The 57,671-nt window shown below is 30.3% G+C and carries 65 protein-coding genes, 2 tRNA genes and 1 pseudogene (2 of these 68 only partly in view); 52 read left to right on the plus strand and 16 right to left on the minus strand.

The window, feature by feature from the left end; all coding sequences use genetic code 11:
• Positions 1–546, minus strand: the beginning of a protein-coding gene (gene murJ / locus CCORG_RS03925) for a murein biosynthesis integral membrane protein MurJ (RefSeq protein ID WP_025803552.1). 882 nt of this gene lie to the left of the window's left edge; only the first 546 of its 1,428 coding nucleotides appear in the window; it begins with the start codon at positions 544–546; its stop codon lies off the left edge, out of view.
• A gap of 186 nt (positions 547–732) precedes the next feature.
• On the opposite strand from murJ, the gene CCORG_RS03930 reads away from it, so the two are divergent.
• The 27 genes and pseudogenes from CCORG_RS03930 (at position 733) to CCORG_RS04055 (ending at position 23,950) form a co-directional block, all read left to right on the plus strand.
• A complete protein-coding gene (locus CCORG_RS03930) occupies positions 733–957 on the plus strand; it encodes a FeoA family protein (RefSeq protein ID WP_025803551.1) in 225 nt (74 codons plus the stop codon).
• Complete coding sequence (gene feoB / locus CCORG_RS03935) at positions 954–3,404, plus strand: ferrous iron transport protein B (RefSeq protein WP_025803550.1); 2,451 nt, start codon at positions 954–956, stop codon at positions 3,402–3,404. Before CCORG_RS03930 ends, feoB begins: the two co-directional genes overlap by 4 nt.
• Positions 3,405–3,425: 21 nt before the next feature.
• Positions 3,426–3,725 (plus strand): hypothetical protein, encoded by a 300-nt coding sequence (locus CCORG_RS03940; RefSeq protein WP_025803549.1) that lies wholly within the window; start codon positions 3,426–3,428, stop codon positions 3,723–3,725.
• Positions 3,726–3,743: 18 nt separating this feature from the next.
• Positions 3,744–4,562 (plus strand): DUF4198 domain-containing protein, encoded by an 819-nt coding sequence (locus CCORG_RS03945; protein WP_025803548.1) that lies wholly within the window; start codon positions 3,744–3,746, stop codon positions 4,560–4,562.
• Positions 4,563–4,598: 36 nt separating this feature from the next.
• Positions 4,599–4,739, plus strand: a complete 141-nt coding sequence (locus CCORG_RS03950; protein ID WP_152534267.1) for a FeoB-associated Cys-rich membrane protein — start codon at positions 4,599–4,601, stop codon at positions 4,737–4,739.
• 79 nt (positions 4,740–4,818) lie between these two features.
• On the plus strand, positions 4,819–5,163 hold the full coding sequence (locus tag CCORG_RS03955; RefSeq protein ID WP_161632384.1) for a Fur family transcriptional regulator: 345 nt from the start codon (positions 4,819–4,821) through the stop codon (positions 5,161–5,163).
• Positions 5,151–7,247 (plus strand): heavy metal translocating P-type ATPase, encoded by a 2,097-nt coding sequence (locus CCORG_RS03960; protein WP_025803546.1) that lies wholly within the window; start codon positions 5,151–5,153, stop codon positions 7,245–7,247. Before CCORG_RS03955 ends, CCORG_RS03960 begins: the two co-directional genes overlap by 13 nt.
• A gap of 74 nt (positions 7,248–7,321) precedes the next feature.
• Positions 7,322–7,651: an HMA2 domain-containing protein gene (locus CCORG_RS03965; RefSeq protein WP_025803545.1), complete on the plus strand. Its 330-nt coding sequence runs from the start codon at positions 7,322–7,324 to the stop codon at positions 7,649–7,651.
• Positions 7,648–8,250: a ferritin family protein gene (locus CCORG_RS03970; protein WP_025803544.1), complete on the plus strand. Its 603-nt coding sequence runs from the start codon at positions 7,648–7,650 to the stop codon at positions 8,248–8,250. Before CCORG_RS03965 ends, CCORG_RS03970 begins: the two co-directional genes overlap by 4 nt.
• Positions 8,237–8,596, plus strand: a complete 360-nt coding sequence (locus CCORG_RS03975; protein ID WP_034971657.1) for a hypothetical protein — start codon at positions 8,237–8,239, stop codon at positions 8,594–8,596. Before CCORG_RS03970 ends, CCORG_RS03975 begins: the two co-directional genes overlap by 14 nt.
• Positions 8,597–8,878: a hypothetical protein gene (locus tag CCORG_RS03980; RefSeq protein ID WP_034971654.1), complete on the plus strand. Its 282-nt coding sequence runs from the start codon at positions 8,597–8,599 to the stop codon at positions 8,876–8,878.
• A gap of 10 nt (positions 8,879–8,888) precedes the next feature.
• Complete coding sequence (locus CCORG_RS03985) at positions 8,889–9,311, plus strand: hypothetical protein (protein WP_025803542.1); 423 nt, start codon at positions 8,889–8,891, stop codon at positions 9,309–9,311.
• Positions 9,295–11,358: a heavy metal translocating P-type ATPase gene (locus CCORG_RS03990; RefSeq protein ID WP_025803541.1), complete on the plus strand. Its 2,064-nt coding sequence runs from the start codon at positions 9,295–9,297 to the stop codon at positions 11,356–11,358. Before CCORG_RS03985 ends, CCORG_RS03990 begins: the two co-directional genes overlap by 17 nt.
• Before the next feature lie 51 nt (positions 11,359–11,409).
• The gene (locus CCORG_RS09020; RefSeq protein ID WP_265092851.1) at positions 11,410–11,535 is read left to right on the plus strand and encodes a hypothetical protein; all 126 of its coding nucleotides are present in this window, start codon (positions 11,410–11,412) and stop codon (positions 11,533–11,535) included.
• 1 nt (position 11,536) lies between these two features.
• Positions 11,537–11,725, plus strand: coding sequence for a hypothetical protein (locus CCORG_RS03995; RefSeq protein WP_025803540.1), 189 nt, complete (start codon positions 11,537–11,539; stop codon positions 11,723–11,725).
• A gap of 122 nt (positions 11,726–11,847) precedes the next feature.
• Positions 11,848–12,936, plus strand: a complete 1,089-nt coding sequence (locus CCORG_RS04000; protein WP_025803539.1) for an MlaE family ABC transporter permease — start codon at positions 11,848–11,850, stop codon at positions 12,934–12,936.
• Positions 12,936–13,709: an ABC transporter ATP-binding protein gene (locus CCORG_RS04005; RefSeq protein WP_051487279.1), complete on the plus strand. Its 774-nt coding sequence runs from the start codon at positions 12,936–12,938 to the stop codon at positions 13,707–13,709. Before CCORG_RS04000 ends, CCORG_RS04005 begins: the two co-directional genes overlap by 1 nt.
• A gap of 6 nt (positions 13,710–13,715) precedes the next feature.
• Positions 13,716–14,411, plus strand: a complete 696-nt coding sequence (locus CCORG_RS04010; RefSeq protein ID WP_025803537.1) for a hypothetical protein — start codon at positions 13,716–13,718, stop codon at positions 14,409–14,411.
• An 11-nt stretch (positions 14,412–14,422) separates the two neighbouring features.
• Positions 14,423–15,358, plus strand: a complete 936-nt coding sequence (locus CCORG_RS04015) for an MlaD family protein (RefSeq protein WP_034971648.1) — start codon at positions 14,423–14,425, stop codon at positions 15,356–15,358.
• Positions 15,355–15,918, plus strand: coding sequence for a hypothetical protein (locus CCORG_RS04020; RefSeq protein ID WP_034971645.1), 564 nt, complete (start codon positions 15,355–15,357; stop codon positions 15,916–15,918). The genes CCORG_RS04015 and CCORG_RS04020 overlap by 4 nt, the downstream gene beginning before the upstream one ends.
• Positions 15,915–16,472: a Holliday junction branch migration protein RuvA gene (gene ruvA / locus CCORG_RS04025; protein ID WP_025803535.1), complete on the plus strand. Its 558-nt coding sequence runs from the start codon at positions 15,915–15,917 to the stop codon at positions 16,470–16,472. The genes CCORG_RS04020 and ruvA overlap by 4 nt, the downstream gene beginning before the upstream one ends.
• Before the next feature lie 10 nt (positions 16,473–16,482).
• Positions 16,483–17,508 carry a D-alanine--D-alanine ligase gene (locus tag CCORG_RS04030; protein ID WP_025803534.1) on the plus strand — a complete coding sequence of 342 codons (1,026 nt, stop codon included), beginning with the start codon at positions 16,483–16,485 and terminating at the stop codon, positions 17,506–17,508.
• Positions 17,509–17,563: 55 nt separating this feature from the next.
• Positions 17,564–17,788, plus strand: a complete 225-nt coding sequence (locus CCORG_RS04035) for a type II toxin-antitoxin system prevent-host-death family antitoxin (protein ID WP_025803533.1) — start codon at positions 17,564–17,566, stop codon at positions 17,786–17,788.
• Positions 17,778–18,485, plus strand: a pseudogene (locus CCORG_RS09100) (alpha/beta fold hydrolase); the annotation flags it as partial. The gene CCORG_RS04035 and the pseudogene CCORG_RS09100, both read left to right, overlap by 11 nt.
• A 998-nt stretch (positions 18,486–19,483) precedes the next feature.
• A complete protein-coding gene (locus CCORG_RS04045; protein ID WP_371827747.1) occupies positions 19,484–20,911 on the plus strand; it encodes a Mur ligase family protein in 1,428 nt (475 codons plus the stop codon).
• A gap of 11 nt (positions 20,912–20,922) precedes the next feature.
• Positions 20,923–23,448 (plus strand): N-6 DNA methylase, encoded by a 2,526-nt coding sequence (locus CCORG_RS04050; RefSeq protein WP_172658551.1) that lies wholly within the window; start codon positions 20,923–20,925, stop codon positions 23,446–23,448.
• Positions 23,449–23,452: 4 nt separating this feature from the next.
• Positions 23,453–23,950 carry a restriction endonuclease subunit S gene (locus tag CCORG_RS04055; protein ID WP_081755096.1) on the plus strand — a complete coding sequence of 166 codons (498 nt, stop codon included), beginning with the start codon at positions 23,453–23,455 and terminating at the stop codon, positions 23,948–23,950.
• Between the two features lie 95 nt (positions 23,951–24,045).
• On the opposite strand, the gene CCORG_RS04060 is transcribed toward CCORG_RS04055, so the two are convergent.
• From CCORG_RS04060 to CCORG_RS04080, 5 genes are all read right to left on the minus strand, one after another.
• Positions 24,046–25,566: an ABC1 kinase family protein gene (locus tag CCORG_RS04060; protein ID WP_025803528.1), complete on the minus strand. Its 1,521-nt coding sequence runs from the start codon at positions 25,564–25,566 to the stop codon at positions 24,046–24,048.
• Entirely contained in the window at positions 25,550–25,834 is a 285-nt protein-coding gene (locus CCORG_RS04065; protein ID WP_025803527.1) for a hypothetical protein, read from the minus strand. The genes CCORG_RS04060 and CCORG_RS04065 overlap by 17 nt, the downstream gene beginning before the upstream one ends.
• Positions 25,828–27,030 carry an acetate kinase gene (locus CCORG_RS04070; RefSeq protein WP_025803526.1) on the minus strand — a complete coding sequence of 401 codons (1,203 nt, stop codon included), beginning with the start codon at positions 27,028–27,030 and terminating at the stop codon, positions 25,828–25,830. The genes CCORG_RS04065 and CCORG_RS04070 overlap by 7 nt, the downstream gene beginning before the upstream one ends.
• Positions 27,031–27,033: 3 nt before the next feature.
• Entirely contained in the window at positions 27,034–28,494 is a 1,461-nt protein-coding gene (gene pta, locus CCORG_RS04075; protein ID WP_025803525.1) for a phosphate acetyltransferase, read from the minus strand.
• A 67-nt stretch (positions 28,495–28,561) separates the two neighbouring features.
• Positions 28,562–29,959 (minus strand): PhoH family protein, encoded by a 1,398-nt coding sequence (locus CCORG_RS04080; RefSeq protein ID WP_025803524.1) that lies wholly within the window; start codon positions 29,957–29,959, stop codon positions 28,562–28,564.
• Between the two features lie 72 nt (positions 29,960–30,031).
• On the opposite strand from CCORG_RS04080, the gene CCORG_RS04085 reads away from it, so the two are divergent.
• The 5 genes from CCORG_RS04085 (at position 30,032) to lpxD (ending at position 34,023) form a co-directional block, all read left to right on the plus strand.
• On the plus strand, positions 30,032–30,583 hold the full coding sequence (locus CCORG_RS04085) for a ComEA family DNA-binding protein (protein ID WP_152534265.1): 552 nt from the start codon (positions 30,032–30,034) through the stop codon (positions 30,581–30,583).
• Positions 30,580–30,828, plus strand: coding sequence for a hypothetical protein (locus CCORG_RS04090; RefSeq protein WP_025803522.1), 249 nt, complete (start codon positions 30,580–30,582; stop codon positions 30,826–30,828). Before CCORG_RS04085 ends, CCORG_RS04090 begins: the two co-directional genes overlap by 4 nt.
• A gap of 71 nt (positions 30,829–30,899) precedes the next feature.
• Positions 30,900–32,588, plus strand: a complete 1,689-nt coding sequence (locus CCORG_RS04095; protein ID WP_025803521.1) for an acetolactate synthase large subunit — start codon at positions 30,900–30,902, stop codon at positions 32,586–32,588.
• 10 nt (positions 32,589–32,598) lie between these two features.
• Complete coding sequence (gene ilvN / locus CCORG_RS04100; protein ID WP_025803520.1) at positions 32,599–33,069, plus strand: acetolactate synthase small subunit; 471 nt, start codon at positions 32,599–32,601, stop codon at positions 33,067–33,069.
• Positions 33,070–33,072: 3 nt separating this feature from the next.
• Positions 33,073–34,023: a UDP-3-O-(3-hydroxymyristoyl)glucosamine N-acyltransferase gene (gene lpxD / locus CCORG_RS04105; protein WP_025803519.1), complete on the plus strand. Its 951-nt coding sequence runs from the start codon at positions 33,073–33,075 to the stop codon at positions 34,021–34,023.
• Positions 34,024–34,195: 172 nt separating this feature from the next.
• Here the strand turns inward: lpxD and CCORG_RS04110 are convergent, their stop codons facing one another.
• The 6 genes from CCORG_RS04110 to CCORG_RS04135 all read right to left on the minus strand — a co-directional run bounded on the left by CCORG_RS04110 (position 34,196) and on the right by CCORG_RS04135 (position 39,748).
• Positions 34,196–34,804, minus strand: coding sequence for a DedA family protein (locus tag CCORG_RS04110; RefSeq protein WP_025803518.1), 609 nt, complete (start codon positions 34,802–34,804; stop codon positions 34,196–34,198).
• A 43-nt stretch (positions 34,805–34,847) separates the two neighbouring features.
• Positions 34,848–36,104 carry a DUF2254 domain-containing protein gene (locus CCORG_RS04115; RefSeq protein WP_025803517.1) on the minus strand — a complete coding sequence of 419 codons (1,257 nt, stop codon included), beginning with the start codon at positions 36,102–36,104 and terminating at the stop codon, positions 34,848–34,850.
• A gap of 53 nt (positions 36,105–36,157) precedes the next feature.
• On the minus strand, positions 36,158–36,928 hold the full coding sequence (locus tag CCORG_RS04120; RefSeq protein WP_025803516.1) for a MetQ/NlpA family ABC transporter substrate-binding protein: 771 nt from the start codon (positions 36,926–36,928) through the stop codon (positions 36,158–36,160).
• A gap of 23 nt (positions 36,929–36,951) precedes the next feature.
• Positions 36,952–37,728 (minus strand): MetQ/NlpA family ABC transporter substrate-binding protein, encoded by a 777-nt coding sequence (locus CCORG_RS04125; RefSeq protein ID WP_025803515.1) that lies wholly within the window; start codon positions 37,726–37,728, stop codon positions 36,952–36,954.
• Between the two features lie 227 nt (positions 37,729–37,955).
• A complete protein-coding gene (locus tag CCORG_RS04130) occupies positions 37,956–38,621 on the minus strand; it encodes a methionine ABC transporter permease (protein WP_025803514.1) in 666 nt (221 codons plus the stop codon).
• Between the two features lie 155 nt (positions 38,622–38,776).
• Complete coding sequence (locus CCORG_RS04135) at positions 38,777–39,748, minus strand: methionine ABC transporter ATP-binding protein (protein WP_025803513.1); 972 nt, start codon at positions 39,746–39,748, stop codon at positions 38,777–38,779.
• Between the two features lie 252 nt (positions 39,749–40,000).
• Between CCORG_RS04135 and CCORG_RS04140 the strand changes: the two genes are divergently transcribed.
• Both CCORG_RS04140 and CCORG_RS04145 read left to right on the plus strand, forming a co-directional pair.
• On the plus strand, positions 40,001–40,309 hold the full coding sequence (locus CCORG_RS04140; protein ID WP_025803512.1) for a hypothetical protein: 309 nt from the start codon (positions 40,001–40,003) through the stop codon (positions 40,307–40,309).
• Complete coding sequence (locus CCORG_RS04145) at positions 40,299–40,574, plus strand: type II toxin-antitoxin system RelE family toxin (RefSeq protein WP_025803511.1); 276 nt, start codon at positions 40,299–40,301, stop codon at positions 40,572–40,574. The genes CCORG_RS04140 and CCORG_RS04145 overlap by 11 nt, the downstream gene beginning before the upstream one ends.
• 39 nt (positions 40,575–40,613) lie before the next feature.
• On the opposite strand, the gene CCORG_RS04150 is transcribed toward CCORG_RS04145, so the two are convergent.
• Positions 40,614–41,180, minus strand: a complete 567-nt coding sequence (locus CCORG_RS04150) for a coiled-coil domain-containing protein (protein ID WP_025803510.1) — start codon at positions 41,178–41,180, stop codon at positions 40,614–40,616.
• 1 nt (position 41,181) lies between these two features.
• A complete protein-coding gene (locus tag CCORG_RS04155) occupies positions 41,182–41,433 on the minus strand; it encodes a hypothetical protein (protein ID WP_025803509.1) in 252 nt (83 codons plus the stop codon).
• Positions 41,434–41,735: 302 nt separating this feature from the next.
• Here CCORG_RS04155 and CCORG_RS04160 point away from each other — a divergent pair, with 302 nt between their 5' ends.
• The 13 genes from CCORG_RS04160 to CCORG_RS04220 all read left to right on the plus strand — a co-directional run bounded on the left by CCORG_RS04160 (position 41,736) and on the right by CCORG_RS04220 (position 51,135).
• The gene (locus CCORG_RS04160; protein ID WP_025803508.1) at positions 41,736–41,990 is read left to right on the plus strand and encodes a hypothetical protein; all 255 of its coding nucleotides are present in this window, start codon (positions 41,736–41,738) and stop codon (positions 41,988–41,990) included.
• A gap of 20 nt (positions 41,991–42,010) precedes the next feature.
• Positions 42,011–42,214, plus strand: a complete 204-nt coding sequence (locus CCORG_RS04165) for a hypothetical protein (RefSeq protein ID WP_025803507.1) — start codon at positions 42,011–42,013, stop codon at positions 42,212–42,214.
• A 62-nt stretch (positions 42,215–42,276) separates the two neighbouring features.
• Positions 42,277–42,606: a hypothetical protein gene (locus CCORG_RS04170; protein ID WP_025803506.1), complete on the plus strand. Its 330-nt coding sequence runs from the start codon at positions 42,277–42,279 to the stop codon at positions 42,604–42,606.
• Positions 42,607–42,761: 155 nt separating this feature from the next.
• Complete coding sequence (locus tag CCORG_RS04175; RefSeq protein WP_025803505.1) at positions 42,762–42,974, plus strand: hypothetical protein; 213 nt, start codon at positions 42,762–42,764, stop codon at positions 42,972–42,974.
• A gap of 35 nt (positions 42,975–43,009) precedes the next feature.
• Positions 43,010–43,315: a hypothetical protein gene (locus CCORG_RS04180; RefSeq protein ID WP_025803504.1), complete on the plus strand. Its 306-nt coding sequence runs from the start codon at positions 43,010–43,012 to the stop codon at positions 43,313–43,315.
• Between the two features lie 314 nt (positions 43,316–43,629).
• Entirely contained in the window at positions 43,630–43,767 is a 138-nt protein-coding gene (locus CCORG_RS04185) for a hypothetical protein (RefSeq protein WP_161632383.1), read from the plus strand.
• A complete protein-coding gene (locus tag CCORG_RS04190; protein WP_025803503.1) occupies positions 43,764–45,917 on the plus strand; it encodes a hypothetical protein in 2,154 nt (717 codons plus the stop codon). Before CCORG_RS04185 ends, CCORG_RS04190 begins: the two co-directional genes overlap by 4 nt.
• A complete protein-coding gene (locus CCORG_RS04195) occupies positions 45,917–46,363 on the plus strand; it encodes a hypothetical protein (RefSeq protein ID WP_025803502.1) in 447 nt (148 codons plus the stop codon). Before CCORG_RS04190 ends, CCORG_RS04195 begins: the two co-directional genes overlap by 1 nt.
• Before the next feature lie 4 nt (positions 46,364–46,367).
• Positions 46,368–47,492 (plus strand): zonular occludens toxin domain-containing protein, encoded by a 1,125-nt coding sequence (locus CCORG_RS04200; protein ID WP_025803501.1) that lies wholly within the window; start codon positions 46,368–46,370, stop codon positions 47,490–47,492.
• Positions 47,479–48,741: a type II secretion system protein GspD gene (locus CCORG_RS04205; protein ID WP_216832735.1), complete on the plus strand. Its 1,263-nt coding sequence runs from the start codon at positions 47,479–47,481 to the stop codon at positions 48,739–48,741. The genes CCORG_RS04200 and CCORG_RS04205 overlap by 14 nt, the downstream gene beginning before the upstream one ends.
• Positions 48,742–48,783: 42 nt before the next feature.
• Complete coding sequence (locus CCORG_RS04210) at positions 48,784–50,025, plus strand: replication endonuclease (RefSeq protein ID WP_025803499.1); 1,242 nt, start codon at positions 48,784–48,786, stop codon at positions 50,023–50,025.
• A gap of 13 nt (positions 50,026–50,038) precedes the next feature.
• Entirely contained in the window at positions 50,039–50,266 is a 228-nt protein-coding gene (locus CCORG_RS04215) for a hypothetical protein (protein WP_025803498.1), read from the plus strand.
• Entirely contained in the window at positions 50,263–51,135 is an 873-nt protein-coding gene (locus CCORG_RS04220) for a tyrosine-type recombinase/integrase (protein WP_025803497.1), read from the plus strand. The genes CCORG_RS04215 and CCORG_RS04220 overlap by 4 nt, the downstream gene beginning before the upstream one ends.
• A gap of 76 nt (positions 51,136–51,211) precedes the next feature.
• Here CCORG_RS04220 and CCORG_RS04225 read toward each other — a convergent pair.
• Positions 51,212–51,286 (minus strand) — tRNA-Met (locus tag CCORG_RS04225).
• 31 nt (positions 51,287–51,317) lie between these two features.
• Positions 51,318–51,392 (minus strand) — tRNA-Gln (locus CCORG_RS04230).
• 409 nt (positions 51,393–51,801) lie between these two features.
• Between CCORG_RS04230 and CCORG_RS04235 the strand changes: the two genes are divergently transcribed.
• The 5 genes in view from CCORG_RS04235 to CCORG_RS04255 are tightly spaced (at most 46 nt apart) and all read left to right on the plus strand, a layout consistent with a single transcriptional unit that may run on beyond the window.
• The gene (locus tag CCORG_RS04235) at positions 51,802–53,958 is read left to right on the plus strand and encodes an FTR1 family iron permease (protein WP_025803496.1); all 2,157 of its coding nucleotides are present in this window, start codon (positions 51,802–51,804) and stop codon (positions 53,956–53,958) included.
• A complete protein-coding gene (locus tag CCORG_RS04240; RefSeq protein ID WP_025803495.1) occupies positions 53,955–54,479 on the plus strand; it encodes an iron transporter in 525 nt (174 codons plus the stop codon). Before CCORG_RS04235 ends, CCORG_RS04240 begins: the two co-directional genes overlap by 4 nt.
• 46 nt (positions 54,480–54,525) lie before the next feature.
• Positions 54,526–55,944: a Fe-S-containing protein gene (locus CCORG_RS04245; protein ID WP_025803494.1), complete on the plus strand. Its 1,419-nt coding sequence runs from the start codon at positions 54,526–54,528 to the stop codon at positions 55,942–55,944.
• A complete protein-coding gene (locus CCORG_RS04250) occupies positions 55,934–57,184 on the plus strand; it encodes an ABC transporter permease (protein WP_025803493.1) in 1,251 nt (416 codons plus the stop codon). Before CCORG_RS04245 ends, CCORG_RS04250 begins: the two co-directional genes overlap by 11 nt.
• Positions 57,171–57,671, plus strand: partial view of an ABC transporter permease gene (locus CCORG_RS04255; RefSeq protein WP_025803492.1) — the 5' end (the start) only. 630 nt of this gene lie beyond the right edge of the window; only the first 501 of its 1,131 coding nucleotides appear in the window; the start codon lies at positions 57,171–57,173; its stop codon lies beyond the right edge, outside the window. Before CCORG_RS04250 ends, CCORG_RS04255 begins: the two co-directional genes overlap by 14 nt.

Raw genomic sequence — 57,671 nt, forward strand, 5'->3', positions numbered from 1 at the left:
AGTTTTACCTTGTGCTAAAACCAAAGAAAAAATCATTGCTAAATTTAGAAGTGCTGTTGAAAATGCAGTTGTTGCAAAATGCCCTTTATACTGAAGCATAGACGCAAAAAGCGTTACTAAAAATATAAATGTTAAATACCAAAAATTTAGCCTTACGTATAAAGTAGCCATATTGATAGTTTTATCATCAAATCCAAGAGCTAAAAATTTAGTAAAAAGTGGCGTGAAAATATTAACAATTAGCGTTAAAAATAGTATAAAAAGGCTAAATCTTAGCAAAACCGAAGCACTAAAGCGGCTTTTTTTATTGCTTGATATAAAACCCGGCATAAAGGCTTGAGTAAAAGCCCCTTCACCAAAAAGGCGGCGAAAAAGATTAGGAAGTTTAAATGCTATAAAAAATATATCACTCCAAAGCCCAGCTCCAAGTACACTAGCGGTCATAAGGTCTCTAATAAATCCAAGCACTCTTGAAACTAAAATTCCAATAGAGTTACTAAAAAATCCTTGTAAAAATTTAAATCTTTTCAGTTTATAGCCTTTCATAAAATTAAGTATTTTACTATAAATTTGCTTAAATACTAAAATTTTTTATGAGTAAAATATAAGATATTTTAATCAATACAGTTGAATTTAAGTTTTTGTTTATTTTATATTGTTTTAAGCTTTAAGATTATATAATTCAAAAATCAAATATGATTATGGTTATCAAAAGAAAGAGGTTATGAAATCATGGGACTAGATACTTGCGAAAGTGGAAAAAAATATAAAATTAAGAACATAAATGCTAGTGGAAAACTATTTTATAAGCTTTTAGATATGGGCTTTATAACAGGGGCGACAATGGAAGTTATAAGAGAAGCACCTCTTTACGATCCGATGGAGCTAAAAATTCATAATTACTTAATAACCCTTAGAAAGAGTGAAGCAAACCTTATAGAGGTTGAAACTATATGAATGTCAAAATAGCCCTTGCGGGTCAGCCAAATTGTGGTAAATCAACTATATTTAGTATGCTTAGTGGCATTCGCCAACATATTGCAAACTATCCAGGCGTAACAGTTGATAAAAAATCAGGTTTTTTTAGCTATAAAGACTTAGATATTGAGATGGTGGATCTGCCTGGAACTTACTCATTTAGTTCATACTCGCTTGAAGAAAGAGTTGCTAAAGAATTTATACTAAAAGATAGTCCTGACATTATTTTAAATGTTGTAGATGCTTCAAATTTAAAGCGAAATTTATATCTTACATTTCAGCTTTTAGAGATGGCAAAACCAGTTATTGTTATACTTAATATGTGGGATGTTGCTAAAAGGCGCGGAATAGAAATAGATGCAAATAAAATTTCATCCATGTTAAAATGCCCAGTTGTAGTAGCAAGTGGAGCAAAAAAAATAGGAAAAGATGAGATTTTAGAAGCTATTTTTAGTGTCTATAATCAAAAACAAAACTATGAAGAGTTTAAGATAAACTATGAAGAGCTTGAACCTTTTATATATGAGTTAGAAAAAGATATAAAAACAAACTACGACATTAGTAAAAGATGGCTTGCTATAAAGGCTTTAGAAGGCGATAGTGTAGTTTATGAGCTTTTAGAAGATAAAAACAGAAATTTTAAAGAAAATTCAAAAAAACAGATAGATAAATTTAAAAATATACATGGCTTTAATACCGAAAATTTTTTAGCATCTTTTAGGTATGACTCAGCCCAAATAGTAAGTGATAAATGCACAAAAGAGACAAAAAAAGATAAAGAAACCCTAACTGATAAAATAGACAAAATAGTCCTAAACAGATGGCTATCGTTTCCGATACTTTTTCTTATAATAGTGGCGATCTATCAGCTTGCTATTGTGTTTGGTTATCACCTTACTAATTATACTTGGCCTATATTAGCAACACTTAAGAATTTTGTTACTGATATACTTCCAGCTGCTGATATAGCTCATGTTCCTATGCTAACTGATCTTGGAATTTGGCTAATAAATAGCTTAAATGCACTTTTAAACTATTTGCCGATATTTTTTATTCTGTTTGCTTTGATTGCTATTTTAGAAGATGTTGGCTATATGCCTAGAATGGCGTTTATTTTAGATAGAGTATTTAGAAAATTTGGACTTCACGGACAAAGCACACTGCCACTTGTTTTAGGCGGAGCTTTTGTTGGAGGGTGTGCAGTTCCTGGCGTAATGGCTACAAAAGGCATTGCTGATGATAGAGCTAGAATGGCTACTATTTTTACTGTTCCACTTATGAACTGTTTAGCTAAAGTACCATTTTATACACTACTTTTAGGGGCATTTTTTAAGGAGCATATGAGTTTAGTTATGTTTTATATATCAACTATTACTATTTTTACTGCTTTAATAATTGCAAAAATTTTAACTATGACTCTTCTTAAAACAAGAGAAACCGCACCTTTTGTAATGGAGCTGCCATCATATCACATGCCTACTTTTAAGGGTGTGATTTTTAGGGCTTGTGAAAGAGTTTGGGTTTATATTAAAAAGGTTTGTACTATCGTTTTAGCTGTTGCTATAGTGCTTTTTGCTCTACTTCAATTTCCAGGAGTTAGTCATGATAAAAGAGCTGAGTTTGAAGCAGATGAACAAAAGATTTTAACAACTTTTGATAAGAAAATTTCTAAAACAAAATACCATGAAAATTTTAAATCAAGACAGAGTGTATCAGAGCTTCTAAATTTTTATGACTCTTATAGAAGTAAAAAAATGGCTGGTAGCAAGAGCGTTGATGAAGATTTTAAAAACAAAGATGAGTTTTTATATAGCATAATTAGACCAGCTAGTGATGATAAGGATGCAAAACTTATAAATAGAGAGCTTAGAAATCTATCAAAAGGCAGAGATAGAATTTTAAGAGAGGAGAAAAATGTAAGAATTGAGACTTCACTGCTTGGTATGGCAGGTAGAGCTTTAGAGCCTATTAGTCAGTTTGCAGGTTTTGACTGGCGTATAAATGTAGCGTTTTTAAGCTCATTTGCTGCTAGAGAGTCTGCAGTAGCTACACTTGGAAGTATTTATGAAACAGGAGCAAATGAAAATGCACAAAGAGCTGAAGAGATGATGGCTGAAAATAGTGGCTATACACCACTTCACGCAGCTGCTATTATCATCTTTATGCTTTTAACTCCACCGTGTATTGCTACAATGGTGGTTGTAAAACTTCAAATGAATAGCTACAAATGGATGCTTTTATCGCTATTTGTGCCTTTTGCTTTAGCTCTTATAATGGCAGCTCTTGTCTTTAGTATAGGAAATGCTTTAAACCTTAGTGGTTTGGTTGCTATGAGTTGTTATTATATATTTATAGTCGCTACTGCTATAGTTTTAGGATTAATCCCAGAAAAGCGAATAAATTGGCAAGGTGGATTAAAAAATTAAATCAAATTTAAGGAGAGAAAAATGAAGAAAATTCTAATTGTTTCAGCATTTGCTGTTAGTTCTATGTTTGCTCATACAGCTTTAATGAGTTGTTTTGATAATGGTGATAACACAATCACTTGCGAAGGTGGATTTAGCGATGGAAGTAGTGCAAAAGGTGTTAAATTTCATCTTTTACAAAATGGACAAAGCGTATTAGATGGAACTTTTAATGAAGATAGTGAGTTTACTTTTGATAAACCTGAGGGTGATTATGAAGCTCAGTTTGATGCAGGTGAAGGTCATAAAGTTACAGTAAAAAGTTCAGATATAGCTGAGTAAATTTAAAAAAGGATAGATATGAGAAAGATTATTATTTCAACAATCGCAGCTGCAGCAGTTGCAAGTTCAGCATTTGGTCACTTTCAAATGGTCTATACACCAGAAAGTGCTTTAGAAAAAGGAACAACAATTCCATTAAAAATTGTATTTAATCACCCTTTTGCAGATGAGCACACTATGGATATGGGACTTCAAGCAAATGGCAAGATTAAGCCAATTGAGGAGTTTTTCGTAGTTCATAAAGAGGAAAAAACTGATCTTAAAAAAGATTTAAAAGAGATCACATTTAAAGGTAACTCAAACTCAGGTAAAGCGTATGAAACCGAGTATAAAGCTAGAAAGATGGGTGATCATATCTTTGTAGCAGTTCCTGCTCCATATTATGAAAAAAATGAAGACGCTTACATTCAACAAATTACAAAAATGATGGTAAATGTGGCGGGTGCTCCAACTGACTGGGACGCTGAGTTAGGGCTAAAAGCTGAGATCGTTCCTTTAACAAAACCATACTCTATTTGGGCTGGAAGCACATTTAGTGGCATTGTAAAAGGTGATGGAAAGCCAGTTCCTTTTGCTGAGATTGAAGTTGAGTATCTAAACTACGATGTTGATGTTAAAAACAACAAAATGGGCGAAAAAGCTCACTTTGAAGCACCTCAGGATAGCTTTGTAACTTTAACAATCAAAGCTGATGAAAATGGTAAATTTACTTTTGGAATTCCAAAAGCAGGTTGGTGGGGCTTTGCAGCTTTGGGAGCTGGAAAAGCTGATAAATACGACGGCAAAGAGTTAAGCCAGGACGCTGTTATTTGGGTTCAAGCAAAAGAGATGAAATAATCAAGGGGGCAAAAGCTCCCTTTTAAAGGATAAAAAATGGAAATTTATGAAGCTTTAATTTTACTTGTTATTGCTGGTTTTGCTGGATTTTATATCTATAAAAAGACATTTAAAACAGGTGGATGTGGTTGTGGCAGAAAAGATTGCCCTTCTAAAAAACATCACATAGATAACTAAAATAATGCATGAAATAATTTTTCAAAACATACTAGATCTTTTGCTTAAAAGTAAAAGTTTTACCCCAAAAGAAGGGGTTTTGAAAATTTTATTTTACAACAAACACCTAAGCATAAAAGAGATAAGGAAAATTTATAGAGATATCTATAAAAAAAGTGTAAGTGTAAGTACTATATATCAAACACTAAATTTACTACAAAGCTATGGTCTTTTAAAGACTATCCAATACTCAAATTTTAGTAAATACGAGATAGATATTTATCCAGATCACGACCATTTAGTTTGCACAAAATGTGGTAAAATTGTAGAATTTAGAGACGATAGCTTTAATGAGCTTAGAAAAAAAGTAGAAAAAGAGTACTTCTTTGATGTAGAAGGATATATATTGTTGTTAGAAGGAATTTGTGAAAAATGCAAAAAATAGTTATAAAATCAAACATAAAAAATAGACTTAGACTTAAATCAAAACTTTTTACACCGCAAAATTTTATAACTATTAAAGAGTCGTTGGTTGATAATATAATAAGTATAAGGTTAAACGAGCTCTGCTTTTCTATCATTATAACTTATGATGATAGAAAAGTAGATATAAAAACTATACTTGATAAAATTTACTCAGTAACTCCTTTGACATCAAAGGCTAAGATAGGTAAAGAAATTTGTTCATGTAAGCGTTGTGATATTATAAAACCAAATCCACAAAGCCTAAAAACTAAGATTAAAAAATTTACAGCCTTAAGTATAGTAGCTGTTTATGTTTTTGTAAAAGAGCATATCTTAGCTACTGCTTTTTCGCCTGTTTTTGGCTTAGGACTTACGGTGCTTAGTCTTTATATGGCAAAGCCTTTAATAGATGAAGCCATAAATGATATAAAAAATAGAAATTTTACTCTTGAGAGTTTTATGGCATTTTCGCTTTTGCTTGCTATTTTTGGTGGTGAGATAACTGCTGCTTTTGAAGTTATTTATATATTAACAGGTTCAAGGCTTTTTGAGGAATATACCGCAAATTTATCAAGAGCAGAGATAAAAAATCTTATTAAAATGGATGTAACAAAGCTCTATGTTTTAAGGGGTGATATAGAGATTGAGATAGATTTAGAAGATGTTAGAAGTGGTGATACTGCTGTTTTTGTAGGTGGGGAGAAAATTTGTGTTGATGGGGTTATTATAAAAGGTGAAGCTTTAATAAATGAAGCTTTGATAAATGGTAGAAGCAGAAGCACTCTTAAAAAAAGTGGTGATAAAGTCTTTGCAAATACAACTATAGAACAAGGTAGAATTTTTGTAAAAGTAAATGCAGTAGGAAGCGAAACTTACATAGCAAGAGTTATAAGTGATGTTGAAAAATCTCTTAGCATTAAATCAAAAAGCGAAGTTATGGCTGATGTTTTAGCTAAAAAAGTTCTAAAAATAGGCTCAGCTATGACTGCTTTTACTCTTTTATTGACAAGATCTTTTACCAATGCATTTAGTGTTATGATAGTTATGAGTTGTCCGTGTGCTACTATTTTAGCGGCAAGTTCAGCTGTTAGCTCAGCTATTGCTTACGCTGCTAGAAATGGGATTTTGATAAAAGGTGGAGAATATTTAGAAAAGGTAAGTAGTGCTAGTGTTTTTTGCTTTGATAAAACAGGTACGCTAACTACAGGAAAACCAGTTGTAAAAGATTATAAAACCTTGATAGATGAGAGGGAATTTTTAGAAATTTTAGTAAATTTGGAGCATAAAAACACTCACCCAATTGCTAAAGCCATCACTAAATTTTGTAATGATAAAGGCATATTTGCTAACTCAAATTCACACGCTAAAAACGAAGTAGGGCTGGGTGTTAGTTCTAATCATAACGGTAGCACATACCTGCTTGGAAATCATAAATTTATGATAAATAATGGTATAAAAGTAACTAAAAAAGAGAATAATGCCTACACAAACATATATTTAGCAAAAGATAGCAAACTAATCGGAAGCATAAGCCTAACTCACGATATTAGACCATATAGCCTAGAGATGCTAAAAGAGTTAAAAAATAGAGGTGTTAAAAAAATAGTCCTTTTAACAGGTGATGATGAACTAGTTTCAAAAGAATTTGCAAGTGGCTTTGAATTTGATGAAATTTATTATGATTTAATGCCAAATGAAAAAGCAGATATAGTTGAAAAACTCTCAAAGCACGCTAGCGTTGTGATGATAGGTGATGGAGTAAATGATACTTTAGCTATGAGTAAAGCTGATGTTAGTATATCTTTTGCAAGTGGTGGAAGTAAGGCAGCTGTTGAGGTTTCAAATATAGCTATAACTAAATCAGACCCAAGAGATATCATAAAACTTTACGACATGAGTAAATTTACGCTAAAAATAGCTAATCAAAACTACCAAATAGGCACATCTACAAATATATTTGGTTCGTTTTTAGCTATGTTTGGTTTGATAGGTCCTGCTGGTGCTGGACTTATTCATTTAGTGCATACTTCAGCAATTTTACTTAACTCAAATAGAATTAAATGATAGTGATTTTCAAATGATATTAAGTTTAAATTTAGCATAATTTTATCATAATTAAGCCAAATCAAAGGAACAAAATGATCGTAACAAAAGAATTTTTAGTTAGTGTTTTATCTCACTTTAGGATAATCCACCACACTCATGGTCGCTTAAGACTAAGAGTCTCAAGTAAAATCAAAGATGAGTTTAAAGATACAGATTTAAACATAAGCTTAGAGAAATTTGATGATATGGTAAACTCTCTTAATGGGGTTAAATCAGTTAAATTTAACAAAGTAATTGGCTCAATTACGATTGAGTATGACAAAGATGAGTTTAGTAAAAGCTTTTGGGAAAATATCATAATTAATAAAGATATAGATGATTTTGTTTCTATGATTAATGATAAAGTAAAGGAGGTGTTATGAAGGAGTTAGAAGTTGCACTAAACTATGAAAACGAAGGCGTTGTTTTGTATGAAAAGCTAGCAAGTAGTTTTGATTTGGCTGTGTTTAGTGAAATTTTATTGCTCAAACAAACTGGACTAAATTTACTTAACAAATACAAAAAAGATGAAGTAGTAGTTACGCCACAAGATGTGAAATTTAATGGCAAAAAAGAGGCTTTAAATTTAGCTTTAGATTATGAGTTAAGATCTGGTGAAATTTATGATTTACTAAGTGATACTGCTAGCGATGAAGAGTTAAGAGATCTTTTTTTTAGACTTTGGGCGACATCAAACAATGAGTATCAAAAAGCACTACAAAATGAAATTTCAAATCTTGAAAGTAAAGAAAATGGCTTTGATTTTGATAGTCTAAAAAATTTAGGCATAAATTTAGATAAAAAAAGCATAAATGAACTAAATCAAATTCTAGGTAAATTCAAAGATGGCAAAGCATCAAAAGATGACATTAATGCTTTTTTGGAAAATCCATATTTTTCGTTTATTTCAGGGGCGATGCTTGGTGCAGTAGGTGGAATTTTAATAAAAGAAATTCTTAAAAATAGTAATGAAAATTTATAACAAAGGAGATAAAATGGCACTTCCATTTGTAGCTGGTTTGGCAGTAGGTTCTTTAGCGGTAGTTGCGTTTAACAATAAAGATAAGATAAAAGAAAAACTATCACAAGGTTACCAAAAAGGTAAAGAAGTAGCACAAGATCTAAAAGAGTACACAGAAGAGAAACTAAAATCATCAAAAGATGAGTGTTGTAATTGTACAGATGAGAAGTTAGATGGTTGTGAGTGCGAATGTCACGATGAAGATACACAAAAGAGCAAAGCATCTCAAGCTAAAAAAAATGAGAGTAAAGTAGAATCAAAAAGGCCATCAACAAGAACTAAAAAAACGACAAACAAGGGAGAGTAAATGTTAAACTTAAGAACTTCAAATTCAAGACTTCCAGCTGATCATTTTTTAAGTGGTGCACTATTTGGTGGAATCACAGCAGGAGCTTTAGAGTATACAAATAACTCAGATAGTAAAAATATAGCTAAAAATGTTTTAAAATACTCACTTGAAGGCGGTATAGCAACATCTTTGGCTATAAGTGCATCAAATAAACTAGTTCAAAAAAACTACCTAAACGCTACTTTTGATATAGCCCTTGGTGTAGGACTTATTGTAGCAGTTGAGAAAATTTTAAAATAAAGGGGTAAAGATGGAAAATCCATACATAGAAAAATCAACAAAAGTAGAGATAGAAAGTAATCAAAAAGCATCTACAGATGCAAAGCATCAATTTTCAAATGTAGACACAAAAGAGTTTAAAAGCTTTGAGGAGGCCTATCAAGCAGGTATGCAGTACGCTATAAATAATCCTAATATTCAAAACTCAAATGCTCAAAATTTAAACCAAAATAGCTCATTTTTAAGCTCTATTTTGCCAACAAATTTTAGCTCTACAAATTTCTTACAAGGTGCAGTTGTTGGGGCTCTTGGAACATATCTTTTAACAAATGAAAACGCACAGCAAGCTATATTTAAATCAGTAGTAAGAGTTGGAAAGCTTTTACAAGCTGGAAGCGAAGAGATTAAAGAGAGATTTGAAGATGCAAAGGCAGAAATTGAAGCAGAAGAATAGTTTTAAAATTCTTCACAAAAGTAAAAATAGAGTTAGATTTTTACAACCAAAGCTTAAAAGCTCATCAAATGAAAGAGCTTATGAGGGTGAAATTTTAAAGCTAGATGGTGTAAATGAAGTTAGAGTTAATAAAAAAGCAAAAAGTATCGTTATACATTACTATGGAAATTTAGATGAAATTTTAGATAAAATTTCAGACATTAAGATAGCCAAAAACGATGATAATTTAGATATTAGCAAAAAAAATATCGCCATAGCAGGAGCGGCACTTGTTGCTTTGCCACTTTTAAAGAGTGGTAGGGGTGTTGTTAGTACTGGTGCAGCTTTGCCGCTTTTAAAAGATGGCATTGAAGAGCTTTTTACTCAAGGACTTACTTCAAAAGTTTTAGAAGCGATGGCTGTTGGGGTTTCGCTTTCAAGGCGTGATTATCTAGCTGCAAATAGTACAAATTTAATGCTAAATATCGGCGAATATATGGAAGAAAGTACCGTTCATAAAAGCGATGATTTGATAAAAGAATTAGCAAAACCAAGTATAAAAGATGCATGGATTGAAGTAAGTAAAAATGGTAAAAAAAGTCTTGAAAAAATCCCAGCTAATGAGATAAAAAAGGGCGATATTGTCGTCGTAGGAGCTGGAGAAACCATAGCAATTGATGGATATATTATTGAAGGAAGTGCAAGTATAAATCAAGTCTCAATGACAGGAGAAGCTGGTTCTGTTAGAAAAGAACATGGTGCAAGAGTTATGAGTGGAACTGTCGTTGAAGAAGGAAAAATTAAAATTTGGACTGAGTTAGCAGGCGATGATACAAGCACACAAAGGATTAAAAAATATATCCAAAATTCACTAGATGAAAAATCACAAATTGGCTTAAAAGCTACAAAACTAGCTGATAAACTAGTTCCAATTACGCTTAGTTTAGCAGGACTGTCTTATTTTATAAACAGAAATACAGCTAGCCTTGCTTCTGTTTTACAAGCAGATTATTCGTGTGCATTAAAACTTCCAACTCCGGTTGCTTTTAAATCAACCATTGCAAAAGCTGGTAAAAGTGGTATCTTAATCAAAGGTGCAAAATCCATAGAAGCCCTAGCTAAGGCTGATACATTTGTATTTGATAAAACAGGCACTCTAACTGCTGGGGTTTTAAAAGTAGATAGTGTTATAAGTTTTGATAAAAGCTGGAGTAGTGAAAAGCTTTTAAATTTAGCAGCAAGTGCTGAAGAGCACTACTTTCACCCGATTGCAGAAGCAGTTGTAAATGCTGCTAAAATTTCAGGATTTAAACATATGCACCATGATGAGGTTGAATTTATAGTAGCTCATGGCATTAAAACTCATTATGATAAAAAAGAGGTCTTAATAGGCAGTAGGCATTTTTTAGAAGATGATGAGATGATACCTTTTAACCCACATGAAAAAGCCATAAATGAAGCTATAAAAAGTGGTCATGCACTACTTTATGTGGCATATGATAAAAAGCTTCTTGGTATTATCACACTTATCGATGAAGTAAGATCTAATGCAAAATCAACTATCAAAAAGCTAAAAGAATTAGGCGTAAAAGAGATAGTTATGCTAACAGGCGATGTAAAAGAAAAGGCTAATAGCGTAGCAAATGAGCTAGGTATCGATACGGTGTATGCTGAGCTTTTGCCAACTGATAAGGCTGGTATAATTGAAAGCCTTATAAATAGTGGTAAAAATGTTGCATTTTGCGGAGATGGAATAAATGATGCACCATCTTTAATTAAGGCAAATGTGGGTATAAGTATGCAAAAAGGTGCTGATATTGCAAAAGTTACAGCTGATATTAGTCTTTTAAAAGATGATATTCACGCTGTTGCACAGGCAAAAGAGCTAGCAAATAAAACTATGTCTTTAATAGATAAAAATTTTAAAGCAACAGTGGCTATAAATTCTGCGATTTTATTTGGAGCAACGATTGGTAAGCTTAATCCAACTCTAACTGCAATGCTTCATAATGGAACGACGATAGGGCTACTTTTAAATTCTATGAAAGGTGTAAATTTAAGCAAGTAATTATCGAGTTTGTAGTATAATGATATAAATTATCATTATAAAGGAATACAGATGCCATTTTTTATTATAAACTCAGTTTTACTTCTAACAACAGGAGTTATGATTTATGAATCAACCACAAACGCAAAAACAAAATTTAACAAGCAAAGAGAGCGAAAAAAGTCTAAAAAAGCTTGACTTGACAACCAAAAAAGAGTTAGCAAAAGTAGGAATGGCTGTCTCAATGGGGGTTTTGGTTTTAAGTGGATTTAACACTAGAAATAAATTTAGTAGAAATTTACATATCATCTCAGGAGCAGCTTTGGTGGGACTATCTTACTATCACACAAAGCTTTATGAGAATAAAAAACCTAAGGGGCAAATTTAAGTCCCTTAAGTTTTTTAAACAGTTCTTATAAATTTATAATAATAACTTTCAAGAAGAAATTTTATATCATCTAAAGCAAATTTTGATTATAATCAATAAATTTTATAACTATAGGGTTAAATTTGGCAATAAATTTTGAAATTTCAAATAACTGTATCAAACTTATTGGAGATTGGGACTATAAATCCAGCCCAAAAAAGCTTTTTGAGCTTAAAAAGGCTATTAAAAAACTACCTAGTATTACGCTTGATATTACTCAGTTAGAAAAACTTGATTATGCTGTAGCTATTATTATCTATAATGAGAGTTTGGATAAAAATTTAGAGATAAAAGGTGAAAATAAAAGCATCAAGGCTATGTTTGAGTTACTGGCTGATAGTGATGTGGATATAGGTAAAAAGCCTACAAAAAGATCTAGCGGGATTTTTTACGATATCGGCAAGAATATTTTTGAAGCAACTCAAAGCGCTATTAGTTTTTTTAACTTCTTTGGTGAGTTTGTATATAAATTTTTATACACTATACTTCATCCAAGCAAAATTCGCCTAAAAGAGCTATCAAATCACTGTAAAGATTCTGGTATAAATGCAGTATTTATCGTGTGTTTAACCGCATTTTTAATAGGTATAGTTTTAGTCTATATCGGTTCAGATATGCTAGCAAATTTTGGGGCAAATATCATGATAGTTGAGATAATGGGAATGATAACGCTTAGAGAGATTGGACCATTGATAGCAACTATTGTTCTAGCGGGGCGTTCAGCTAGTTCATTTACCGCTCAAATAGGAGTTATGAAGATAACTGAAGAGATTGATGCGATGAAAACTATGAGTTTTGATCCATTTATATTTTTAGTTATTCCTAGAGTTATGGCGATGATTATCATTACTCCACTTGTGATATTTTTAGCTGATATGTGTAGTATTTTAGGGCAGATGATAGTGTCAAACTACTATATGGGTGTAGATTTCGCATCTTACCTTGATAGATTTAAGAGTTTGGTCGAGATAAGGCACTTTCAAGTTGGAATGATAAAAGCTCCATTTTTTGGTGCAACGATTGCTCTTGTTGGGTGTTTAAGAGGGCTTCAGGTTAAAGGCAGCACCGAAAGTATAGGCGAAATGACAACAATAAGTGTTGTAAATGCAATATTTTGGGTGATAGTTTTAGATGCTATATTTGCGATATTTTTTATACAAGTTGGTCTGTAATGCTTCATGTAAAGGAATTTAATGAAAAACACCCAATAGCTGAGGCTAAAAATTTAAAGGTGGCTTATGGCGATAAAGTTATCCATGAAAATGCAAGTTTTCATATAAACGAAGCTGAAATTTATGGCTTTTTAGGTGGAAGTGGTAGTGGAAAAACAACTTTGATGAAAACTCTTATTTATCTAAAAGAACCAGATAGGGGAACAGTAACTATGCTAGGAAAAGATATTTGGAGCTTAAAATTAAAAGATAGAGAAAAAATCAAGCTTCAAACTGGCTTTATGTTTCAGTTTGGAGCACTTTTTTCATCAATGAGCGTTCTTGATAATATAGGCGTCATGCTTAGGGAGTATAGTAATTTAAGTAAAAAAGATGTTGAAGACATCTCAATGTTTTGGCTTTTAAAAGTTGGTCTTAAAAAAGAAGCGGCCAATCTTTTTCCAAGTGAACTAAGTGGCGGTATGAAAAAAAGAGCAGCTCTAGCAAGAGCATTAGTGCTTAGTCCAAAGATACTTTTTTTAGATGAGCCAAACTCGGGTCTAGATCCAGTAAGTGCAAGAGCTATGGATAGACTTATAGTTGATTTAAGAGATAGTTTAGGTTTAACAGTAGCGATGGTTACACATGATGCAGACTCGATATTTAGCATACTTGATAGGTTTTTGATAGTTAATGATAAAAAAATCGTCTTTGAAGGAAATTTAGAAGAAGTTAAAGATTTTAAAGAAAACCCTTTACAAGAGCTTTTTGATAGTAGAAAGATGAAAGATTAAACCAGCATGAAACAAAAATATTTTGTTATAAAAGCACTTTTGGAAAGTGGTGGAATGGCTACTTTATCGCAACTTTATAAGCTAACAGATGTAAGTTCTTGGAAAACAAACACTCCATTTGCTTCTATTAGGAGAATTTTACAAACAAATCCTGAATTTTATAAAATTTATCCAGGTCTTTGGGGACTTAGAGATAAAAAAGATGAAATTTCACATCTATTAAAGGAAGAGAAAAATTTATTTACTCACTCATACTATCAAGGCATTATTATAGAGATAGGAAATGCTAGGAAATTTAGAACATTTGTTCCATATCAAGATAAAAATAAATTCTTTTTACAAGATAGACTTTGCGATATTAGCTCACTTGATAGTATTTATGAATTTACTTATCCAAATTTAATGGCAAAAGCTAAAACAGTTGATGTTGTTTGGTTTAATGAGCGAAAAATGCCCAATAGCTTTTTTGAAGTAGAGCACACTACTGGCTTTAAAAATTCACTAAATAAATTTTATGAATTACAAGATTTTAGGGCAAATCTTTATATAGTTGCAGACATTGTAAGAAAAAAGGAATTTGATAAAATTATAGATGAATCAATATATAAATCTATAAAAAATTTAGTAAAATTTGCAGATTATGAAAGTATTGTAAAACAGCATGAAAAAGAGAGTATAAAATATGAGATGGGAATATCTTAAGGAGTTAAATTTTGGAAAATAGAAGTTCATTTACCATAGTTGGTATATTTGCTGCTATTTGTATAGCAGCAATACTTAGTTTTGTTTGGTGGCTAACCACTAGAGCAGGTGGGGATTCTGAGTATAAAACATACTATATCCATACAAAAGAGCTTCCTGCTGGACTTAAGGAAAACGCTCAAGTTAAATACATCGGCGTTCCAGCTGGTTTTGTAAGCGATATAACATTTGCAGATGGTAGTAATTACGGTACTATAGAAATAGCACTAAAGCTAGATGCTACTTTTCCTATCAAAAAAGATAGCATAGCTAAAACCGAAGTTCAAGGTCTTGGCGGACTTGTTAGTTTAAATATTACAAAAGGCACAGGTGAAGGCTTTGCTAGTGATGAAAAGCCAATTATATATCTTGATAAAGGTCTTCTTGCTAAGCTAAATAGTAAAGCAGGGGATATTACAGAAGGTATAAATGATGCTGTTTCTAGAGTAAATTCACTCCTTAGTGATGAAAACATAGATAGTTTAAGCGCTACTCTTAAATCCATTGAATCTTTGGCAAGTAAACTTAGTGATGATGGTATATTTGACAAGGTTGATTCTATACTTGCTTCAGTTGATAGTATGTTAGGTTCAGCAGATGATAATAAAAGCGAATTTAGCAAACTGATGGCAAATGTTGATGTTTTAATAAATTCTATGGATAAATTTACTAAGACTTCAACTCAAACTTCAGCCAAACTTAGTAAAACTTTGGATAAAATAAACGCTAGTCTAGCAAGTGGGGAGTATAACTTAAAAGAGATTTTAGGTCCTACGCTTCATGAAACATCACTATCTTTAGTAGAGCTTAAAAAAAGTCTAAGAGAGTTTCAAAAAGCGATGTTTAGGTTAGAAGATGATCCATATGACTTTTTCTTTAGAGATACCAGTAGAGGAGAGAAAAGATGAAAAAAGGTATGATAAAAGTAGCTTCAGCTGCCATTATAGGTGTGCTGATGAGTGGGTGTTTAGCAAAAAGTGCAAAACCATATGATTACTACGAGATAACCTATAAAGGTAAAATGTGTAAACAAAAACTTCCTGTCCAAAAAGATATATATGTCTCAAACATCCAAGCTTTGAATTTAGCAGATAGTAGAGATATTTTAATAGTTGATTTTAAAAACAACATAAGATATGTTGATGATGCTAAATTTGTAACACTTCCAAGTGAGATGGTCTATAAAACTATAGTTAGTGCAGTAGCTTCTCAGTGTGAGTTTAATCAAGTCTTTAGACCTGTAAAAGGAGCTTACACCTTAAATACTTCTCTTATCTCGTTACAGATAAATGGTGATCAAGCTGAAGTTATACTAGGGTATGATCTTGTAAAAGATGCAAAAAGTATAAAATCAGGAGTTATTAAAAACCATATCTTTAACCCAGACCCAAGCACTCCTACCATACTAAAATACCTTGATATATCTGTCAATCAAACAATAGAAAAACTTATGGATGAGATAAGGTGATAGTAGCAGTTGAGGGAATTTTAACAAAGCTAGAGCCAAATTTAGCTATTTTAAAGTGTGCTAGTGGGATAAGTTATGGTGTGATAGTTTCGCTAAATTGTAGTAGCACACTTAAAAAAGGCGAACTTACAGAGCTTATGACAACTCAAATTTTAAGAGAAGATGCAAGCCTTTTGTATGGATTTCAAGATAAAAAAGAACAAGCTATGTTTTCTATGCTTTTAAAGGTTAGTGGAGTTGGGGCAAGCACAGCTATGGCAGTTTGTTCTACTCTAAGTAGTAGTGAGTTTACATCAGCAATTATAAATGGTGATGAAAAAGCCCTTACAGCAGTACCAGGAATTGGTCCAAAAAGTGCTAGAAAGATTATAGCTGAGTTAAGTGATGCTAAGCTTTTAATGGATAGTGTTGAGGTTGATAACTATAAAAATGACGCTATTTTAGCACTTGAAACGCTTGGATTTAAACGAGATAGAGTTTTAAAAGTCATATCAGAGTGCAAAAGCGAAGATACAGCAAGCCTTATAAAAGAGGCACTTAAAAAATTAGCATAAAAGGAAGTGTATGAAAAAAGGTATAGTTTTTGGCGGACAAAGTTATGAACATGAGATTAGTATTGTATCAGCTATTACGCTAAAAGAAAATACAAAACAGGAATTTGAGTATATATTTTGTGACGAAAATAGAAATTTCTTTTTAATAGAACCAAAAAATATGAAAGCTACATATTTTTCCAAAGGTGAGTATAAAAAAGCTAAAAGTTTGGTTTTAAAAAGCGGTGGATTTTATACTGAAGGTGTGTTTGGCAAAAAACTACAAAGTGAAGTTTATATAAATTTAATCCACGGAAGTGACGGCGAAGATGGTAAAATAGCTGCACTTTTTGAGTTTTACTCTATCAATTTTATAGGACCTAGACTTGAAATTTCAGCTTTAAGTTTTAATAAAATTCTTACTAAATATTTAGCAGAAAATGTAGGTGTCTTAACCCTAAAATGGGAATCTTTAACCAAAAATAGTAAAAATCTTAACTTGCCATTACCAGTGATTTTAAAGCCTTCAAGACTTGGAAGCAGTATTGGTATAGCTATTGTAAAAGACAGCGCTCAGCTTGATTACGCGCTAGATTCAACTTTTGAGTATGATGATTTAGTTTTGGTTGAGCCATATGTTGAAGGGATTAAAGAGTATAATTTAGCAGGATGTAAGATAGGTGGCAAGATAAAATTTTCTATCATTGAAGAGCCAAAAAAAGAGAAAATTTTAGATTTTGAACAGAAGTATTTAAGCTTTTCTGGAAACTCAAAAGTAAAAGAAGCTATCGTTAGTGATGAAATTCGTCTAAAACTTCAAAATGCCTTTACTAGAATTTATAACGCAGGCTTTGATGGGGCCCTTATTAGGTGTGATTTCTTTGAAAAAGATGGTGAAATTTATCTAAATGAGATAAATCCAAATCCTGGAAGTTTGGCCTACTATCTTTTTGATGATTTTGAAAATACTTTGAATGCTTTAGCTAATAGTTTACCAAAAACTCGTAAAATTCCGATTTCTTATAACTATATAAATTCAATATCAGTTAATAAGTAGTTTTTAATGAAATTTATGCTAAATTTTACATAAAATTTTATGTAAAAGAGAAAAAATGGCGAGTTTTAATCAAGATGAAATTTATACTGCTACTGAAGTTGTTAGAAATTTTAGCTCTGTTTTAACAAAAGTAAGTAGCGGTGATCTTAAAAAAGCAGTGATTGTAAAAAATAACAAATTTGAAGCTGTAATGATAAGCGTAAAAGAATTTGAAAGGCTTGAAAAAGCTGTTGATTTGTTAAATATATTAGCACAAAAAAGGCAAAAAGATGGCGATTAGACAGATAAAAGCACTGGGTAAAATTTATGACATTAGTTATGAAATAAAAAACCAAGAAGCTACAAAAACCATACTTATAATACATGGTTGGGGCTCAAAAAAAGAGATAATGTCAAAGGCTTTTGGTTCGTTTTTAAAAGATTTTAAACATATTTATATAGATCTTCCTGGAATGGGACTTAGCAATATCCATACTCCGCTTAATACGGAAAAATACGCTATTATAATAAAAGCTTTTCTATCATCTTTAAATTTAACTCCTGATATCATCATGGGGCATAGTTTTGGTGGTAAAATTTCAACCCTTTTAGAACCAAAAAATTTAGTTCTGCTTAGTACAGCAGGTATTGTTGAGCCAAAGCCATTTATGGTTAAATTTAAGATAAAACTCTTTAAAATTTTAAAATTTTTTGGTTTTGGAACATTTTATAAACTATTTGCTACAAAAGATGTCTGTGGAATGAGTAGGGTTATGTATGAGACGCTTAAAAATGTAGTAGATGAAGATTTTAGAGATAAATTTGCTAATACAAAGTCTAAAACCCTTATATTTTGGGGAAAAAATGATCAAGCTGTAAGTGTTAAAAGCGCTGAACTTATAAATAGACTTATAAAAAATAGTGAGATTTTTTTACTAGATGGAGATCACTTTTTCTTTCTTTTACATTCTAAATTTATTGCTCAAAAGATAGAGGAGAGCTTTTTAAATGGTGATAGTTTTGATGGTAATGAAAGCTTTGTATTTGATCCGCTTGATGAAATTTCAAGCACTGGTGATGTTATAGAAAGAGAGTATGATAAAAAAAATGAGATCAAAAGCGATGAAACAATAAGCAAAGAACTCAATAATAAACTAAAAAATAGCATAAAAAAAGCTAATAACATAAAACTTCCTGATGAAATTTTAAAAGATTTAAAAGATGATAATATAGCTGATCAAAATGGTAAAAATTTAGAAGTAAATAGTGATGATAGTAAGGATTTAAGTGATTTAAATAAAAATACTGTTGATGATAATTTTAAAAACCACAGTAGCAATGAAGCTTTTAAAGATGAAAATTCAGGTAAAACTTATGAAAATAGCTCTTTATTTGATGATTTGGATAGTTTTGGAGATGTGGGGGAGGTTTTTGAAAGAGATTATATAGCAAAACCAGAACCAAAAAAACCAGAACCAAAGCCAGTTGATAATAGAAAATTTCGCTATCAAAACATTGGAAATGGTGTTTATGAAAAAATTTATGAAGATATGGATGGCTTTAGTGAGCAAAAAATAGACAAAATAGTAGATAGTAGCGATGAATATAGCGAAATTTATGAGAATTTTAAAAGTAGTGAAAGTAATGATTTGTTTGATCAAAATATCAACGATGACGCTTTGAAAGAAAAAACTAGCAGCTTTGATAGCAACAATGATATAGGTGCTAAAAATTTAACTATGAATACTAGGCCTTTAGATGATTTAGAAAAGAGTATTGATGAAGCTTTAGAAAATAGTAGTGATGAAATTTTAAAAGATGATAATGATAAAATTTTAGAAGATATTAGTAAAGATGCTTTTAGAAGCAATGGCGATGATTTGGAGTACAAAAGCAGATTTGTGGCTAAAAGTGATGAGAAAAAAGATGAAAATGATGATAGTGTTTTAACCTTTAGCGAGATTTTTAAAAAAAGATTTTTAGGAGATGATAAGTGATAGAGATCTTACTAAATTTTATATTTATTTTAGGGCTAGGATTTTATCTTATCACTGTTTCTCAGTGGTTTTCATACAGGCTAGAAAGAGTTTTGTTTCACTTTACAAAACCTATGTGGCATATAAATTTTGTGCTAATTCCTATGATAGTTTATGTTGTTTTATTCTACATAAATCCACTATATTTTGGAGCGTATTTGCTCTTTTTTATCATAACTTTAGCTATTTGGCATAAAAAACTTGATAAAAAGCTAGTATTTACACCTAGAGTTAAGCGTCTATTTTTGGTTTTGGTTTTAACTACGCTCTTTTTTGGATTTATATTTATAAACAAAGCTAAAATTTTGCCTGTTATTTTGCCTTTAATTGTAGCTTTTGCTATAAGCTATATGTATGAGAATTTTAACTCAAAACTTTTTATAAAAACTGCCTCAAAAAAACTTCAAAGTATGCCAAATTTAACCATCATAATGATAACTGCAAGTTATGGTAAAACAAGTATTAAAAACTTTGCTTATCAAATTTTAGATGGAAGTTTTAAGTGTTATAAAACCCCAAGGAGCGTTAATACCTTAATGGGATTAGTTAAAGATATTAACGAAAATCTACCTAGTGATAGTAAGATTTATATAGCTGAAGCTGGAGCAAGATTAAGGGGTGATATTGAAGAAATCACTCAGTTTTTAAACCCAAGTATCGTTGTAGTTGGCGAGATAGGAGAGCAACACATTGAGTATTTTAAGAGTATAGAAAATATCCGCAAAACTAAGCTTGAAGCACTGGGTTCAAAAAATTTAAAACAAGCTTTTGTTCACACCTCAACACTTAAAAAAAGTAGCGAAAAAATAGCCATTTATGATGAGAGTTTAAGTGGCGTAAATGCTAGTCTTGATGGAGTTAAATTTAGTCTTAAATTTTTAGGAAATTTAGAGGAATTTAAAGCTCCTATTTTAGGTAAATTTAACGCTTCTAATATCGCAGTTTGCGTTAAAATAGCTGAATATTTAGGGCTAAATTTAAGCGTAGTAAAAGATAGAGTTGCTCACCTTAAAAGCGTAGAACACCGCTTAGAAAAGATAGAAAATGGCGGCAAAATCATCATAGATGATAGCTTTAATGGCAACCTTAAAGGAATGTGTGAGAGTTATGATTTAGTAGCAAAATTTGATGGTAGAAAAGTCATCATAACGCCTGGAATTGTGGAAGCTACAAAAGAGATGAATGAGATTTTAGCTAAAAAAATAGATAAAGTTTTTGATTTAGTGATGATAACTGGTGAGTTAAATGCTAAAATTTTAGGAAATTTTATAGATGAAAGAAAGCTTATCATTATAAAAGATAAATCAAATTTAGTCCAGATATTAGCAGAAAAAACAAAAGCAGGGGATTTGATACTTTTTTCAAATGATGCACCAAATTTTATTTAAAAAGGCATAAAATGGCTAAAAAAGAGGTTAATACGGATTTTTGGGTAAGAGATTTACTAAAAGAAGCTGATATTAAATTTGACGCACAAGGAAGTTGCATAAAAGAGATAGATGATGCTTTAAAAACTGCGTCTAAAAGAGGCACTGGAAAAGTTGGATTTCCAGAATTTATTGCAGTTGTAAAAGATTTTTTAATCGTCATAGAAAATAAAGCTGATGTTTCATTTCATGTAAAAAAAGATGAAAAAAATCTCATCGATGAAAGTGTAAGCAGTATCCTTAATTACGCCGTAAATGGGGCTTTATTTTATGCTAAACATTTAGCAAAACACACAAATTTCAAAAAAATTATCGCCATTGGAATTTCTGGCAATGAAAAAAGGCATAGAATAAGCCCAATTTTTGTCAATGAAAGAGGTCATTTTACACAGCTTAGCGAAAATATAAACACTTTAATGAATTTTAGCCAAAATAATATTGATGAGTATTATATAAGCGAAATTTTAAAAGAAAAAACCGATTTTGAAAAAGATAGAGAAGAGATTTTAAAAGAGACAAAAGAACTCCACGAAGATTTACGAAATTATGGCAATATACAAGATAAAGATAAGCCTTTGATAGTTTCTGGGATTTTACTTGCTTTAAAAGAGATTGAGTTTGGAAATTTTAGCTTAGATAGCTTAGTTGGGGACAAATATAAAACTGATGGAGCTAAAATTTATGACGCGATTGCTGATAATTTAAATAGAGCAAATGTATCGCCTGAGGTTAAAAAAGATAAACTTTTAAGCCAGTTTTTAGTTATTAAAGATACCGCTAAAATTAACGAAATAAACCAAACTCTTGGCAAAACTCCACTTAAACATTATGCTGAGTTTTTATATAAAAACATTTATCAAAACATAAGATTTACTAGAAATTCAGAAGATTATTTAGGGCTTTTTTATGGTGAGTTTATGAGTTATAGCGGTGGAGATGGGCAAAGCTTGGGTATTATTTTAACTCCACCTCATATTACTGAGCTTTTTTGTGATTTGCTTGATATAAAAGCAGATGATAGGATTTTAGATCCGTGTTGTGGAACGGCTGGTTTTTTAATAGCTGCGATGCATAAAATGCTAACTCAAACTGATGATGTTATTTTGAAAAATAACATTAAGAAAAATCAACTTTTTGGTGTAGAACTTCAAAGTTATATGTTTACCATTGCTACGACAAATATGATTTTAAGAGGCGATGGAAAAAGTAATCTTGAAAATTTTGATTTTCTTACTAAAAATTCATTTGAGCTTCAAAAACAGTGGTATCCAAATATCGGTATGATGAATCCGCCATACTCTCAAGGTTCAAAACAAAATCCAAATTTATATGAGATAGCTTTTACAGAACATCTTTTAAATTCAGTTACAAAAGGTGGAAAAGTTGCAGTTATAGTCCCACAAAGTTCAGTTACTGGAAAAACAAAAGAAGAAAAAAATATAAAAGCAAATATTCTTAAATATCACACCCTAGAAGGCGTAATTACGCTTAATAAAAATACATTTTATGGTGTTGGAACAAATCCTTGCATAGCTATTTTTACAGCTGGAATTTCACATAATAAAGATAAAATTTGTAAATTTATAAATTTCGAAGATGACGGATATGAAGTTGCAAAGCATATCGGTCTTATAAAAACTCCAAATGCAAAGGATAAAAAGCAGTATTTGCTTGATGTTTGGTTTGATAAAATCAAAGCACCAACTAAATTTTGCGCCCAAACTACGATAGAAGCTGATGATGAGTGGCTTCACTCTTTTTATTATTTTAATGATGAAATTCCAAATTTAGAGGATTTTCAAAAGACAATAGCTGATTATTTAACTTTTGAAGTAAATATGATAACGCACGGCAGAGAATATTTATTTGAAAATAGTGAAAATTTACAAAAGGATTTACCCTTATGTAAAAAGTTAAGTTTAGATGATTGTAAATGGGGTGAGTTTTTAGTTGGAGAGTTGTTTGAAAAAATAGAAAAAGGAAAATGCAATAATCAAAATAAACAAACCATAAGTTCTAACAAAGGGATTTATTATTTATCTGCTACAAATAATAATAATGGTGTAAGTGATTTTGTAGAAAAAAATTCACTAACACAAAATGGAAATTGTATAATGTTTGTAAATCAGGGTGATGGTGGTGCTGGTTATTCTGTATATCAAAACAATGATTTTATATCAACAACTTCAAATTCGTTTGGATATGCAAAATGGGTTAATAAATTTACAGGATTATTTATTTCTACAATCTTAAGCAAATTTAAACAAAAATATTCTTTCGGTTATGGTAGAACAGAAAACAGACTTAAAAAAGATAAAATTTTACTCCCAATCGATAAAAATGGAAAACCTGATTATAAATTTATGGAAAATTTTATAAAACAAGAGATGAGTGTTCAAGCTATAAAAGTGGTTGATTATTATAATAAAATGTTAATGGCTTTCGAGAGAGAGAGAGAGAGAGAGAGAGAGAGAGAGACATGGCGCGCCGCGGCTTGATGAAATAGAATGGGGTGAGTTTTGGTTAAAAGATTTGTTTAAAATAAATAGAGGTAAAAGACTAAAAAAAGATAATCACTTAGTAGGAAAAATACCATATATTTCATCTACAAATTTAAATAATGGTGTTAATAATTTTATATCAAATATTGAAAATGTTAGATTTTTTAGTAATAGTTTAAGCATTGCAAATAGTGGCAGTGTTGGTTCGACTTTTTATCATCCATATACTTTTATAGCAAGCGACCATATTACAAATTTAAGCAATCATCATTTTAATAAATTTTCATATATCTTTGCTTCAAATTTATTACAAAATTTAAAAGAAAAATACTTTTTCAACAGAGAAATAAATGATAAAAGAATTAAAAGAGAAAAAATCTTACTTCCAATCGATAAAAATGGAGAGCCTGATTATAAATTTATGGAAAATTTTATAAAGCAAGAGATGAAAAAGCAAATTTTAAAAATTATTGATTATTTTAGTAAGGGTCTAGACTAGCATTATGATATAATAATGCTTATGAAACAACCAAAGAAAAGAAAGGGTTGCTAGTCTAGACCCATATAAATATAAAAACTAGTTTGTGATTATAGTTATCTTTTAAAAAGCAACCTTAAAATTCCTATCAAAAATAAAACAGAAGCTAAAATTTCAAAGCCCTTATCAAGCAAAAGTAGAAAAAATGAGCTCATTATAAGAGTAAAACTTATCATAAATGAGCTTATTGCTTCATCAGCTGCTTTTTTAAAATAGCTAAGTTGGAGTTTAGAAATTTGAGTTTCAAGTTCGCCTGAACTTATCTTATAAATTCCATCTTTCATCGCTACAATAAGCTCTAAAAGCTCATCTGTAGCATCAAAAATATTTTCAACAAAAGTCTCTTTTACGCCAACAGCTCTAGGTATATTTTCCACCAAAATAGGAAGTATATCCTTAACACCGTTAAAATTTTCTATATAATTTGTCCCAAGGCCTTCTATAATCGCACTTGCTCTTAAAATATAAATAGCCTCACTAGGCAGCTTAAAAGGAAATTTCCTACTACTTTCCATTAGACTAAAGGCTAAATCTTGCATCGTAGTTTTATCAAGATTATCATTAGAAAAAATGGCAAAAAACTCTTCAGTAAATTCAGCCAAAAGTGCAGTTGGTGTCTCATAGGCTGAAATTCCAAGCTTTTTACAAGCTAGTATGTACTTTTCATAGTTCTCTTCATTTGCAGCTTTAAGTAGAGCAATAATAGCAAGGCGAGTCTCATTGTCAACACTTTTTACCATTCCAAAGTCAAGTAAGACTAGTTTTGCATCTTTTGTAATAAGCAAATTTCCAGGATGTGGATCTGCGTGAAAGTAGCCATTTACAAGCATTTGATCTACATAAAAAAGCACTAAAGTTTTAATAACTTTTCTTATATCTATGCCAAATTTTAAAATATTTTCTTTATCATCAAACCTAAAACCATCTTCAAAGCTCATAACAAGCATAGAATCGTTTGATAACTCAGGGTAGGGGCGTGGAAATTTTACGCCACTATTAGCATAAACTTTACTAAATCTTTGTAAATTTGCTAGTTCTCTATCAAAGCTTATCTCTTTTAAAATCATATCTGAAAATTCACTCAAAACTGCTTCTATGGAGTGCTTTGTATAGTGACTAAAAAGTGGGCGAAATAAAGCATTATAACGCCTAAGTATAGCTATATCTTTTTTAACTCTTTGCTTTATACCATAACGCCTAAGTTTAACAGCTAGTTTTGTGCCATCATCTAAGTAGGCTACATGAACTTGCCCGATAGAAGCTGACGCTATAGGAGTCATATCAAATTTGGCAAATTTAGAAGTATCTGCTACTTTTAGGACATCACTGTTTTTCATTGCGGGCAGTTTGTCATGAACTTTTTTAAGTTCATCTGTATATTCAGGTGGAAAAAAGTCACTTCTACTAGCTAAAACTTGAGCTAGTTTTATAAAACTTGCTCCAAGAGTGTTTATAGCTTCTGAAATCTCACTGGGTTTTAAAGGGCGTAAAAATATTAGTTTTTCACGCCTTTTTATAAGCAAGTAAAATGTTAATAAAAGCCGAAATATCAGCCAAAATCTAGGAGTTTTTAGCATTAAGCTTTTTTTCTAAAGCTTCTATTTTTGTTTCTAAGCTTTTTATATCATCTTTTGTAGCGATATTTAGCTCATTTACTACTTCTTTAAAGTACTCCATATTTTTCTCATGCTCTTCTTTTGCTCTACCATAAAGCTTATCTATAAAAGCATCGCTATCTTCTTTTGTGAGCTTTCCACGCTCTTCAAGAGCTTTTAGCTCTTTTTTTATCCTATCTTGTAGGGTTAAAACCCCGCCAGCACCGATATAAAGTAGATCTTTTAACATGACTTCTCCTTTGTAATAAGTTTTAAAACATCTAAAGCTATTGCTAGTTCTTCATCTGTTGGAACAATTAAGGCTCTTATGATTGAGTCTGGTTTTGTTATAAATCTTATACCACTTCCTTCTTTTTCATTTAAGTCTTTATCTATATTTACGCCCATATGGTTGATTCTGTTACAAATGTCAAGTCTTAGTCTATCATAGTTTTCACCAACTCCGGCTGTAAATATAATAGCATCAACTCTGCCAAGTATAGCAATGTATGAACCGATATATTTTGTTATTCTATACATATACATATTATAAGCTAATCTTGCCATTTTATCATCATCTTCTAGCATCATTCTTTTAACTTCTCTAATATCGCTTGTGCCACAAATTCCAAGAAGACCGCTTTTTTTATTAAGTATAGTATAAATTTCTTTACTTCTTACATTCATAACTTGAGAAAGATATGTAATAGCAGCTGGGTCTATATCGCCACTTCTTGTGCCCATCATAAGCCCTTCAAGTGGGGTAATGCCCATGGAAGTATCTATGCTTTTACCGCCTCTTATTGCTGTAGCACTAGCACCATTTCCAATGTGAAGCGATATGGCATTAAAGCTATCAAGTCTTATTCCCATAAATTTAGCAGCTTCTTGTGTGACATATTTATGAGAAGTGCCGTGAAAGCCATATTTTCTTACATCATACTTTTTATATAGCTCGTAAGGAATGGCATAAAGATATGCATATTCAGGCATTGTTTGATGAAACACAGTATCAAAAACAGTTACATTTGGAACATTTGGAGCTTTTTTCATAGCACTTCTTATGCCAGCTAGATGGCCAGGATTATGAAGTGGTGCTAAGATGGATAGCTCTTCTATGCCTTTTATAACGCTATCATCTACTATGCAAGACTCTTTAAATTTATCACCCCCATGGACGACTCTATGACCTATACCAGCTAACTCACTGAAATCTTTTAAAACTCCAGTTTTATGAAGTAGATCATTTAAAACTTCAGTTCCTACTTCGTGATTGGGTATATTTGTAAGCTCTTTTATGTTGCTATTTGCTGTTTTTATGATAACTTTTGAGTTAGGATTTCCTATCTCTTCTATCATACCGCTTGCTAAAACAGTTCTATTATCCATTTCAAAAAGTTTAAATTTTATAGAACTACTTCCTGAGTTTAAAACTAAAATTTTCATCTTTTAACCTTTGTTTGCCTGGATAGCAGTAATTAAAACTGTATTTACAATGTCTTCTACCAAACACCCTCTGCTTAAGTCATTTACAGGTTTTTTAAGACCTTGTAATATCGGTCCTATAGCAATAGCATTTGTAGTTCTTTGAACGGCTTTATAACATATGTTTGCACTATTTAGATCTGGAAACACAAAGACATTTGCATTTCCTGCTACTTTTGAGTTAGGAAGCTTTTTTTGTGCTACTACCATATCTACAGCGGCATCAAACTGAAGTGGTCCATCTACTCTATCTTGTAAGATTGTTTTGGCTAAATTTGTAGCTTCTTTTACCTTATCAACACTTTGACCACAGCCACTCTCTCCAGTAGCAAAGCTAAGCATGGCAACTTTTGGATCAATGTTAAATGATTTTGCCATATTTGCTGTAAGAGTTGCAACTTCAGCTAAATTTGAAGCAGTTGGTTCAGGCATTATCGCACAATCACTAAATAGATAAACTCTATCTTTTAAGCACATTATAAAAGCTCCACTTACAGAACTAACCCCATCTTGTGTTTTTATGATCTGTAAAGCAGGGCGGATAGTATCAGCTGTAGTTCCAACTGCACCACTTACTACCCCATCAGCCATATTAAGAAGTATTAGCATGGTGGCAAAGTAGTTTTTGTCTTTTATTAACTCACTAGCTTTTTCTAAAGTTACACCTTTATCTTTTCTAAGATTGTAAAGTCTATTTGTAAAGTCTTTGCTTAGAGGTGAATTTAGCGGGTTAATAAATTTAGCATTAGTTAAATTTAGCCCTAAATTTAAAGCCTTATTTTTGATATCGTTTTCATCTCCAAGTATTATTAAATTTAGTGCGTCTTTTTTAAGAAGTATATCAGCGGCTCTTAAAATTCTCTCATCATCGCCTTCTGGTAAAACTACTGTTTTTTTGATACTTCTTGCTCTTTTATAAAGATCATACTCAAATTTCACAGGCGTTGTTATAGTATAAGTAAAACTTTTCATCTCATCAGCTAAAATTTCAGGCTTTACATTAAGAGCAGTAAGAGCGATATTTTTACCGCTTTTAGCAAATAGTAGATCTTTTTTGTCTATTTTGCCAAGCAGTTTAACGCCTTCTCTTTCAAGGTCAATTTTTGGAATTTTATACTCATTAGAGCTAAAAATAACCGGTATATCAAGGTTATTTGCTATTTTAGCGTTAAAACTACCTAGTCTTTTATCGCCCACTACGATTATGGATTTGCTTTTAAAATCATTAAATTTATCTATTATTTTAAATTCAACTGACTTTATATCATCAAGGCTATTTAAAAATTCTTCATAGCTCATGATAGAATTTTTGCTACTACCTATTGGTATAAAAATTTCACTGCTATCAAAACAGCCATCCATAAGCTTTTTAAGCTCATCTACATAACTCTCATCATTGTAGGATATAAAAAACACTCCATTCATAAATCTTTCCTTTACTTAGGCTTTAGCCACAAACTTTTGTATAACTTAATATTTTACTTTATTAACCTTAAAATACCTCATCAGCAAACTCACTAAATTTACCTCTTACGCTTGCTTCAAGATCAGTTGCGAAGATATTTAGCTGTTTTGGCTTTAAATTTGATAGCTTTAACATAGTTGTAAGACCATTGTTGTAGCGGTTTAGGTAGAGGTTGTCAATTTGTTTATTTGAGCCTATGATAATTACTTTACAGCTATTATTTAGCCTTGATAAGATAAGTTGTGTTGTTTTATTTGAACTGTTTTGCCACTCATCTAATATAACTATAGCTTTACTTAGCGTTCTACCTCTTGCTTCGCCTGGCCAAAGCATCTCAATGGAGTATTTTTTTATAAGTTCATCTACTTTTACTCTTACTTCATCTGCGTTTGTTTGCTCTTTTTTAAGTTTTCTTCTAGCGATGAAATCAAGTGTATCAAAAAGTGCCATATTATAAATTCTAAATTTCTCATCATTTCCTGATAAAAAGCCCACTTCTGCGCCTCTATCAATACTTTCTATTGAGTTTCTTACATAGATTATTTTTTCATATTCGCTCTCTCCATCGTAGCTATCAATGAGTCTCATAGCGCAACTTATTGCCATTAAGGTCTTGCCAGTTCCCGCTTTAGCATCTACTACATAAGCATCAAAATAAGGGCTTAACAGAGCTTTTGCTAGAAATTTTTGCTTTGTGTTTACTGGTTTTACTATTAAAGAGCGAAAATCATCACTTTGTATGAAATTTAAAATTCCACCTTCAACTAAAGCGTATTTTTCTTTTGAAAATTTGTCACGAAAAGTAACACATCTAAGTGCTGGATCAAAATTTGAGGTTATAAATTCGTGATAATATCTCTCATCAATGCTATCTACATCATCAACTTCTATAGTTGTATGAAATTTAAGTTTTGGCGTTTCATCTCTATCATCTCTTAAAGACTCAACGCTTAAATTTTTAAATTTAGCAAACATTCTAGCATATATATCAAGAGAGATAAATTTCACATCATAGTGTCTTTTTGATAGAGTTTTTTCTAGTTTGCTTGCGGTTGAAACTATAAGTTTATCGTTAAATTCCTTTAAATTTGAGTATTCTAAAGTATCTTTATCATACTTTTGGCTTGTTACTAACCAAATTTCAGCGCTATTTTCAAATTTAAGCTTAACTGCTTTTAAATTTGGCTCTTTGCTGCTTTTATCTTTGTAAATTTTAATACCCAAATCTTCGCAATTTGCTATCATTCTAGCAAATTCTCTTGCTTGATATCCAAGTTCGCCACTATCTCTTTTTTTGTCTTCAAGTTCAAATAAGACAACTTCTGGAATTGCAACGATATTTTGTAAATTTTGTGATAGTTTTACGATGTTTAAGACATTTGCTAAGATGATGTTGGTATCAACGATATAGACTTTCCTTGTCACTTATATGCTCCTAAAAGAAATTTGAGTTTACAAATTTATAGTAGAATTTTATAAACTAAGGAGTATTATATTGTGTTTAGATTAACCATGTTTATTAGTGTGATTATAACGATATCTTTTGGAATAAATATTAATGAAGCAACTAGGTATGATCTTATGAGTTATGGTGGTCTTGATGCAGGGCGTGCTGATATGCTTATAAAAGAGCGTGCAAAAAGAGAAATAACAAAACCAAGCGATCTAAAAAGAATTTATGGATTTAAGGATTATAATATTTCAAAATTAGCTAAAAATTTTGAGATAGAACCACTTTCAAAACCAGAGCCTGAAGTAGAACCAAAGCCTGAAGTGAAGGTAATAGAAAAAAATAACTATATCTATAAAAACTATCCACCTTACTATGAACATAGAAGTAAATATGGCGATATAGAGATTATTGAGCGTGGAAGTTATGGTAGTAAGTATTACGATAAAAGGCGTTATGATGATAGATATCATGATAAAAATTTTCACCATAAAGCAGGTAAAAAATCTCCAAAAGAAATTTATAAAAACAGCAGCCATTACTCTGAAGATGGTGGGGTTATTATGGGTGGAAGTATAAGATATAAGGGTGAGTTTTGAGATATTTTGTTACTTTGATAATTAGCGTTAGTTTTTTACTATCTTTTGAGGATTTTAACAAAATAGATGTGGATTTTTATAATAAAACCCTAAAAAGCACAATATATCAAAACAAACCATACTTTGATAGTAACGCTACTTTAAATTTCAACAATCAAAATAGCAAAGAAAATTTTAAAGATTCTATTTTTGATAACATAGAAATTCATCAATTTATAGAATTTAAATTCACAAAAGATATATAAAATTAAGAAATTTAGCATAACTTTTAGTTATTTGGCTATAATAAAAAAATTTTTTGTAAAAAAGGTAAAAAATGGCTAAACTTAACGGCTCACAAATGATAATGCAAGCTTTAAAAGCTGAAGGTGTTGAGGTTGTATTTGGTTATCCGGGTGGAGCTGCGCTTAATATATTTGATGAGACATATAAACAAAAAGATTTTAAAGTGGTTCTTACTCGTCACGAACAAGCATGTGCTCACGCTGCTGATGGATATGCAAGGGCTAGTGGTAAAGTTGGTGTTTGCATAGTTACAAGTGGACCAGGATTTACAAACACGATCACAGGTATAGCAACTGCATATATGGATAGTATTCCACTAGTGATTATAAGTGGTCAAGTAGCAAATTCACTCATTGGAACAGATGCGTTTCAAGAGATTGATGCCATTGGAATTTCTCGTCCTTGTGTAAAACATAACTTCTTAGTTAAAACTATAGAAGAGCTTCCTAGAGTCTTAAAAGAGGCTTTTTATATCGCAAGAAGTGGCAGACCTGGCCCAGTTCATATTGATATTCCTAAGGATATAAGTGCAGCAATAGGTGATTTTGAATATCCAGATGAAATTTCAATAAAAACTTATAAGCCAACATACAAAGGCAATGCTAAACAGATAAAAAAGATAGTAGAACTTATAAGTGAGTCTAAAAAGCCACTTTTATATCTTGGTGGTGGAGTTATATCATCAGGAGCGAGCGATTTAGTAAGGGAGCTTGTAGAATTTAGTGGAATTCCAGCTCTTGAGACTTTAATGGCATTAGGTGTTTTAAGAAGTGATGATGAGCTAAATTTAGCTATGGTTGGTATGCATGGTAAATACGCTACAAATATGGCTATGAGCGAGAGTGATTTAATAATAGCTCTTGGTGCTAGATTTGATGATAGAGTTACAGGTAAACTTAGTGAGTTTGCTAAAAGCGCAAAGATAGTTCATGTCGATATTGACCCAAGTTCTATCTCTAAGATAGTTACAGCTGATTATCCAGTTGTCGGTGATGTAAAAACTGTACTTGAAGATATGATGCCACGAATCAAAGAGTTAGTTAAGAAAGAAAATTATAAAGAGTGGAGAGAGAGTATTAAAAGATATAACTCTATCCACCCGCTTAAATTTGAAGATAGTGATGATGTTTTAAAGCCACAATGGGTTATAAAAGAAAGTGCTAAAATAGTTAATAGTGATGATGCTATTATAGTAACTGATGTTGGGCAACACCAGATGTGGGTAGCGCAGTTTTATCCATTTAATAAACCTAGAACGCTTTTAACAAGTGGTGGGCTAGGAACTATGGGTTATGGTCTTCCAGCAGCACTTGGAGCTGGATTTGCTTCATCTTCTCATGTTATAAATTTTAATGGAGATGGTGGGTTTTTGATGAATGTTCAAGAGCTTCAAACTTTAGCCGAAAATGATATACCTGTTATAACAATTATCCTAAATAACCGCTTTCTTGGCATGGTTAGGCAGTGGCAAACGCTATTTTATGATGAGCGTTACTCTTCAACTGATCTTGATAACAAACAGCCTGATTTTGTAAAACTTGCCGAGGCTTTTGGTGGGTTTGGCTATAGAGTTAATACTAAAGATGAGTTTAGAAATGCTTTAAAATTTGCGCTCTCACAAAAGAAATTTAGCATAATAGATGTAAGAGTTGATAGATTTGAAAATGTAGTTCCAATGGTTCCAGCTGGCGGGGCTTTATATAATATGATACTTAAGTAGGAGTGGTGATATGGATAGAAGACTAATATCTGTTATAGTTTTAAACGAGCATGGAGTTTTATCTAGGATAGTAGGGCTTTTTTCAGGACGAGGGTATAATATAGATAGCCTTACAGTTGCACCCATTCCAGAGAGTGAATTTTCAAGAGTAAGTATAGTAACAAGTGGAGATGAAAGAGCGTTTGAGCAGATTATAAAGCAGCTTTATAAATTAATCCCAGTATATAAAATAATAGAAGCAGATGAGTTTGTAGATAAAGAGTTGGTTTTAGTTAAAATTCCATTAGCTGAGAATTTATCAGGACTTGATGCTGTACTTAAGTCATACAATGGAAGCATTGCAAATAGTGACGATAAGCATCTTATTATAATGGCAAGTGATGATAGTGTAAGGATAGATAATTTTATTAAAACCATGAAAAAATACAGCCCAACAGATATCGTTAGAAGCGGTTCGGTGATTATTGAAGTAAGAGAGTAGGCTATGAAAATAAGTGAAATTTGTAAGATTTTAGGAGCTAAATTTAGTGGCGATGATATGGATATTACTGGACTTAATTCACTTGATATAGCAGGAGATGGTGAGTTAAGCTACTGTGATAGCCCAAAAAATGCTAAATTTTTAAAAAATACAAAAGCTAGTGCAGTTTTGGTAAATTCTGCTCTTACTAGTGATGTTCCAAATGGCGTAAAAGCGGTGGCTTATGATAATCCACATCTTGGCTTTGCAATCCTTAGTAAATACTTCGCAAAAGAGCTTTTAAGAGATAATAAGCCAGCTTTGATTAGTGATTTTGCTAAGGTGATGAGTGGGGCGTATGTTGGTTCAAATTCAAAAGTAGGAAATGGTACTTTGATAATGCCAGGAGTTTTTATAGGTGATAATGTTGAGATAGGTCAAAACTGCACAATCCACCCAAATGCTGTCATTTACAATGATACTAAGATAGGCGATAGAGTGGAAATTCATGCAAATGCAGTTATAGGAAGTGATGGTTTTGGATATGCTCATACTAAAGATGGAAGGCATATTAAAATTTACCACAATGGTAATGTTATCATAGAAGATGATGTTGAAATAGGGGCTTGTACCACTATAGATAGATCAGTTTTTAAATCAACTATCATCAAAAAAGGTACAAAAATAGATAATCTTGTCCAAATAGGTCATAATTGCGAGCTTGGAGAGAACTGTATCGTAGTATCACAAACTGGAATTTCAGGCTCAACTATTTTGGGTAGAAATGTAGTGATGGGCGGACAAAGTGGCACAGCTGGGCATTTGGTAATAGGTGACTTTGCACAATGTGCTGCAAGAGCTGGAGTTAGTAAAAGTTTAGATGGAAATAAAAATTACGCTGGTCATCCAATAGTTGAGCTAAAAGAGTGGCTAAGGCTAAATGCCAAAATAAATAGATTTTTTAAGGATAATTAAATTTTAAATTTGTCTTTTTATGAATTTAATAAAATACTTGCTTTTGTGGTGGCTTATAGTGTTTGTGAATTTAAATTAATACTTTGACTTTAAGATAATTTTAAATGATAAGTACTTGATTTAAAAATATTAAAATTTAAAAGGAAAGCTATTAAGCTCTCCTTTTAGCAAATCAATTTGCTCTGTTTTTTCTTTTTTGATACCAAAAATAAAATATAAAACTTAAAATAGTAAGCAAAACCAATCCTATGATTATAATGTGAAGTTGTTCTTTTAAAAACGCCTCATTTTCGCCTAAATAGTAGCCAAGAGCTATAAGTATTGCTACCCAAATTCCAGCTCCAAGTGTAGTGTATAGTGCAAATTTACCAAAATGCATCTTTGCTAATCCTGCTGGAAGGCTTATATATTGACGAATTCCAGGTATTAATCTGCAGTTAAATGTTGAAATTTCACCGTGTTTGTTAAAAAATGCTTCAAATTTAGCCATATTTTTTTCATTTATTCCAACATATTTTCCATATTTTTCTATAAGGCCACGCCCAAAAAAGTAACACAAATAGTAATTAAATGCCGCTCCTGCTAAACTACCGCCAGTTCCAGCAAGCCATGCTAAAATTACACTCATCTTGCCTTGACTAGCTAGATATCCAGCAGGTATCATCGCTACTTCACTAGGAAATGGAAAAAATGAACTTTCTAAAAACATCATCAAAAATATTCCCAAATATCCCCAGTCGTGCACTAAATTCACAATAAAATTTATAAAATCCCCAAGCATTTTACTCCTTTAAATTTATAGTTATATCCATATATGATAAATTTTAGTTAAAGTTTCTACTATATATAGACTTAAGCTCATCTTTTTTAGAATCTGGTATTGGTGCATTTTTAAGATACTCTATTAGAGAAGCTGCTTCTTTTTTAACGCTATTTTTTATTGTATCACTAAGTGGGCTAGAGTATAGTTCAACTAGAGCTTCTAATGCTCTTTTTAAAACAAAACTACTACTTACGCCGTTTTCAACTATAGGTCTAAAACTTTGTGATATAAATCTACTTTCATCAAGCTCTACTATACCAACTCTATCAAATTTAGGAGTTTTTTCTGAGTTTTTATTAGTATCAATTATAATTTTTAAGATAAGATTTATCACTATTATAGCAGTTCCTTGATCATTTATAGCATCTGACAAAGCTGTTTGAGCTACTTCGCTTAATGTTATCATTCCAAAAACTGGATCATCGTGAAAAGCCCTATTTGACTGGATTATGATGTTAGATAAGATCTCTTTTTTAATTTGTTCTTTTTCAAAATCTTTCTTATCTTTATCAAAATAAATTTCTAAAATATCTTTATATTTAACAACAAAATCACCATGCCTACTTAGGATATAAAAACTTACACTATTTTTTTGGGCAATGCTTTGAAGAGCATCAAAATCAATATCTGTTATATACCCTGTTTGATTTGATTTTATGATTAAGTTGGGTTTAGTTTTGGGTTTTTCAAAAGAGCACTTAAAAAATGGCTCAAGAAAATAATTTTCCAAACTTTTTGTCGTTGTATTATAAATTTTATCTAAAGTATCACTTTTTCTGCCAAGCACTGCAAGAGTATTAACCCACCTTATTAATACAATAACAAGATATATTATAACTAAAAGTGTAACTATAAAAAGTAGAAAAACTCCATTTTTTTCATAAAAATTAATTCCAAGAGCAACCTTTGAAATAATAGCGTAAATAAAGGCTGATATAAAGCTAGCTATAGCAACCCTAGTAGTGTTATCATTCATCGCTAAACTCGTAGCTCGTGGTGTTGATGAGTTAGATACACTTGAAAAAGCTGAAACCATAATGGATAAGGAAAATGTACTAACAGCTAGCATACTAGATGCTATAATACTTAAAAGATCATCTATAAGTGAAATTTCAATTTCAAAGAGTGGTTCTTTTATAAATTTTGCCCAGATTTTAGTTAAAAACATAGAAAATATAGATATAATGATGCCAATAGTGGGAAGCACCCACATACTATTTGCTGGATTTTTTAGCCAAAATTTAAGCTTATTAAACACATCACTCCTTGAATTTGGGGTGAGTTTTTACCCCCCCCCTTTTTTTTGTAAGCTTAAAAAGCTGGAATTATCGCTCCATTGTATTTATTATTAATAAATTCTTTGATGGTGTCACTATTTAGAGACTCAACCAAAGCTTTAGTTTTTGCGTCATTTTCTTTGCCGCTATTTACAACTACGATATTTGCGTATGGACTATCTTTGCTCTCTAGTGCAAGTGAGTCTTTAAGCGGAATAAATCCTGCGTTCATTGCAAAATTTGTATTGATAACTGCTATATCAACATCATCAAGCGTTCTTGGAACTGAAGCTGCTTCAACCTCTATAAACTCAAGTTTTTTAGGGTTTTTTGTGATATCAAGCGGTGTTTTAAGCTTGTTATCATTTAACTCAATAAGACCTGCATCAGCTAATATATCAAGAGCACGACTCTCGTTTGTAGGGTCGTTTGGAAGGCTAACTTTAGCTTTATCTTTTAGCTCTTTTAAATCTTTTATCTTTTTGCTATACACGCCCATTGGCTCTAAATGCACACTTCCTACTTTTACAAGTTTTGTGCCTTTGTTAGCGTTAAATTCATCAAGATATGGTTCATGTTGAAAAAAATTTGCATCAACTTCACCACTATCTGTAGCTAAATTTGGTATAACATAGTCATTGAATTCAACAACTTCTAACTCAAAGCCTTTTTTAGCAAGCTCATCTTTAGCTGCTTGTAAAATTTCGCCGTGTGGAACTGGCGTAGCTGCTACTGTTAACTTCTCAGCCCATAAAGAGCTACTTAAAACTGCTAATGCTGATAAACTAAAAATTATTTTTTTCATATTTCATTTCCTATTTTTATAAATTAAAAAGCAGGTATAACTGCACTACTATATTTTTCTTCTATAAATTTGCGAACTTTTGGACTTGTGATAATCTCTTTAAAGTCTTTAGAGCTTTGCAGATTCTCATCACCTTCTTTTACTATTAAAACATTCAAATAAGGGCTATCTTTATCTTCTAAAAATATAGAGTCATTTTTAGGGTTAAGCCCAGCTTCAAGGGCATAATTAGCATTTATAATAGCAATATCTGTATCTTTTATACTTCTAGGCAGACTTGCTGGTTCAAGTGTGATAAAATTTAGCTTTTTAGGGTTTTCTACCACATCAAGAGTTGTTAAAAACTCAGCATCGCTCTTAGCAAGCTTAATAACTCCAGCTTTTTCTAGTAGTTTTAAAGATCTGGTCTCAGTCGATACGTCATTTGGAAGGGTAACTTTTGCACCGTCTTTTAGCTCATCTAAGCTTTTGATTTTATCACTATAAATTCCAAGTGGTTCTATATGAACACCTGTTAAATTTACCATGTGAGTGCCTTTTGTTTTGTTTAGTTCCTTCATGTATGGTAGACCAATGCTAAAGTTAAAGTCTATCTCTCCTGCTTCAAGGGTTAGAGCGGGGATTATGTAGTCATTAAATTCTTTTATCTCTATCTCATAGCCTTTTGCTTCTAGATCAGGCTTAATAAATTCGATAATTTCAGCGTGAGGAACTGGCGTAGCCCCAACGATTAATTTCTGGGCATATAAATTTAGAGCCAAAGCTCCAGAAATAATTGAAGTAAGTAGTAACTTTTTCATAAATTTTTATCCTTAAAAAAATTTAAGTGTTAAAAAATTTCATTTTAAACACTTTGTGAAAAAGCACTTAAAAAGAAATTTTCAAGTGCTAACCTAATCTAAATCCAAATGACACATGTCGCACATATCTGATTTCATGTTATATCCTTTCTTTTAAAATAAATTTGTGAATTATAGTTATTTTTAGCTTAAATTTTTATTAAAAAGGCTAAAATTAGCCTTTTATATTATCGTTTTGTTTTTTTGTAGATTAAATTTCCTATCATTTGAAAAATTTGTACCATTACTATTAATATTACAACAGTATATAGCATAATATCACCACGAAATCTTTGAAAACCATATCTTATAGCCACATCTCCAAGACCACCACCGCCAAGTGTTCCAGCCATTGCTGAAAAGCCAATAACCACGATGATTGAAAGAGTTAAAACATTTACAAGCGTAGGAACTGCTTCAACTAACATAACTCTAAAAATTATTTGAAATTTGCTTGCTCCAAAGCTTTTTGATGCTTCAATGATGCCGTTATCAACCTCAATAAGAGCATTTTCTATAAGTCTTGCCATAAACGGAGCTGTGCCGATAGTAAGTGGGACGATGGCTGCGTTTGTTCCAATGCTTGTGCCTATTAAAAGCCTTACAAAAGGAAAAAGCACAATAATAAGAACAATGAATGGAAAACTTCTAAAAATATTAACTATTAAGTCTAAAATTCCATAAATAACGCGGTTTGGTGATAAGCCATCAGCTCTAGTCATAACTAAAATAATAGCCAAAATAAGCCCTAAAATACTAGCAAAAAATGTAGAAACTATAGTCATATATAAAGTCTCCCAAGTTGCTTTTAAAAGTATACTTATCCAAACTTGATACGCCTTAACACCCATCATATCTTTTAAAGCATCACCCCAAGAGCTAAAAAGTGGCTCAAAGTAGGGTGATGAAAGTATCTTTGCATCAAAAAACTCAAAAACACTCATACCCGCAAAAAAAGGCACCACAAAAAAAACTAACAATATAGCAGTTAAAATAGTAAATAAAATTTTCATATCTCTTCGCCTTTTAAAATTTCCCAAATAACACCAGTTTTTGCTAGATAATCACTTACATTTTTCTCATCTTTTTTATCTACATTTATAACTAAGTGTCCAAGTACATGATCGCCAAGTTCTTCTATTTTTCCCCAAACAATATTAAAATTTATATCAAGATTTCGAGCCATATTTGTTATCACGCACTCAAATGCTACATCTTTAGGGTAGTAGATTGCGATATTTACGCCACTTTTTGGTAGAACTGGAGTTTCGCCTAAGAACTCACGCATATTTTCATCAGGTTTTAAAAACATCTCATCAATCTGACCTGAGTTTACAATACGCCCATTAACTAGCAAAATAGCTCTATTTGCTGTGCTTTTTACAACTTCCATTTCATGAGTTACGATGATAACAGTGATGCCAAGTTCACGATTTATCCTTTTAAGGAGTGATAAAATTTGCTTAGTTGTATTTGGATCAAGTGCTGAAGTTGACTCATCACTTAACAAAATACTAGGATTTAGGGCTAAAGCTCTTGCTATAGCAACGCGTTGCTTTTGACCGCCACTTAACTCGCTAGGGTATGAGTTTATCTTATCACTAAGTCCTACGATATCAAGGAGTTCTTTTACTCTTTTATCGGTATAGTTTTTATCAAATTTCCAAAATTTAAGTGGTGTTGCGACATTTTCGTAGACATTTTTACGACTCATAAGGGCAAAATGCTGAAATATCATGCCGATATCTCGCCTAAATTCTCTAAGTTCTAGACCTTTTATCTCACTAACTTCTCTATCATTTACCTTAAGGCTTCCGCCTTGATAATTCTCAAGCCCATTTATACAACGAAGTAGGGTGCTTTTACCAGCACCACTATGACCTACAAGTGCAAAAATCTCGCCTTTTTTTACGGTGAAATTTATACCCTTAAGGACTTCAGTATCGCCATAACTTTTACTTAAATTTTTTACTTCTATCATAATTTCTCACTTTAAATCCGTAATTATGTCTTAAAATAGCTTTTATTATACTTAATACTTAGTTTTGTGCTATGTTTTATTATTAAGATTTATTATAAAATATAAATATAAATATAAAATTGTTTTAATATGTTTATAATAATAGAGCTTTTATTTATATAAAATGAAACTATATTCTGATTATTTTTGAAAGATTTTTATGGAAGGTATTTTGGTTGCAGAGAAGGGACTTGAACCCCTGACCTTCGGGTTATGAGAAATTCGTGTAATAAAAAAGCTTCTAAAAGTGCTATTTTATCACTATTTAAGACTAAATTTGATAATATTTTTAAAAATATAAAAGGAAGGTATATTATGATTTTATCTATTGAAAATGATGAATTTTTAAGCAGTTTAAATAATAATGATAAAAAGATAGTCAAAAAAGCTATTGATTTATATTATGACTTTTTAGATTATAAAGAAGCTTTAAGGATTAATAAATCTATAGAAAATGGCACTATGAAAACAATTCCTGCAGACGAAGTATTTAAAAGATTAGACAAAAAATATGCAGATTGAATTTTCACAAGAAGCAGAGTCATTTTTAGACACTTTAAATAAAAAAGATTATGAGAAAATAAAAAATAAACTTCTCTATTTGTCTAAAAACTATGATGTTCTAAAAAATAGCAAAAATATAACTTATCTTGTTGGTTTTACGGATATTTTTAGATATAAAATTTCAGATAGCATTAGAGCTATTTTTAAAATTAAAGACGATAGGATTACAATTTTAATTTTAAAAATTTCTTATCGTAAGGATGTTTATAAATTTAAAAAATAGGAATATTTATAAATTCAATTTCATTATGTCTTTTAATTGTTATTTTGTGTATTCTTTTAAAATTTTTATTTTAGTTTCTGATATGATTATTTCTTTATCTTTTTCATTTAATTTATTTATTAGATTTATTAGGTCTTTAAATCCTTGATTTTCTAATATTTCTAATTCTTTTTGTTTTATTGCTATTCTTAGATTTTCTTGTTTGAAATATTCTTCTATTTCTTTTAATTTTTTGTTTTTATACTCTTCAAATTCTTCTAATTTCTCATTGTAATATTTTTCTTTTGAATTTGCCTTTTCTATTAAGCTATCTAAAGTATTTTTTCTTTTTTCTATTTCACTATTTTTATTTCTTATTTTACTAATTTTAACTATTACAAAAAATATTGCTATTGGTAATAATACAAAAATTGAAAATATAATTATTATGTCTGATATTGTTAAATCTATTTTTCCATCGATTGCACTTGATATCATTGCTGATCTCATTTTTACCCCTTGTTTTACTAGTATTGTATATAAAAAACTAATTATTGATAAAATTACTAATGATTCATATATTCTTGCAACTGTATCTAAACCTTTAGTTTTTTGTTTTAAAAACATTTTATTCCTTATTTTCTATTTGTTTTTTTAAAACTCTTGCTTTTATTTCTGATAAATAGTATTCTTTTTCTAAAATACTTAAATCATTAAAATATTTTAGTAATTCATCTATTTTACTTAAATTCTTATTTTTTTCTAAATTTTCATTTTTGTATTCCATAACAATTTTATACAAAAATGGTTTATCCTTTTTCCAGTTATATAGCGTTGGTTCTGAAATATTTAATTTTTCACAAAATTCTTTATTATTCATTGTTTAAGTCTTGACTTCTTTTTTATTTTTTAGTAAAATTACTTAAACTATTTAAGTAAGGCAATATTTTAATTAAATAGTTTAATTGATTATTTTAGCTTTTCAAAGCTTAAATATCAAATTTACAACTGACTACACCGCGTCAAATAAAAGATGACTAGGGTCACGAATTTTCGGATAAGAAAGGGGTTGTAGTATACGCGTATCCTACAAGATACCTACTTAGTAAGTAGTAAAAATTACTGGGGTGGCTGTAGCTCCGCCCCTTAAATTTAAGCTACAAAATATAATAAAGGTTAAAAATGTATCCTGATTATCTTGATGGTTCTGAAATTGATGAAGCTGCTGAATCACTTAGTGGATTTGAGTCATTTGAATTAGCAAAAGAAATGGTAGAACAGCATATTATTGATGGTTATTTACCAGAAGAAATTTATGAAAAAATAGGCTTTTATCCAGATCATCAATCTCATTTAGAGTTAGTTGAGTTTTATGGCTTGTTGCCTAGTGATGATTTGATTGAAAATGTCTTAGATGAAATACTGGATGATCTATAAAATAATTTAAAGGATAAAATATGAGTTTTTGGGAAGATAATCCTTGGGATAAAGACTATCATAATTTTTATTCTGAAGTTGAAGGTGATTTAGTTATAACAAGTGAAAATTCTGAAGATTATGTTCCTTATGATTTTGATGATATTCCTGATGCTTCTGAATTTGATAGTCTTGATGAATTTTTTCAATATATTCTAGATAATGATATTGAGATGCCTTTTTAGGTTTATTTGTCCTAATTATGACAATAAACTGATTATTTTAAATTTTTTAAAGGAGCTACATTATGTATACTTATTTAATCGGATTTTGCGATGAAGTTCGCCCAATTTCAAGGATTGACAAAAAAACTGGTGAGGTTTTAATGTCTATTGATGTTACTATTACTTTTGAGTCGAAAGACCAACAAGGTTATCTTATAAAATCTACTGAAACTGTTAATTTTGACCATACCTTAAAGCCTAAATTTGACGCTGTTAAAGGTCAATACATTGGTATTCCATATCGTTTTATAACTACAAAAATGGGTAATTATATGTTTCCAGATGATAGTTTAGAATTTCAAGTTTTTAAAGATAATCCGTTTTTAAAGGAGCCTGTAAAGGTTAGTAAATAATTTCTTGGGGGCTTTGCCTTAATGTGAGCGATGTGAACCCGCTCTCCCATTTATGTTCTATAAAGTAGTAAAGGCTATCAACCCCATAATATAGTTTTTAGATTTTTACTACTTTATAGAGTTTAAAAACTCAAATCTACAAAAAGGAGATAGAAATGAAAAAGTTTCTAGAATCTGCTAAAGGTAAAGTTGCTACCGCTAGTGTAGCTATAATCACAGCTCCTGCTCTTTTTGCTGCTGACGCTCCAACAGTTCCAGGCGAACCATTAAAAGCTGATTACGCTTTATTTGATTATGTTTTTGCTGGTGTTATAGCTGTTGCATTCGTATTTATGATTGCTAGAAGAGTTAAAGGCTTTATTCGCTAATTGTAGGGGCTTTTTTGCCCCTTAAAGGCTTAATTATGAAAGAAAATGCTATTTATATATCAAATTTAGAAAATTGTGTAAAAGATTATTATATTTCAAATGGAAAAATTAATTATGTAAATTTTAATAATGAGATTTTTACTTCCATAGATTTTCCAAAAGATATTTATACTAATTTCATATATGACACTGACACTAAAATTTGCTATATGAGTAAAAATGAAATAATTCCAAATTTAGGAATATATGAATATCAATTTAATTTTTTAATGGGTTTAACCGCGATACTAATAGCTTTTTCTTTTTTAATTGGTTTGATAATAGTAGGAGCTACAAGATGATATTTGAAGTTTTAGATAATCAAGTATTTAATTATTTTATGAATATTTTTGTTATTTTTTTTATACCAATTTTTGTTTATGTTGTAGCTCTTTCTTTTATTAAGTAAGTTTAGGCTTTAAATAATAAAGCTAATTTTTTGATTTTTCGTATATTGAATTTTCTATTTAAAAAAATCTTATTTAGAAAAATCAGTAAAAAATTAGCACGAACGCCAAAAGCAATAGTTTAAATCTAAATTTAAGCTTTTGGCGTTCTGAGTTTTAAATAAAGTTTGATTAAAAATATAAAAGGTAAATATAAAAAAGGCTGAAAAATGATTTTATTAACATTAACAATCATAACAAAAATAATAATCATCTATCTACTAATAGATCTGATTATATTTTTAAAATCATCATATCCAAAGAGTGATAACTTAAATAATATGAATTCAAAAGAGATTAAGCAATGAAAACCCTACTCAAATTCTTAATAATCTTATTATCTCTTACAACTTTAACTTATGCTAATATTTGTGAAGTTCGTAAAAAAAATCTTGCAACTAATAATGATATAAAAATAGATTTTTCAGCTGGTAGTATCGCATTAACATCTATTGGAGATGATTATTACTCATTAAATGGTAATGTTTATAAAAAGTTAGCATCACAAAGTTCTACCGATATTTATGATGAAGATGGTCCTAATGAAGGTTATAAAATTTTAGATAATGGCGATACTATTCATCTATATTCAAAATCCTGCTCTACCCCTATTACTTGTATACCTGAGTCAGGTCCTTATTCTTCACGTAAATATCGTTGTGGTGTTCATTATGAAAATTCTCAATACGATAAGCAAAGATTAACATTAAATATTTCTAGTTATACATATCAAATATTTAAAAAAGTTACTTGCCCTAAAAATGGTGAAGTATTCAATCCCGAAATCAAACAATGTGTTTCTTGTCCTGAAAATACATATTTTGATCCATATACAAAAACTTGTGAAGCACAAATAGAACGTCCTGATTGGTGTCCTGAACCTATGATATATAAGGAAAGATCAGGAGATTGGAAAACAGAAGGTAAAAGAACGATAAAAGAGTGTTTGCCAGATCCAAGCATAAATGAAGATGAATGTGAAAAAAGGGGTATGAGATATCACGGACCTTGTCACGATGGTTTTAGTGGACCTGAGCTTAATGCTTGTATGAGATATCCAACAGGTTGTTATTCTAATGAAACAGTAGATCGTTTTAATGCAGAAAGGCAATTAGATAATGATTTGTTTGTTTGGGGTGGCTTTATGTTTCCACTTCCAATTGATGCTATAAAAAATGGTTGGAGTTCTTTATCTAGTTTTATGAAAGGACTTTTTAAAAGTCCAAATCCAAAAATCCCAAATCCTAATCTATTAGAGTATCGTCCCCAAATTGTTGATATGAGAGCAACAAAAAATGGACCTGAGCCTGTTTTTGATTTTAAGCCTACATCTGATTTTGATATTGCAACAAATCATTTATTTAAACAAGGTGAAAAATTTAACAAACTTGACCTTAGTAATTTGCCTAAAGTTGTAGATAAAACTCCGCAAAAATTAGTTGATGTTTCTCCAGATCTTAAAAAATTTGATTTTCCTAATGACGCTTCTATTTCAAAAATGAAAAATAATCAATTAGTAGCTTCTAAATTAGCTCAAACAAATAAACCTATACCTACAAAAGAAGCAACTCAACTACACTTAAATAAAGAAGTAAAGTTGGAATATGATTTTAATTCAATGTTAAAGGATAATCCAACTCCAAATTTACCTATGGTAATAAAACAAACTGCAAAAAATGGTAACAAAACAAATTATAAGGGTGTAATTACCACTCCTGATAATAGTATTATAAATGTAAGTGTTGTTGAAACTATAACTGGTAATGGTTCAAAAGTTCAAGAAGTAGATTTAGAATATGACTATGATAGCCCAAAAGGTAAGAAGAAATTTAATACTGGATATATTAATACAATTAATGTTAATAATGAAGTTACAAATACAATTTCAAAGCCTAGTACTGTTACAGATGTTGAAACTGGTTCTACTACTACAAATAATCCAACTAATCCTTTACCAGCTCCACAAACTTCACCTGATTTACAAAGCTTATTAGATTCTATGAATCGTGCTAATGCTAAGCTTGACGCTCTTAATAAAACAGCTAATAAAATACATGAACAACAACTTACAGAGTGGAATTATAATCCAGGTTATAATTTTTCTACTGCTTTACAAAATTTTAAAGACGCTATGAAATTAGCTAATGTTAGTTTTAATGATGGTATGAATTTCCTTAATGGTTTGAAAAATACTATTAATGATTTGATGAATCAATTTAATGAAATGCTTCATCTTTTTGAGAGTGGTATTGATAGCCCTGAAATACCACGTGGAACTTGTCCATTTACTATTAGTGGTCCTGCTCCAGGAAGTGAGACTAAAAACATTTTTGAGATTGACCCTTGTAGATTGGTTAGACCTTATACATCTATCTTAACTATATTTTTTACTGTTTGGCTCTCTTTTGAAGTCTTTATTTTTGCACTTAAATATCTTTTTAATGTAGGTGGTAAATAATGAAATGGTTAATTGGTGCTTTGGGTGGATTTGTTACTTATATACTTGATTTTCTTACTAAGCGTTTAGGTATAAAAGGAATTTTAACTGCTTTTTTTATTGTTGTTGGTGGTGCTTTTGTTGCATTTATGACTGCTTTTTTTGCCTTTTTATCTCTTTATATTATGAGATTATGGAATACATTAAAAGATATATTACCTAAGCTTGCTGATTATAGTGCTTCAGCTAGTGGTTCTTTTGGTGGTCTTTCAAACTCAACTATGCTTAGTTCTGCAATGGAATTTTTACATGTTAGTGGACTTGCTCCTGCTTTTTCTGCTTCTATGCAGTTATTTATCGCTCTACTAAGTCTTTATTTTATGGTTCAAGCTTATAAGCTTATGGCTTATGTTTATCAAAATATCGGTGCTGTAATAGCTACACTTCTAACACTTTTAAATAGGTGATTAAATGCTATCTTTAATACTTGGTCCACCTAGAAGCGGAAAAACTTACAAAGCCGTAAAGGATATAAATGATGAGTATAAAAAATATCTTTCTAATACTAGTAAATATCGTAATATTTACTGTAATATTGGGGGTTTTAAATTTGAATTATTTGATGGTTTTGTAAAAAAGTTTGATAAGCTTGATTTTATAAATGCTGTTAATGAAGAAAATCTACTAAATAAACAATATGAAACTGGCTTTATTAGTGTAGGTAATGATTATGACTCATATGCACTTAAAAATGGTATATATGAAGATTATCATCACTGTTTAATTGTTCTTGATGAAGCTTATAATGTTTTTGATAAGAAATTTAATGATTCTCTTGGTAGATTTTTATCATACCATGGACATTTTGGAATAGATGTTGTTTTTTTACTTCAAAGCAAAAGGCAAACTAATAGGGAATATTTAGTACATACTGAATTAATGTATGTTGCTCAACCTAGCGGTAAAAGACTTCTATCAAAAGTTTTTAGATATAAAGTTTATTCTACTTGTGATCCAAAAAGAGATAATCTTATAAAAACTGATAATATTAAATTTGATTCTAAAATTTCTGAAATTTATAATAGTGGCTCAACTCAAATTTATAAATCATATGCTACTGGTAAAATCTTTATGCTTATTGTTTTAGCAATTATTTTATATTTTGGTTTTAAGTTTATTGGTCCCCCTAAGCTTGAAAATGATAAAGCTAAAAAAGATGAATTTATATCTGAAATTTATGTATCTGATAAAAATCAAACTTTAGAAATTTCAAATTATAAAGAAACTATAAAAGATGAAAATTTACTACTTAATGAAAGGAGAATTTACGAAAAAATTACTTGTTTTCCTAGCTCTTGCAAATTTAGGAGCTATAGTCTAAATTTAACTTTAGATAGCTTTTTGCTACTTTTAGCAGATAGTAAGTGCAGTATTGTTTTGACTGATAAAAAGTCATCAAATTACATAGACTACTATGTTTCTTGTCCTGCTGAATTTATAGGTTTTTTATCTAAATTTAGTGGTGATGATAATTTTTATAAAGGTTCGCAAAATGAAAATTATACAAAAAATTATAATTCTTTTGATTTCCGTTAGTTTCTCTTTTAGTATAGAATATCGCTCAATTTCTTTTAGTGATTTTCTAGGTGAGATAAGTGGTATAACCGGTAAAAATATTGTTATTAGTGGAAATATTGATACAAATTTTGACGTATTTTTACCAACATTAGATTTGACAAAAATTGAAGTTATTAGTGATTTACTTGATGATATATTAAGAGTTAATAATCTTGATTATACAATGCAAGATAGCATTATATTAATCTATAGCACTAATGAAGAAGAAAAGCCTATTTTAAATGATTATATTATTAAATTTAAAAATATATCTAAAGAAGATGTTACTAAAGCTTTAGAGCTTTTTCAAGAAAATATAAAATATAGTGTTTATTCTGATCGCGTATTACTTTTAACCACTGAAAGCCAGTACAAAATTATTAATAGTATGATAAACGGTCTAGATACTTCATATCAATTTAGACAGCTTAGTTTTAGTATTGTAGCAACTGATGTATCTAAATTAAAAGAAGTTGGACCAAAAATAGATGTTTTATTAAATCCACTTGATCATTTCTACCTTAAATTAATGACTAATGTTTTAAGTGTTGATAGCTCTAGAATACAAAAAGATAACGTTTCTAGCCTTATAAATTTACTTCAAAGCAATGGAATATCTCAATTGCTATATAACCCTAGAATTACGCTTATAGATAATAAAGATAGTGTAATTGAAAGTGTTGTAAAGACTCCTATAAAAAAATCAAATATTAATGTTGAAAATTCACAAACTGTTCAAACTGAAGAAGTTGTTTATGAAAATGTTGGTTTAAAGCTAAATATAAGTGGTGTTCTAATAACTGATGATAGTGTCTCTTTTGGGCTTGATTTATATATAGAAAATTTGTTAGATGATACAGATACACCAAGAATTTCATCAAGGCATATCAAAACAAATGTTCATCTCACTTATCAAAATAGCTACCTAATCGGTGGTATAAACTCTAAGGAAAGTATAAAAAGTAAAGAAACTATACCTGTTATAGAACATATTCCAGTTTTAGGTAATCTTTTAAGTTATAAAAATGAAAAAGTTAATGATTACTCTTTTAGTGTTTTTATAACCCTTATACCTGATCCTTGTAAGGTTTATTTTGTTAGATATCTAAATGACGATGGAACTCTTAGAAGTAAAAGCCAAAGAGATAATGACTTAAGTTTTGTATGTGCGAAGCACGACGCGAGAAGCTCACTTGCAGGGGACCCACGAAGTGGGGAAAGCAAGTGAGCCCTTGGCTATATATAATATAACTGTGTATAGGTAAGTAAAATGTATGGCATTTCAGAATTAGATAAAAAGTTTTTAAAATTTAAGTTAAAAAATCAAAAAAAATTTTTAGATGAGAACTTTTTATATATTAATGGTGAGTGTAAACCTTATAGTGATTTTTATTTTTCATCTTGGCATAATTCGAATCGTTATATTGCTGAACTTAATAACAGGGTATCAAGTTTAAATAAATATGCAAATGATAGGGGGTTAAAGCCTATATTTGCTGTTTTAACTTTACCTAGTGAATATCATAGAAAAAAAATTATAACTTTAAAAAGTGGTAGAAAAAAGTTAGTTAATAATAAAAAGTTTATCGATGATGAAAATCATACTATCAAAGCTGGTTCTGACAGGCTTCAAAGTGTTGTAAGAAGTATAATGAATTCTAATACAATTCGTTCTATTCCAAAATATGAAAAATGTTATATCACAACAAAAGAACCACATAAAGATGGAACTTGCCATTTAAATTTACTTTTATTTGTTCCTAAAAAATTTTTATCTAGATCTGTTAATGTTATTAAAAATAGATTTTTAGATACTCATTCTAAGGTAACTACAGATATTAAAAATCCGACTGCTTATATTATGAAGTATATTTTTAAAACATTAGATGATTTACGAGAGAATTCAGAACTTGAAAATTTAACCGATATAACATTTTGGTATTTAAAGCATAAAATAAGGCGTTTTACAATGTCACAAACCTTTATAAGTCTTGAAATTTATCGAAAATTAAATGGTCGTTATTCTTTAATTTCTCTTACTAAAAATTATAATAAAGGTTTAATAACTGTATTATTAGATCCTGAATCTAAAAAACCTATGCAAATTTTTGATGAGTTTGGTGAAATTTGGCAAAAAAGAAGAGTAAATCATAATAATTCTATAAAAACTACCATCGACTGGCAATCAATTAAAGAAAACAGAAAAGATATCAAGCTAAATAAACTTAAATCTCTAAATCAAAAACGAAGAAATTTAGAACTTTATTATAGTGGAGAACTAAACCCTAAAGAGATGAGTATTACAAATATGAGCGATTGGACTTTAACAAATTACTATCTTGCTTATGACCATAGTGATGAGAATGTACAAAGGTTAGCCATCTTAGAAAATGAGCTATACAAACGTGGATTTAACAATCTAACTAATAATAATGACTTATTAGATTTAAACGATATTGATGAACTTTATAACCATTTCATCGATAAAGAGATGAAATATTTAGAATTTTAATAAAGGATAAGAAATGAATATTTTTGATGAAGGAAAATTAAAACAAGAACTAGCAAAACTATCTGAATGTGAAATTATAGATGAAATGTATCATACTAATAAAACCCTTGCTGATTTTGATGATATTGACTGTTTTATCTCTTTTGATTTTGATGATATTGCTTATCTTAAATTTAAGCTTTCTATTTTAGAAGATATTTGCTTATATCGTGGTTATTATGATAAATGGTATTCTAAATGACTTTAAATCAAGTTTTTAATAGCTATCTAGTATATTATGAGCTTTTACTTCGTCCTAGCACTTTAAGAAGTGATATAGCTACATATAACAAACATTTCAAAGATAATTTAGGTCTTAAATTTGTAAGTGATATAAAATTCCTTGAAATTCAGAAATTTTGTAATGATCTTATAAAGCAGGGCTATAAAATAAAAACAGTAAAAAATATACTAGCTAAACTTAGAGTAATATTTAAATTTGCTGTAAAAATGGAGCTTATAAATAAAAACCCTTGTGATTTGGTTGAACTTCCACAATTTGATAATAAAAGATACTTTGATTACTCCATTCAAATACAAAAGAAAATAATAAAAGCTATAGTTGAAAATACTGGATACAATGCTGATATATATTTCTTTTTACTACACGGAAGAAGAAAATCAGAAGTACTAAATTTAAAGTGGTCTGATATAAATTTAAAAACAAAAACTTATAAAATACCATTTCAAATCAATAAAGCTAAAAGAGATATGATCTATTCTATGAGTGATGAACTATATAATAGACTTTATAAAAGATACATTCAAGCTAAAAAAGATAATGCCCTTAATAATTATATATTTATTAACCCTAATACTAATACTAAATTTACAGATTTAAGAAGAAGTTGGAACTCGCTTTTAAAAAGAAATAATCTACCTAAAATAAGACTGCACGATATAAGACATCTAATAGCAACTTATTCAATCAATTATCTAAATTTACCAGTAGAGCAGGTAAGTTTTACACTAGGACATACAAATATAACTACAACTCAAAGATATATTACAACTGATATTAAAAAATCAAAACACACAATCGAAAACCTTATAAAATCAGTTAAAACTTAAAGAAATATAAAAAACATATGATTTAAGAAATTAAGAAAAAATTAAGATTTTATCAAATGCCCTAAAAATGGTTATTTGGTTGCAGAGAAGGGACTTGAACCCCTGACCTTCGGGTTATGAGCCCGACGAGCTACCACTGCTCCACTCTGCGTCACATTTTAGCAAAAGGAGAAAGCTAAAAATGGATGGGGTAAGAGGATTCGAACCTCTGAATGACTGGACCAAAACCAGTTGCCTTACCGCTTGGCTATACCCCAGCGAATTAAAGAATTGTTATTGTATCTTAAAAAATATTAGTTGTCAAGGAATTTAGCTAAATTTAAGTAAAATTTTTAAATATTTTGATTTTATAGCTATTTTACTAAGAATCTTTCATCTTTTACAAAAAATAAAGTTTATTATTAAACATAGGCAAAGTAGGGCTTATGTATTTATAATAGCTCTTTTGTACATTTATTTAAAAATTTACTGAAGAAAATTTAAAGCTCATTTTTATTCATATTATAGTTATTGCGTGAAATTTATTATCATATCTTTATTAATATTTTTGTTTTACTTAGTCTAACTTAATAAAAATAAAACTGTTATTCATTTTAAGTAAATTTTAAAATAAAAAGCAGTATCATTCCACAATCTAAATTGATTATGAGTATCAAAGAGGAATTTATGAGAGTATTTCTTACTATTTTTATTTTTTTAACTTCGCTATGCTTTGCAAGAGTTGATGACTTTTACAAAGAAAGTAACATTATAAAAGACTTAATCAATCAAAGCGTTGAAGTTTATGAAAGTGGCGATAATTTAAAAGCTAAAAAGTTAATTGAAGATGCATATTTTCAGCATTTTGAAAATATGGAAGGTGCAATTGGTAGAAATATCGGGCGTCGTGCTATCACAATGGAGCGTAAATTTACAAATTTAAGACGCTACTACAAAGAAAACGCTGATATCAATAAGATAAAAGCTTTAATTGATGGGCTTTATTTTGACCTTGATGAAGTTGTGCCAATTATACAAGATGGTTTTAAACTAAAAGCAGAAGCGAGTGATTTAGACTATGATAAAGAAGCAGCTATTAAATCTTCAATTGAAGCAAATGCAAAACGCGAAGCTGCAGCTGATGATATTTTCGCTGCTATTTTAGGAACTTCAAATAAAACAGATGAAAATAAAAGCGAAACTTTATATAAAACTGCAACTAAAAATGAAACTCTAAATTTAAATGAAACTGAAAATTTAAATCAAGCTGAAAATAAAACTACAAATTTAAATGCAACTGACATTATCGCTCCAGAATCAAGCGATGAAGTTGTAGCAAACCTTCAAGCTGCATCAGCCTTAAATCCAAAACTTCAAGCCTTGCATGATGAGTTTTCTCTAAAACTTGATGAAGCGGCGATTTCTTTTAGAAATAAAGACTTAACTAAGACAAAAAGCCTTATAAATGGGGCTTTATATGATGATTATAGAAACACAAAGCTTGAAATTGCAATTTCTAAATTTACAAAACCAAAGCTAGACCAACAAATTCAACAAGCTTTAAGAAGTGCTGTAACTTCGCTTGATGATGCAAATTTAACCGAACACGACATTAGAGAAAAATTTGAAAATATTAAAAATGATCTTTTTGATGCGATGCTTTTAATACCTGAGGAAAATATTAAAGATATTAAATTTGCGGGGTTTGATGATACAGAGCTAGACAGAGCAAAAGATTATTCAAAAGTTGCAAATGAGATAAAACTTGCAACTGATAATATTTTAAAAAATTATGAAAAACAACCAAAAGAAGCTTTGATTGATGAGCTACAAAGCACTTATTTAGACATCTTTGAAGCTTCTGGCATGGAAAATAAAATTGGAGCTGTTGATAGTGCTTTAAAATTAGAAATTGAAAGCGTTTTTACTCATGGTGTGGCTCTTATTAAAAGTGGAGCAAGCAAAAATGAGTTAAAAGCAAATTTTGATAAATTAAATGAATTATTAGTTGGCTCACTTGATAAGGTAAATAATAGCTCACCTCTGTTTTTATTCCTTGCAGCGTTTGGAATTTTACTAAGAGAGGGCTTGGAAGCCTTAATCATCGTAGTTGCCATCGTTTCATACTTAATCCAAAGTGGAAATAAAAATAGATTAAACATTGCTTATTCAGCACTTTTTACAGGTGTGTTTTTAAGCTTTGTGGCTGCGTTTTTAATTTATTACTTTTTTAGAGCTTACGCTGGGCAGTTTAGAGAGCTGTTAGAAGGCATTACATTTTTAATAGCCGTTGTGCTTTTAATTTATGTTGGATTTTGGATGCTTCACAAAGCAAGAGATCAAAAATGGGCTCATACTTTAAAAACAGGAGCTATGGATGCAATAAGTAAAAATTCAGCTAAAACTCTATGGATAACTGTATTTTTAGCAGTATTTAGAGAAGGAGCTGAGACAGTTTTATTCTATCAAGCACTTTTATTTGATGCAAAAACAAGTGCTGATTTTAGTGCTGTTTTTGTAGGGCTTGGCGTTGCATTAGTGGTTTTAGTTGTGCTTTATTTCTTGCTTAAAGCAGGAGCAGTTAGAATTCCTATAAAGCTATTTTTCAAAATAACTTCATATATTATTTTTTATATGTGTTTTGTATTTACAGGAAAAGGTGTGGCTGAGTTAATTGAAGGCAAAATCATCTCTCCGACATTAATTGGCTATGAGTTTAAACCTATAACTTGGCTTGGACTTTATCCATATTATGAAACACTTTTACCACAAATTTTGGTTCTTACAATACTAATAATTGGTATTTTAATAACAAATAAACTTCAAAAAAAGGAGACGAAATGAAAAAAAGTCTATTAAGCGTCGCACTAAGTAGTGCAGTTTTAGCAAGTGTAGCATTTGGCGGAGAAGTTCCAATTGGCGATCCAATCGAAATGCATGGAATGGAAATAGCAGCTGTTTATTTGCAACCAATTGAGATGGAACCTAGGGGAATCGACCTTGCGGCAAGCCTAGCAGATATTCACCTTGAAGCAGATATTCATGCAACAAAAGGTAATCCAAATGGCTTTCCAGAAGGATTTTGGGTTCCGTATTTAACAATTGCATATCAACTAACAAATTTAGACAACGGCAAAGTTAAAAAAGGAACTTTTATGCCAATGGTTGCAGATGATGGTCCTCACTATGGAGCAAACATCAAAATGGATGGCGGAATTGGAAATTATGAGCTAATTTATGCAATTCAAAATCCTGAAAAACAAGGTTTTGGTCGCCATGTGGATGAAGAAACTGGTGTTGGCAAATGGTTTGAACCTTTTACTGTTAAATACACATTTAAATACACAGGCACACCTGATAAATAAACCCAAGGGGGCAAAATCCCCCTAAATTTAAATAAAATGAGGTTTTATGAGTATATTTTTTGTTCATATAATAAATGCGTTTTTACCGCTAGTTTTTTTCATAACTCTTTTTTACTTAAAAGATAAATTTATAAATTTAATAAGCTTAGTAGTTACTTCTTTTGTCTTTGGATATTTTGCTTATTTTATAGCTTTAAAGTATCCTTATGGATTAAGGAATTTATATTTAGTTACAAATTTAATTTTAGCAGTTTTATTTATATTAAGCCCGATTTTGCTTTTAAAAATTCCTAAATTTATTAAATTTATAGTGGTGTTTTTAGTTTCGTTTGGATTTAGCGTAAAATATTTTTATGTAAGTAACGGCTATGAAATTTTTGATAATACATTGCTTGACACTCTTGGTATAAAAAACTTCTCTTTTGTGTTTTTGGGTCTGATTTTTTTCATAGTCTATTATTTTTGTGTTAAAATATCTGCTCAAATTTACAACAAAAAAACATTTTCATTTTTAGTTGGTTTGGTTTTTTTAATCATAAATTTATCCTATTTTATATCAGAAATTTTACTTATTTTGATGCGAAAAGGAGTTGTTGAAACAAGTTCTACAACACTATCTTTTGTAGCAAAATCACTCCATTATGAAAAGATGTTTTGTTATTTTTACATCGCAGTTTTTATCTTATACGGGGCTTTAACTCTTTTAAAACTCATTAAAAATAACAAAAAAACTAACATTTTAGATATAAAATTTAGAAAAAATTTAGCATACAACAACAAAATCAAGTTTAACTTTTTTAGCATAATTTTATCATCAATTATTGCTTTAACGACTCTTTTGTATTATGACTTACACGCCTCAAAACCGCTTGCGATAGATGAGCCAACTATTGTTGAACCTAGTCAAAATGATGAGTTTGTATTTGACATAAATGAGTTAAAAGATAACAAACTTCACCGCTATGCTTATATAAGCGATGATGGAAAAACTATAAGGTTTTTTATGATAAATAAATATCCTGATAGGCTTGTTCCAACTGCGGTTTTTGATAGTTGTATGATTTGTGGAGATAAGGGCTATGTTAAAAAAGGAGATGAGCTAATTTGCGTGGCTTGTAATGTGAGAATTTTCCTACCATCAGTTGGCAAAATGGGCGGATGCAATCCGATTCCTTTTAATTTTAGAGTTGAAAAAGATAAATTAATTATTCCTTTAAGTGAAATTATGCTTGGAGCAAACTATTTTAGCGAAGTTAGAGAAAAACTTGTAATTGATCCAGTTAGTAAAAACAAAATAATAAATTTAAAAGCTAAATTTAACTATGTTTATGGCGATAAAACTTACTTTTTTGAAAGCGAGGAAAATAAAAAAGAGTTTATAAAAGATCCTTCAAAATATGTAAAAACTCTCACAAAAGCTCATTTTAGAGTTGAAGGATATAAGGAGGCTAAAGGTGATTTTTAAAATAATTTTATCATCCATTAGAGGTGATATGAAAATTTTATCATTTTTAACTATATTTTTAACATCTTTGCTTATTTCATCCATGCTTAATATTACTTTAAGCATTGGAAATGTCGTCTCAAAAGAGTTAAGAAGTTATGGTTCAAATATCTTAGTTTTACCAAAGGGAAACTCGCTTAGCATTGATGTTGGAGATCAAAAATTCGAGCCACTTAAAAATGAAAATTATATAAATGAAAGCGACCTGCACGCTATAAAAGAGATTTTTTGGAGAAATAATATAGTTGGTTTTGCACCGTTTTTAACAGCTTTGGTAGATGATAAAAAAATAGTCGGAACTTATTTTGATAAAAATGTAAAAGTAACTGACGAAGAGGACTTTACAACTGGAATAAAAGCGATTTATCCATTTTGGAAAATAGATGGAAAACTTCCAAAAGATGATAGTTTAGATGAAGTTTTAGTTGGAAGTGATTTGGCTTTAAAAGAGAATTTAAAACTAAATGATGAGATTAATATAGCTGGAAAAACTCTAAAAGTTGTTGGAATTTTAGATTTTGGCGGTGAGTTTTCTAATAAATTTATAACTTCTTTAAAATTTACTCAAACTCTTTTAAATTTAGAAAACAAAGTTGAAAAAGTTGAAGTCTCAGCACTAACCATACCAGAAAATGACCTTGCTATAAAGGCTAGGAAAAACCTTGATTATTTAGATCAAGTTGAGTATGATTTATGGTATTGCACCGCTTTTGTTAGCTCAATCGCTTATCAAATAAGTGAGGATTTAAAAGGTGCTGATGCAAAACCACAAACTCAAATAAGCGATGCTGAAAGTAGCGTCGTAACTAAAATTCAAACCCTGATGCTAGTAGTTAGCCTCATTTCTTTAATAGTTTCAAGCATTGCAATTTCATCGCTTATGACATCAGAAATTTATAGACGAACGAAAGAAATTGGACTTTTAAAGGCTTTGGGGGCAACAAATTTTCAAATTTATCTAAATTTTGCTCTGGGAAGCGTTGTGGTTGCGGTATTTTCATCGCTAGTTGGAGTTATTTTTGGATATTTGATTTCTCAAATTATTGCGTATTTTATTTTCTCACATTTTATAAATTTTTCATTAATCGTAATTCCTATAACTCTGTTTTTTGCTGTTTTAATCGCACTTATTGGTTCACTTTTGCCGATGAAAAATGTCATAAATTTACTTCCAGCGGAGGTTTTGTATGCAAGTAAATAGTAAATTTTTCATAAGCTCGATTTTTAAAAGCTTAAAAGTTGGAAGCAAAAGAGTGTTTGTAATTTTTATAGCTATTTTTATAGGAACAGCAGTTAGTTCTGGATTTTTAGGAATTTATTTTGATATTGATACAAAAATGAGTAAAGAGTTAAAAGCTTATGGTGCAAATTTTATCATGACCCCAACAAATAGTAATTTTATGGAGTTTAAAAAGTATCAAAATGCACTAGAAAAAATAGATAAAAACACTCTTTTAGGACAGACTCCTTATCTTTATGGATATTATAGTTTTGGAATTGGAAATGGAATAATTGCAGGGGTTGATTTTGCTGGACTTAAAAAAACTAAGCCGTTTTTAGAGATTAGAAAAGGAAGTATGAATTTAAGTGATTTTTCAAAAAATTCTGCATTTTTAGGGCTAAATTTAGCAAAAAGTTTGGAGGCTAAGATAAATCAAACAATCACAATCACAAATCCTAAAAATTTA

Source organism: Campylobacter corcagiensis (genome assembly GCF_013201645.1).
GTDB classification, from domain to species: Bacteria; Campylobacterota; Campylobacteria; order Campylobacterales; family Campylobacteraceae; genus Campylobacter_B; species Campylobacter_B corcagiensis.

What these genes read in the sequence shown, in the direction of transcription:
- CCORG_RS04200 (WP_025803501.1), top strand. Translation starts at nt 46,368, where the DNA reads ATGCTATCTTTAATACTTGGTCCACCTAGAAGCGGAAAAACTTACAAA.
- CCORG_RS04160 (WP_025803508.1), top strand. Translation starts at nt 41,736, where the DNA reads ATGTATCCTGATTATCTTGATGGTTCTGAAATTGATGAAGCTGCTGAA.
- ilvN (WP_025803520.1), top strand. Translation starts at nt 32,599, where the DNA reads ATGGATAGAAGACTAATATCTGTTATAGTTTTAAACGAGCATGGAGTT.
- CCORG_RS04130 (WP_025803514.1), bottom strand. Translation starts at nt 38,621, where the DNA reads ATGATGGGTGTTAAGGCGTATCAAGTTTGGATAAGTATACTTTTAAAA.
- CCORG_RS09020 (WP_265092851.1), top strand. Translation starts at nt 11,410, where the DNA reads ATGCCATTTTTTATTATAAACTCAGTTTTACTTCTAACAACAGGAGTT.
- CCORG_RS04155 (WP_025803509.1), bottom strand. Translation starts at nt 41,433, where the DNA reads ATGAATAATAAAGAATTTTGTGAAAAATTAAATATTTCAGAACCAACG.
- CCORG_RS04125 (WP_025803515.1), bottom strand. Translation starts at nt 37,728, where the DNA reads ATGAAAAAGTTACTACTTACTTCAATTATTTCTGGAGCTTTGGCTCTA.
- CCORG_RS04020 (WP_034971645.1), top strand. Translation starts at nt 15,355, where the DNA reads ATGAAAAAAGGTATGATAAAAGTAGCTTCAGCTGCCATTATAGGTGTG.
- CCORG_RS04065 (WP_025803527.1), bottom strand. Translation starts at nt 25,834, where the DNA reads ATGTTAAAAGATCTACTTTATATCGGTGCTGGCGGGGTTTTAACCCTA.
- CCORG_RS03970 (WP_025803544.1), top strand. Translation starts at nt 7,648, where the DNA reads ATGAAGGAGTTAGAAGTTGCACTAAACTATGAAAACGAAGGCGTTGTT.
- CCORG_RS04010 (WP_025803537.1), top strand. Translation starts at nt 13,716, where the DNA reads ATGAAACAAAAATATTTTGTTATAAAAGCACTTTTGGAAAGTGGTGGA.
- CCORG_RS04070 (WP_025803526.1), bottom strand. Translation starts at nt 27,030, where the DNA reads ATGAAAATTTTAGTTTTAAACTCAGGAAGTAGTTCTATAAAATTTAAA.
- CCORG_RS03945 (WP_025803548.1), top strand. Translation starts at nt 3,744, where the DNA reads ATGAGAAAGATTATTATTTCAACAATCGCAGCTGCAGCAGTTGCAAGT.
- CCORG_RS04235 (WP_025803496.1), top strand. Translation starts at nt 51,802, where the DNA reads ATGAGAGTATTTCTTACTATTTTTATTTTTTTAACTTCGCTATGCTTT.
- CCORG_RS04035 (WP_025803533.1), top strand. Translation starts at nt 17,564, where the DNA reads ATGGCGAGTTTTAATCAAGATGAAATTTATACTGCTACTGAAGTTGTT.
- CCORG_RS04240 (WP_025803495.1), top strand. Translation starts at nt 53,955, where the DNA reads ATGAAAAAAAGTCTATTAAGCGTCGCACTAAGTAGTGCAGTTTTAGCA.
- pta (WP_025803525.1), bottom strand. Translation starts at nt 28,494, where the DNA reads ATGAATGGAGTGTTTTTTATATCCTACAATGATGAGAGTTATGTAGAT.
- CCORG_RS04150 (WP_025803510.1), bottom strand. Translation starts at nt 41,180, where the DNA reads ATGTTTTTAAAACAAAAAACTAAAGGTTTAGATACAGTTGCAAGAATA.
- CCORG_RS03950 (WP_152534267.1), top strand. Translation starts at nt 4,599, where the DNA reads ATGGAAATTTATGAAGCTTTAATTTTACTTGTTATTGCTGGTTTTGCT.
- CCORG_RS04110 (WP_025803518.1), bottom strand. Translation starts at nt 34,804, where the DNA reads ATGCTTGGGGATTTTATAAATTTTATTGTGAATTTAGTGCACGACTGG.
- CCORG_RS03960 (WP_025803546.1), top strand. Translation starts at nt 5,151, where the DNA reads ATGCAAAAAATAGTTATAAAATCAAACATAAAAAATAGACTTAGACTT.
- CCORG_RS03965 (WP_025803545.1), top strand. Translation starts at nt 7,322, where the DNA reads ATGATCGTAACAAAAGAATTTTTAGTTAGTGTTTTATCTCACTTTAGG.
- CCORG_RS04030 (WP_025803534.1), top strand. Translation starts at nt 16,483, where the DNA reads ATGAAAAAAGGTATAGTTTTTGGCGGACAAAGTTATGAACATGAGATT.
- CCORG_RS04180 (WP_025803504.1), top strand. Translation starts at nt 43,010, where the DNA reads ATGAAAGAAAATGCTATTTATATATCAAATTTAGAAAATTGTGTAAAA.
- CCORG_RS03975 (WP_034971657.1), top strand. Translation starts at nt 8,237, where the DNA reads ATGAAAATTTATAACAAAGGAGATAAAATGGCACTTCCATTTGTAGCT.
- feoB (WP_025803550.1), top strand. Translation starts at nt 954, where the DNA reads ATGAATGTCAAAATAGCCCTTGCGGGTCAGCCAAATTGTGGTAAATCA.
- CCORG_RS04135 (WP_025803513.1), bottom strand. Translation starts at nt 39,748, where the DNA reads ATGATAGAAGTAAAAAATTTAAGTAAAAGTTATGGCGATACTGAAGTC.
- CCORG_RS04220 (WP_025803497.1), top strand. Translation starts at nt 50,263, where the DNA reads ATGACTTTAAATCAAGTTTTTAATAGCTATCTAGTATATTATGAGCTT.
- CCORG_RS04095 (WP_025803521.1), top strand. Translation starts at nt 30,900, where the DNA reads ATGGCTAAACTTAACGGCTCACAAATGATAATGCAAGCTTTAAAAGCT.
- CCORG_RS04140 (WP_025803512.1), top strand. Translation starts at nt 40,001, where the DNA reads ATGAGAAATTCGTGTAATAAAAAAGCTTCTAAAAGTGCTATTTTATCA.
- CCORG_RS04190 (WP_025803503.1), top strand. Translation starts at nt 43,764, where the DNA reads ATGAAAACCCTACTCAAATTCTTAATAATCTTATTATCTCTTACAACT.
- CCORG_RS04185 (WP_161632383.1), top strand. Translation starts at nt 43,630, where the DNA reads ATGATTTTATTAACATTAACAATCATAACAAAAATAATAATCATCTAT.
- CCORG_RS04120 (WP_025803516.1), bottom strand. Translation starts at nt 36,928, where the DNA reads ATGAAAAAAATAATTTTTAGTTTATCAGCATTAGCAGTTTTAAGTAGC.
- CCORG_RS03985 (WP_025803542.1), top strand. Translation starts at nt 8,889, where the DNA reads ATGGAAAATCCATACATAGAAAAATCAACAAAAGTAGAGATAGAAAGT.
- CCORG_RS04215 (WP_025803498.1), top strand. Translation starts at nt 50,039, where the DNA reads ATGAATATTTTTGATGAAGGAAAATTAAAACAAGAACTAGCAAAACTA.
- CCORG_RS04060 (WP_025803528.1), bottom strand. Translation starts at nt 25,566, where the DNA reads ATGCTAAAAACTCCTAGATTTTGGCTGATATTTCGGCTTTTATTAACA.
- CCORG_RS04245 (WP_025803494.1), top strand. Translation starts at nt 54,526, where the DNA reads ATGAGTATATTTTTTGTTCATATAATAAATGCGTTTTTACCGCTAGTT.
- lpxD (WP_025803519.1), top strand. Translation starts at nt 33,073, where the DNA reads ATGAAAATAAGTGAAATTTGTAAGATTTTAGGAGCTAAATTTAGTGGC.
- CCORG_RS04210 (WP_025803499.1), top strand. Translation starts at nt 48,784, where the DNA reads ATGTATGGCATTTCAGAATTAGATAAAAAGTTTTTAAAATTTAAGTTA.
- CCORG_RS04145 (WP_025803511.1), top strand. Translation starts at nt 40,299, where the DNA reads ATGCAGATTGAATTTTCACAAGAAGCAGAGTCATTTTTAGACACTTTA.
- CCORG_RS04170 (WP_025803506.1), top strand. Translation starts at nt 42,277, where the DNA reads ATGTATACTTATTTAATCGGATTTTGCGATGAAGTTCGCCCAATTTCA.
- CCORG_RS03930 (WP_025803551.1), top strand. Translation starts at nt 733, where the DNA reads ATGGGACTAGATACTTGCGAAAGTGGAAAAAAATATAAAATTAAGAAC.
- CCORG_RS04005 (WP_051487279.1), top strand. Translation starts at nt 12,936, where the DNA reads ATGCTTCATGTAAAGGAATTTAATGAAAAACACCCAATAGCTGAGGCT.
- CCORG_RS03980 (WP_034971654.1), top strand. Translation starts at nt 8,597, where the DNA reads ATGTTAAACTTAAGAACTTCAAATTCAAGACTTCCAGCTGATCATTTT.
- CCORG_RS04195 (WP_025803502.1), top strand. Translation starts at nt 45,917, where the DNA reads ATGAAATGGTTAATTGGTGCTTTGGGTGGATTTGTTACTTATATACTT.
- CCORG_RS04165 (WP_025803507.1), top strand. Translation starts at nt 42,011, where the DNA reads ATGAGTTTTTGGGAAGATAATCCTTGGGATAAAGACTATCATAATTTT.
- CCORG_RS04050 (WP_172658551.1), top strand. Translation starts at nt 20,923, where the DNA reads ATGGCTAAAAAAGAGGTTAATACGGATTTTTGGGTAAGAGATTTACTA.
- CCORG_RS03940 (WP_025803549.1), top strand. Translation starts at nt 3,426, where the DNA reads ATGAAGAAAATTCTAATTGTTTCAGCATTTGCTGTTAGTTCTATGTTT.
- CCORG_RS04175 (WP_025803505.1), top strand. Translation starts at nt 42,762, where the DNA reads ATGAAAAAGTTTCTAGAATCTGCTAAAGGTAAAGTTGCTACCGCTAGT.